The organism is Methylobacterium sp. W2 (assembly GCF_020662345.1).
Taxonomy (GTDB): Bacteria; Pseudomonadota; Alphaproteobacteria; order Rhizobiales; family Beijerinckiaceae; genus Methylobacterium.
Genome location: NZ_VMOA01000041.1, coordinates 1 through 50545, shown reverse-complemented (window position 1 = coordinate 50545; position 50545 = coordinate 1). Strand labels below are relative to the sequence as shown.

Annotated in this window: 51 protein-coding genes; 25 read left to right on the top strand and 26 right to left on the bottom strand. The window is 65.5% G+C overall.

Annotated features, from left to right (window positions below; genetic code table 11):
* The 4 genes from FPV16_RS20015 to FPV16_RS20000 all read left to right on the top strand — a co-directional run.
* On the top strand, positions 1–1612 hold a 1612-nt coding region (locus FPV16_RS20015; protein ID WP_227440118.1), incomplete at its 5' end, for a sulfite reductase flavoprotein subunit alpha.
* Positions 1613–1695: 83 nt separating this feature from the next.
* Positions 1696–3489, top strand: coding sequence for an NADPH-dependent assimilatory sulfite reductase hemoprotein subunit (locus FPV16_RS20010; protein ID WP_227440117.1), 1794 nt, complete (start codon positions 1696–1698; stop codon positions 3487–3489).
* A gap of 152 nt (positions 3490–3641) precedes the next feature.
* Positions 3642–3839: a hypothetical protein gene (locus tag FPV16_RS20005; protein WP_227440116.1), complete on the top strand. Its 198-nt coding sequence runs from the start codon at positions 3642–3644 to the stop codon at positions 3837–3839.
* Positions 3840–4372: 533 nt separating this feature from the next.
* Entirely contained in the window at positions 4373–5041 is a 669-nt protein-coding gene (locus FPV16_RS20000; protein WP_227440115.1) for a TetR/AcrR family transcriptional regulator, read from the top strand.
* A 30-nt stretch (positions 5042–5071) separates the two neighbouring features.
* On the opposite strand, the gene pyrF is transcribed toward FPV16_RS20000, so the two are convergent.
* Together pyrF and FPV16_RS19990 are read right to left on the bottom strand one after the other, a co-directional pair.
* Positions 5072–5782, bottom strand: a complete 711-nt coding sequence (gene pyrF, locus FPV16_RS19995) for an orotidine-5'-phosphate decarboxylase (protein ID WP_227440114.1) — start codon at positions 5780–5782, stop codon at positions 5072–5074.
* 66 nt (positions 5783–5848) lie between these two features.
* On the bottom strand, positions 5849–6469 hold the full coding sequence (locus FPV16_RS19990; RefSeq protein ID WP_227440113.1) for a uracil-DNA glycosylase family protein: 621 nt from the start codon (positions 6467–6469) through the stop codon (positions 5849–5851).
* A 179-nt stretch (positions 6470–6648) separates the two neighbouring features.
* Here FPV16_RS19990 and FPV16_RS19985 point away from each other — a divergent pair, with 179 nt between their 5' ends.
* Positions 6649–7470, top strand: a complete 822-nt coding sequence (locus tag FPV16_RS19985; protein WP_227440112.1) for an alpha/beta fold hydrolase — start codon at positions 6649–6651, stop codon at positions 7468–7470.
* 17 nt (positions 7471–7487) lie between these two features.
* Here the strand turns inward: FPV16_RS19985 and FPV16_RS19980 are convergent, their stop codons facing one another.
* Both FPV16_RS19980 and FPV16_RS19975 read right to left on the bottom strand, forming a co-directional pair.
* Positions 7488–9704, bottom strand: coding sequence for a xanthine dehydrogenase family protein molybdopterin-binding subunit (locus FPV16_RS19980; protein ID WP_227440111.1), 2217 nt, complete (start codon positions 9702–9704; stop codon positions 7488–7490).
* Positions 9705–9782: 78 nt separating this feature from the next.
* On the bottom strand, positions 9783–10238 hold the full coding sequence (locus tag FPV16_RS19975; RefSeq protein WP_227440110.1) for a (2Fe-2S)-binding protein: 456 nt from the start codon (positions 10236–10238) through the stop codon (positions 9783–9785).
* Positions 10239–10497: 259 nt separating this feature from the next.
* Between FPV16_RS19975 and FPV16_RS19970 the strand changes: the two genes are divergently transcribed.
* Entirely contained in the window at positions 10498–12045 is a 1548-nt protein-coding gene (locus tag FPV16_RS19970; protein ID WP_227440109.1) for a sensor histidine kinase, read from the top strand.
* 80 nt (positions 12046–12125) lie between these two features.
* Here FPV16_RS19970 and cobT read toward each other — a convergent pair whose 3' ends face one another.
* Entirely contained in the window at positions 12126–13175 is a 1050-nt protein-coding gene (gene cobT / locus FPV16_RS19965; RefSeq protein ID WP_227440108.1) for a nicotinate-nucleotide--dimethylbenzimidazole phosphoribosyltransferase, read from the bottom strand.
* Positions 13176–13276: 101 nt separating this feature from the next.
* Here cobT and cobS point away from each other — a divergent pair, with 101 nt between their 5' ends.
* The 4 genes from cobS (at position 13277) to FPV16_RS19945 (ending at position 16114) form a co-directional block, all read left to right on the top strand.
* A complete protein-coding gene (cobS, locus tag FPV16_RS19960) occupies positions 13277–14107 on the top strand; it encodes an adenosylcobinamide-GDP ribazoletransferase (protein ID WP_227440107.1) in 831 nt (276 codons plus the stop codon).
* 53 nt (positions 14108–14160) lie between these two features.
* Complete coding sequence (locus FPV16_RS19955; RefSeq protein ID WP_227440106.1) at positions 14161–14379, top strand: DUF1289 domain-containing protein; 219 nt, start codon at positions 14161–14163, stop codon at positions 14377–14379.
* Positions 14376–15068, top strand: coding sequence for a TIGR02281 family clan AA aspartic protease (locus FPV16_RS19950; protein WP_227440105.1), 693 nt, complete (start codon positions 14376–14378; stop codon positions 15066–15068). Before FPV16_RS19955 ends, FPV16_RS19950 begins: the two co-directional genes overlap by 4 nt.
* A gap of 185 nt (positions 15069–15253) precedes the next feature.
* Positions 15254–16114: an alpha/beta fold hydrolase gene (locus FPV16_RS19945; RefSeq protein WP_227440104.1), complete on the top strand. Its 861-nt coding sequence runs from the start codon at positions 15254–15256 to the stop codon at positions 16112–16114.
* Positions 16115–16278: 164 nt separating this feature from the next.
* Here the strand turns inward: FPV16_RS19945 and FPV16_RS19940 are convergent, their stop codons facing one another.
* The 3 genes from FPV16_RS19940 to pdxY are packed head-to-tail and all read right to left on the bottom strand — an operon-like array spanning position 16279 to position 18774.
* Entirely contained in the window at positions 16279–17013 is a 735-nt protein-coding gene (locus FPV16_RS19940) for an NUDIX hydrolase (RefSeq protein WP_227440103.1), read from the bottom strand.
* Positions 17006–17902 (bottom strand): PhzF family phenazine biosynthesis protein, encoded by an 897-nt coding sequence (locus FPV16_RS19935; protein WP_227440102.1) that lies wholly within the window; start codon positions 17900–17902, stop codon positions 17006–17008. The genes FPV16_RS19940 and FPV16_RS19935 overlap by 8 nt, the downstream gene beginning before the upstream one ends.
* A gap of 23 nt (positions 17903–17925) precedes the next feature.
* Positions 17926–18774 (bottom strand): pyridoxal kinase PdxY, encoded by an 849-nt coding sequence (gene pdxY / locus FPV16_RS19930; RefSeq protein ID WP_227440101.1) that lies wholly within the window; start codon positions 18772–18774, stop codon positions 17926–17928.
* A 168-nt stretch (positions 18775–18942) separates the two neighbouring features.
* Here pdxY and FPV16_RS19925 point away from each other — a divergent pair, with 168 nt between their 5' ends.
* From FPV16_RS19925 to FPV16_RS19910, 4 genes are all read left to right on the top strand, one after another.
* The gene (locus FPV16_RS19925; protein ID WP_227440100.1) at positions 18943–19464 is read left to right on the top strand and encodes a DedA family protein; all 522 of its coding nucleotides are present in this window, start codon (positions 18943–18945) and stop codon (positions 19462–19464) included.
* Between the two features lie 6 nt (positions 19465–19470).
* Complete coding sequence (locus FPV16_RS19920; protein WP_227440099.1) at positions 19471–20286, top strand: cobalamin-binding protein; 816 nt, start codon at positions 19471–19473, stop codon at positions 20284–20286.
* A gap of 50 nt (positions 20287–20336) precedes the next feature.
* Complete coding sequence (locus FPV16_RS19915; protein WP_227440098.1) at positions 20337–20822, top strand: MmcB family DNA repair protein; 486 nt, start codon at positions 20337–20339, stop codon at positions 20820–20822.
* A gap of 202 nt (positions 20823–21024) precedes the next feature.
* A complete protein-coding gene (locus tag FPV16_RS19910) occupies positions 21025–23313 on the top strand; it encodes a calcium-binding protein (RefSeq protein WP_227440097.1) in 2289 nt (762 codons plus the stop codon).
* 24 nt (positions 23314–23337) lie between these two features.
* On the opposite strand, the gene FPV16_RS19905 is transcribed toward FPV16_RS19910, so the two are convergent.
* Positions 23338–24204: an NAD(P)-dependent oxidoreductase gene (locus tag FPV16_RS19905; protein WP_227440096.1), complete on the bottom strand. Its 867-nt coding sequence runs from the start codon at positions 24202–24204 to the stop codon at positions 23338–23340.
* Positions 24205–24230: 26 nt separating this feature from the next.
* The gene (locus FPV16_RS19900) at positions 24231–25232 is read right to left on the bottom strand and encodes an alpha/beta hydrolase (protein WP_319802256.1); all 1002 of its coding nucleotides are present in this window, start codon (positions 25230–25232) and stop codon (positions 24231–24233) included.
* A gap of 158 nt (positions 25233–25390) precedes the next feature.
* Between FPV16_RS19900 and FPV16_RS19895 the strand changes: the two genes are divergently transcribed.
* Together FPV16_RS19895 and FPV16_RS19890 are read left to right on the top strand one after the other, a co-directional pair.
* The gene (locus FPV16_RS19895) at positions 25391–26746 is read left to right on the top strand and encodes an MFS transporter (RefSeq protein ID WP_227440122.1); all 1356 of its coding nucleotides are present in this window, start codon (positions 25391–25393) and stop codon (positions 26744–26746) included.
* A 69-nt stretch (positions 26747–26815) separates the two neighbouring features.
* A complete protein-coding gene (locus tag FPV16_RS19890; protein ID WP_227440095.1) occupies positions 26816–27613 on the top strand; it encodes an SDR family NAD(P)-dependent oxidoreductase in 798 nt (265 codons plus the stop codon).
* A gap of 85 nt (positions 27614–27698) precedes the next feature.
* Here the strand turns inward: FPV16_RS19890 and FPV16_RS19885 are convergent, their stop codons facing one another.
* Positions 27699–28031, bottom strand: coding sequence for an SWIB/MDM2 domain-containing protein (locus FPV16_RS19885; RefSeq protein WP_027174472.1), 333 nt, complete (start codon positions 28029–28031; stop codon positions 27699–27701).
* A gap of 540 nt (positions 28032–28571) precedes the next feature.
* On the opposite strand from FPV16_RS19885, the gene FPV16_RS26150 reads away from it, so the two are divergent.
* Positions 28572–28694 (top strand): hypothetical protein, encoded by a 123-nt coding sequence (locus tag FPV16_RS26150; RefSeq protein ID WP_264483952.1) that lies wholly within the window; start codon positions 28572–28574, stop codon positions 28692–28694.
* Positions 28695–28839: 145 nt separating this feature from the next.
* Here the strand turns inward: FPV16_RS26150 and FPV16_RS19880 are convergent, their stop codons facing one another.
* Positions 28840–29217, bottom strand: coding sequence for a hypothetical protein (locus FPV16_RS19880; protein WP_227440094.1), 378 nt, complete (start codon positions 29215–29217; stop codon positions 28840–28842).
* A 385-nt stretch (positions 29218–29602) separates the two neighbouring features.
* Between FPV16_RS19880 and FPV16_RS19875 the strand changes: the two genes are divergently transcribed.
* The 3 genes from FPV16_RS19875 to FPV16_RS19865 all read left to right on the top strand — a co-directional run bounded on the left by FPV16_RS19875 (position 29603) and on the right by FPV16_RS19865 (position 33602).
* The gene (locus FPV16_RS19875; protein WP_413629325.1) at positions 29603–30295 is read left to right on the top strand and encodes a PRC-barrel domain-containing protein; all 693 of its coding nucleotides are present in this window, start codon (positions 29603–29605) and stop codon (positions 30293–30295) included.
* Positions 30296–30303: 8 nt separating this feature from the next.
* Positions 30304–31635 (top strand): MFS transporter, encoded by a 1332-nt coding sequence (locus FPV16_RS19870; RefSeq protein ID WP_227440093.1) that lies wholly within the window; start codon positions 30304–30306, stop codon positions 31633–31635.
* Between the two features lie 200 nt (positions 31636–31835).
* On the top strand, positions 31836–33602 hold the full coding sequence (locus tag FPV16_RS19865) for an ABC transporter ATP-binding protein (protein ID WP_227440120.1): 1767 nt from the start codon (positions 31836–31838) through the stop codon (positions 33600–33602).
* 179 nt (positions 33603–33781) lie between these two features.
* Here FPV16_RS19865 and FPV16_RS19860 read toward each other — a convergent pair whose 3' ends face one another.
* Complete coding sequence (locus tag FPV16_RS19860) at positions 33782–35257, bottom strand: M48 family metalloprotease (protein ID WP_413629324.1); 1476 nt, start codon at positions 35255–35257, stop codon at positions 33782–33784.
* A gap of 5 nt (positions 35258–35262) precedes the next feature.
* The gene (locus tag FPV16_RS19855; protein WP_227440091.1) at positions 35263–36072 is read right to left on the bottom strand and encodes a DNA-binding protein; all 810 of its coding nucleotides are present in this window, start codon (positions 36070–36072) and stop codon (positions 35263–35265) included.
* Positions 36073–36386: 314 nt separating this feature from the next.
* Here FPV16_RS19855 and FPV16_RS19850 point away from each other — a divergent pair, with 314 nt between their 5' ends.
* A complete protein-coding gene (locus tag FPV16_RS19850) occupies positions 36387–37400 on the top strand; it encodes a TerC family protein (protein WP_227440090.1) in 1014 nt (337 codons plus the stop codon).
* A 62-nt stretch (positions 37401–37462) separates the two neighbouring features.
* On the opposite strand, the gene FPV16_RS19845 is transcribed toward FPV16_RS19850, so the two are convergent.
* The 3 genes from FPV16_RS19845 to FPV16_RS19835 form a co-directional block, all read right to left on the bottom strand.
* On the bottom strand, positions 37463–38233 hold the full coding sequence (locus FPV16_RS19845; protein ID WP_227440089.1) for an N-acetylmuramoyl-L-alanine amidase: 771 nt from the start codon (positions 38231–38233) through the stop codon (positions 37463–37465).
* A 22-nt stretch (positions 38234–38255) separates the two neighbouring features.
* Positions 38256–38981 carry a TerB family tellurite resistance protein gene (locus FPV16_RS19840; protein ID WP_227440088.1) on the bottom strand — a complete coding sequence of 242 codons (726 nt, stop codon included), beginning with the start codon at positions 38979–38981 and terminating at the stop codon, positions 38256–38258.
* 214 nt (positions 38982–39195) lie between these two features.
* Positions 39196–39465: a hypothetical protein gene (locus FPV16_RS19835; protein WP_018042474.1), complete on the bottom strand. Its 270-nt coding sequence runs from the start codon at positions 39463–39465 to the stop codon at positions 39196–39198.
* Positions 39466–39684: 219 nt separating this feature from the next.
* On the opposite strand from FPV16_RS19835, the gene FPV16_RS19830 reads away from it, so the two are divergent.
* Positions 39685–40263: an urease accessory protein UreE gene (locus FPV16_RS19830; RefSeq protein WP_227440087.1), complete on the top strand. Its 579-nt coding sequence runs from the start codon at positions 39685–39687 to the stop codon at positions 40261–40263.
* 296 nt (positions 40264–40559) lie between these two features.
* On the opposite strand, the gene FPV16_RS19825 is transcribed toward FPV16_RS19830, so the two are convergent.
* On the bottom strand, positions 40560–40928 hold the full coding sequence (locus FPV16_RS19825; RefSeq protein WP_227440119.1) for a phosphatase PAP2 family protein: 369 nt from the start codon (positions 40926–40928) through the stop codon (positions 40560–40562).
* A gap of 577 nt (positions 40929–41505) precedes the next feature.
* On the opposite strand from FPV16_RS19825, the gene FPV16_RS19820 reads away from it, so the two are divergent.
* From FPV16_RS19820 to FPV16_RS19810, 3 genes are all read left to right on the top strand, one after another.
* On the top strand, positions 41506–41886 hold the full coding sequence (locus FPV16_RS19820) for a hypothetical protein (RefSeq protein WP_227440086.1): 381 nt from the start codon (positions 41506–41508) through the stop codon (positions 41884–41886).
* A 52-nt stretch (positions 41887–41938) separates the two neighbouring features.
* Positions 41939–42148: a hypothetical protein gene (locus tag FPV16_RS19815; protein ID WP_227440085.1), complete on the top strand. Its 210-nt coding sequence runs from the start codon at positions 41939–41941 to the stop codon at positions 42146–42148.
* Positions 42149–42681: 533 nt separating this feature from the next.
* Positions 42682–44217, top strand: a complete 1536-nt coding sequence (locus FPV16_RS19810; protein WP_227440084.1) for a glycosyltransferase family 61 protein — start codon at positions 42682–42684, stop codon at positions 44215–44217.
* Between the two features lie 81 nt (positions 44218–44298).
* Here the strand turns inward: FPV16_RS19810 and FPV16_RS19805 are convergent, their stop codons facing one another.
* From FPV16_RS19805 to FPV16_RS19770, 8 genes are all read right to left on the bottom strand, one after another.
* Positions 44299–44577 carry a hypothetical protein gene (locus tag FPV16_RS19805; protein ID WP_227440083.1) on the bottom strand — a complete coding sequence of 93 codons (279 nt, stop codon included), beginning with the start codon at positions 44575–44577 and terminating at the stop codon, positions 44299–44301.
* Between the two features lie 1058 nt (positions 44578–45635).
* Entirely contained in the window at positions 45636–45986 is a 351-nt protein-coding gene (locus FPV16_RS19800; protein ID WP_227440082.1) for a hypothetical protein, read from the bottom strand.
* Between the two features lie 401 nt (positions 45987–46387).
* Entirely contained in the window at positions 46388–46828 is a 441-nt protein-coding gene (locus FPV16_RS19795; protein ID WP_227440081.1) for a hypothetical protein, read from the bottom strand.
* Positions 46829–46939: 111 nt separating this feature from the next.
* Positions 46940–47398 carry a hypothetical protein gene (locus FPV16_RS19790; RefSeq protein ID WP_227440080.1) on the bottom strand — a complete coding sequence of 153 codons (459 nt, stop codon included), beginning with the start codon at positions 47396–47398 and terminating at the stop codon, positions 46940–46942.
* A complete protein-coding gene (locus tag FPV16_RS19785; protein ID WP_227440079.1) occupies positions 47398–47865 on the bottom strand; it encodes a hypothetical protein in 468 nt (155 codons plus the stop codon). Before FPV16_RS19785 ends, FPV16_RS19790 begins: the two co-directional genes overlap by 1 nt.
* Before the next feature lie 39 nt (positions 47866–47904).
* Positions 47905–48408 (bottom strand): hypothetical protein, encoded by a 504-nt coding sequence (locus FPV16_RS19780; RefSeq protein ID WP_227440078.1) that lies wholly within the window; start codon positions 48406–48408, stop codon positions 47905–47907.
* A gap of 323 nt (positions 48409–48731) precedes the next feature.
* On the bottom strand, positions 48732–49388 hold the full coding sequence (locus tag FPV16_RS19775) for a lysozyme (RefSeq protein ID WP_227440077.1): 657 nt from the start codon (positions 49386–49388) through the stop codon (positions 48732–48734).
* Between the two features lie 411 nt (positions 49389–49799).
* Entirely contained in the window at positions 49800–50435 is a 636-nt protein-coding gene (locus FPV16_RS19770; protein WP_227440076.1) for a hypothetical protein, read from the bottom strand.
* Positions 50436–50545: the final 110 nt, after the last annotated feature.

Here is a 50545-nt window from a genome sequence, read left to right as displayed (position 1 = left end):
CCCCGCCGCCCCGCCAAAGGCTGCCGAGCCGCTGACGATCATCTACGCGAGCGAATCCGGCAATTGCGAAGCCCTGGCCGGTTCCGTCGCCAAGCTCGCCAAGAAGGGCGGGTTCAAGCCGAAGGTGGTGGATTTCGCCGACCTCGACGTCGCTACGCTGGCGGGTGCCAAGAACCTCATTGCCATCGCGGCGACCTGGGGCGAGGGCGAGCCTCCGGCCCGCGCCACCCGTGCGTACAACGACTTGATGGGCGACGGCGCCCCGCGGCTCGATGGCGTGACCTTCGGCGTGCTGGCGCTGGGCGATACCTCCTATGTGGAGTTCTGCGCCATCGGCAAGGCGCTCGACGCGCGGTTCGAGGCACTCGGCGGCAAGCGCGGGGCCGAGCGGGCCGATCTCGATCTCGACTTCGACAAACCCGCCGCCGACTGGATCAAGAACACCCTGAAAGCCCTTGCGCCTGCGCCGAGCGCCGACAATGTCGTGGCGGTGGATTTCGCCGGCCGCGCCGCGGCCGAAGACGACGATGCCGAGCCGAGCCGTGAGCCGGTGGTGGTGGAAGTCGTGGATCACATCAACCTGAACTCGTCGCTCTCCGACAAGGAGACGATCCATCTGGCCCTCGAGTTCGAGGACGGCGCCCCGGCCTACGAGCCGGGCGATTCGCTCGAGATCTACCCCGAGAACGATCCGGCCCTCGTCGAGGACATCCTCAAGGCGACGAACCTCACCGGCGACGAGGCCCTGCGCAGGGCTCTGCTGTCCGAGCGCGACATCACCACGCTCTCGGCCACCACCGTGGAGCGATTCGCCAAGGCGACGAGCCATGCCGAGGCGCAGAAGCTCATCGATAGCGGCGAGGTGCGGGCCTGGATCGAGGGTCGCCACCTCATCGACCTGATTGAGACCTTTCCGGCGACCCTTTCGGCCGAGCATCTCAACACCATCACCCGGCCCCTGCCGCCGCGCGCCTACTCCATCGCCTCCTCGCGCAAAGAAGTCGGCGACGAGGTTCATCTTGTGATCGCCGCCGTGCGCTACGAGACGCATGGGCGGTCACGCTCGGGCGTGACCTCGGTCCAGGTCGCAGACCGGATCAAGAACGGCAGCAAGCTGCGCGTGAAGCTGAAGCCGAACCGGCATTTCCGCCTGCCGCAGGACCCGGCCACCGACATCATCATGGTCGGCCCCGGCACCGGCGTCGCCCCGTTCCGGGCCTTCGTGCAGGAACGCCGCGCGATCGAAGCCGCCGGCCGCTCCTGGCTGTTCTTCGGCGACCGTCAGTTCACCCACGACTTCCTGTACCAGCTCGAATGGCAGGAGGCCCTGGAGGACGGCTCGCTTACGAAGATCGACGTGGCCTTCTCCCGCGACCAGCCCGAGAAGATCTATGTTCAGGACCGTATCCGCCACCACGCCAAAGAGCTGGTGGAATGGCTCGATGGCGGCGCCAGCTTCTATGTCTGCGGTGACGCGAACCGGATGGCGAAGGACGTGCGCAACGCCGTCGTCCAAGCCTATGCCGAGGTCAAATCGTTGAGCGAACCCGATGCCGAAGCCGCCGTCGCGGCGCTGGAGCGGGCCCATCGCTACCAGCAGGATGTCTACTAGGGCACGTCGCCCCTCCCCCGCCCGAGAGGGGAGATGCGCATGCGGCGCCCCGAATATGAACTGAAGAAGACCGGATCATCGCCATGGACGACCTGACTCCTCCCCGCACCTACGAGACCCCGCCGACCGCCCGTCCCATCGATGAGGCCGAAGCGGCGCGCGAGGCGGGCCTCGCGCATAATGAGCACATCAAGATCGCGAGCGGCTTCCTGCGCGGAACCCTCGCCGACGGCCTCCTCAAGCACGCCACCGGGGCGATCTCCGAGGATGACGGACAGCTCGTGAAATTCCACGGGATGTATCAGCAGGACGACCGCGACCTGCGCCCCGAGCGGACCAAGAAGAAGCTCGACAAGGCCTACAGCTTCATGATCCGCCTGCGCATCGCCGGCGGCGTCGTGACACCGAAGCAGTGGCTCGTCCTCGACCACATCGCCACCACCTACGCCAACGGCACCCTGCGGGCGACGACGCGCCAGACCTTCCAGTATCACGGCGTCATCAAGTCGAATCTCAAGCGCACGATGGCGGCCATCGACGGCGCCCTGCTCGACACCATCGCCGCCTGCGGCGACGTCAACCGCAACGTGATGGCCTCCACGAATCCGGCCCAGTCCGGCGCGCACAAAGCCGCCTACGACCTCGGCAAGGAGATCTCCGACAGCCTCCTGCCGAAGACCAATGCCTGGCGCGAGATCTGGCTCGACGGCGAGAAGGTGATCGGCGGCGAACCGGAATTCGAGCCCGTCTACGGCAGGACCTACCTGCCGCGTAAGTTCAAGATCGTGATCGCCGTGCCGCCCTCGAACGAGGTCGACGTCTTCGCGCACGATCTCGGCTTCATCGCCATCCTCGACAACAAGAACAAGGTCACCGGCTGGAACGTCACCGTCGGCGGCGGCATGGGCATGACCCATGGCGAGCCCGACACGTTCCCGCGCACCGCGGACGTGATGCTGTTCTGCAAGCCCGATGAGGCGGTGCGGGTGGCCGAGGCGGTGATGACGGTCCAGCGCGACTGGGGCAACCGCAAGAACCGCAAGAACGCCCGCCTGAAATACACCATCGAGCGCTACGGCCTCGCCGCCTTCCGCGCCGAGGTGGAGAAGCGCATCGGCAAGACGCTCGCCGATCCCAAGCCCTTCACCTTCACCGGGAACGGCGACCGGTTCGGCTGGACCGAGGGCGATGACGGCCGTCACCACCTGACGCTCTATGTCCCGTCCGGCCGCATCAAGGACGTGGAGGGCGATGGCCCGAGGCTCCTCACCGGCCTTCGCCGGATCGCGGAGATCCACGAGGGCGATTTCCGCCTGACCGGCAACCAGAACGTCATCATCGCCAACGTGCCGGCCGAGAAGCGCGCCGAGATCGAGGCGCTGGTGGACGAGTACGGCTTGCAGAAGGATGCGGGTGCCCTGCGCCGTAATTCCATCGCCTGCGTCGCCCTGCCTACCTGCGGCTTGGCGTTGGCGGAGAGCGAGCGCTACCTGGCGGACCTGATGACGGAACTGGAGGAAAGCCTCGCCTCGCACGGTCTGCAGGACGACGAGATCACCATCCGCATGACCGGCTGCCCCAATGGATGCGCCCGTCCCTTCATTGCCGAGATCGGCTTCGTCGGCCGCGGCCCGGAGCGCTACCACCTCTATCTCGGTGCGGCCTTCGATGGCTCTCGCCTCGGAAAGCTCTATGCCGAGGACGTGACTGCCTCCGAGATCAGGACGATCCTCGATCCGCTCTTCGGCGCCTATGCCCAGGGTAAGACCCCCGGTGAGCGGTTCGGCGATTTTCTCATCCGCGCCGGCTACGTGGCGAGAACCTTCAACGGGCCTGATTTCCACACGAATATCGGCGCCCTCAAGGGCGTCGCCTGAACCTCATTCACACGTGCATTGCTTCTCTCCTGTTGCGGTGCACGTGTCCGTGATGTTGCGTCCAAGCTTAGGCGGGGCGCGGATATAAGTCCGGTACGGCTGAACTCTGGCGCGGCTTGGCGGTTTATCCGGCAACTCGACCGGAGGCGGCGATGGCCAAGCACGACATTCTGAGTTTCTTCGAACATCGCCGCGACGGCGCCTGGATCTGCGTAAAGCCGTTCACCCTGACGACGAAGCAGAGCAGCGTCGATATCCGCCAGGGCATGCGGTTCGATTACGGCAAACGCGTCGGCGGCGTCGACCTCGCCGAGTATCTAGAGCAGCTCGGATCGCAGTTCGGCTCGTGAACCGGCCCCCGCCGGTTGTGTTCGATGGGGATCGGTACGGGGGCGCGAGGGTGGATCCGACTTTGCGGGTCTCGCAGAAGTGGCCCCCGGTTCTGTGATAAAAACCTGCGACACCTCAGAGCGCTAGGCAAGGCGAAGCAGCGGCTCGGCAACGCGAACCTGCTTTGACGCTCGACTGTGATGTCACTTACGGCTTGACCCGGACGGTCGTGGAGCCTCGGACGTTTCGACGCGGTCCGCTGCCTGCCGAATACTCGGATACCGGCGTTCTTTGCAGAATGCATCGGCGCCTGCCCGTCGTGTTTCGTCACGCGGCATGGGAGCGCGAAGACGTGCTTTTCAGGTGGATCGACGATCACCGAGCCATGCAACCCCGGTTCCTTCCCGTACGTCTTATAGGCGGGTGATTCAGTCGCACTGCCGGTCACGGTGTGCCGATTTTGTTGGCGCGGCGTTCATCCGTCCTGTTCCAGAGTGGTTTCCTTCATCGCCGTGTTTTTGACGGCCAAGGGCAGGAGACTTAGGGTCGATCTATGACAATCACCGTCGATCCGTTGCAGGCGAGCCTGGAAGCCGCCGCACCTACGACACGATGCAGGATTTTGGCGGCGGCGGAGAGGTTCTTTCGCGAGATCGGCTACCAGAAGACCACCGTGGCCGACATCGCCAAGACGCTCGGGATGAGCCCGGCCAATGTCTACCGGTTCTTCGACTCGAAGAAGGCGATCAACGAGGCGGTGGTCGAGCGTGTGACGCGCGAGGTCGAGGCGCTCATTGCAGGCATCGCCGTGGCACCCGGCCTGAGCGCGGATCAGCGGGTCGCGGAGATCATCCGAGAACTCCATCGCGACTGTATCGAACGCTGCAAGGACAATCCCCGCATCCACGAGATGGTCGAAGCCGCCATGTCGGAAAGCTGGGGAGTGTGCCGGCATCATATCGACCGGATCGGCGCGGCCCTGGAGCGGGTGGTGACGGACGGGGTCCGCAGCGGCGAGTTCCAGGTCGAGGATCCCGCGGTGACGGCCGCCTGCCTGCATGTGGCGATCACGCGCTACTGCCACCCCGTCCTGGTGAGCCAGTACCCGAATGCACCGGCCCCACCCATCGATGCGATGATCGCCTTCCTGCTGCGTGCGCTCCACGAGCCCGCCAGGACCAACGCCCGTTCACAGGCGAAGGAGCCGGTCGAGTCGATCTAGCGCCCGGCGGACGATGCGGCGCGTCGGGGCTCAGCCCATCTCGGCCAGGATCGCCCGCGCCGCGGCGCGGGGATCGGCACTCAGGGTGATGGGGCGGCCGACGACGATGTGGTCGATCCCCGCTTCCATCGCCGCCCCCGGCGTCAACACACGTTTCTGGTCGCCGACATCGTCGCCCGCCGGCCGGATACCGGGCGTCACGATGAGCCGCGACGGCCCGATGGCGGAGCGAACGGAGGCCGCCTCGGCGGCACTGCAGACGATCCCGCCAATCCCGGCCTCGGCCGCCTGCCGCGCACGCAGGGCCACCAGATCAGCGATGGGCATGGCATAGCCCGCCTCGTCGGCGTCGGCCTGGTCGTAGGAGGTGAGTACGGTGACGGCGAGGATCGTCGGGCCGTCTCCGCCCCTGCCCCGCACGGCGGCGCGCATGGTCTGCGGGTAGGCATGAACCGTCAGGAAGGTCACGCCGAGATCAGAGAGTGCCCGGACGCCATCCTCCACCGTGTTGCCGATGTCATGCAGCTTCAGATCGATGAAAACTTTGAAGCCTGCCCTGGACAACCGCTGAACCAGGGCGAGGCCGCCGGAATAGGCGAGCCGGTAGCCGATCTTGTAGAACGTCGCGGCATCGCCGATCCGGTCCACCATCGCCTCGGCCTCGTGGACACTCGGCAGGTCGAGGGCGACGATGAGGCGATCGCGCGGATCGCTGGCGGCTGGTGACGCGGCGTGGGACATGGCGGGCTCCGGAGGATCGGGTGACGGATCGCCGCCCGAGCTTGCCATGTCAACGCGGAGGCAGGGTCACCGGCGCGTCATCACCCGGGAAACCTCCTGCTTCAGCACCGGCAGCAACTCGTCGGCAAACCACGGGTTCGTCCTGAGCCAGCCGTTGTTGCGCCAGGATGGGTGCGGAAGCGGCAGCACCCGAGGCCGACGCGGTTCCTCGAGAATGGCGCGCCAGTTCCGCACCATGGCGGTCAGTCCCCCTTCGACGCGGCCGAGATGCCAAGCCTGCGCGTATTGACCGATGACCAGGACGAGATCCATCTCGGGCAGGCCGGCAAAGAGCGCCTCGCGCCAATGCTCGGCGCATTCGCGCCGGGGCGGCTTGTCTCCGCCCTTCGCGTCGAGCCCCGGAAAACACGCGCCCATGGGGACGATGGCGAGCCGCGTGGCGTCGTAGAAATCCGGCTCGGACAGGCCGAGCCACGACCTCAGCCTGATGCCGGACGGGTCCATGAACGGGATGCCGCTCTGGTGCGCCCGGTTCCCCGGAGCCTGACTGGCGATGGCGAGACGCGCCGAGATCGAGCCCTGCACGATGGGCTTCGGCTCCTGCGGAAGGGGCGCGCCATACCGGGGTGCGTCGCGGCAGATGCGGCAGGCGCGCAAGGCGGCGGCGGTGGATTCGAACGGGGTCATGCGAGAGGACAGGTAGTGCGGGCATGGGGCCCTGGGAATCCGGGACCCTGGGAATCCGGAAGGCTCGGAATCCATGCCGCAGGAACGAGAGGCCGCACCCCGCGCTTGAATCGCCGGAGGAGCCGGCATTGCCGGGCTCATCCTCGATGACGCCACCAAGGAATACAGGGAGCAGCCCCATGGCCTTCATCACCGCGCCGGACGGCACGAGCCTTTACTACAAGGACTGGGGCAGCGGACGGCCCGTGGTCTTCCTCCACGGCTGGCCCCTCGACGCGGATATGTGGGAGTACCAGATGGTCCCCGTGGCCGAGGCGGGTTTCCGCACCATCGCCTATGACCGCCGGGGCTTTGGACGCTCGGACCAGCCGTGGCAGGGCTACGATTACGACACCTTCGCCGACGACTTGAAGGCGGTGCTCGACGAACTCGATCTCACCGACGTGACGCTCGTGGGCTTTTCCATGGGCGGCGGTGAGGTCGTGCGGTACCTGTCGCGGCACGGCAGCGCCCGGATCTCCCAGGCGGTGCTGATCTCGTCGGTGACGCCGATGATGCTGAAGACGCCCGACCATCCCGACGGCGTCGATGCCAGCGTGTTCGAGGAGATCATCGACGGGCTGAAGATGGACCGGCCGTCCTTCCTCGCCAAATTCAACAAGGGTTTCTTCGGTGCCGGCGTGTTCAGCTCACCCGCATCGTCGGAAATGATCGCCTGGGCCGGACAGGTCGCAATGCTGGCCTCGCCCAAAGCCACGACGGCCTGCGTGCGGGCCTTCTCGGAGACCGATTTCCGGCCCGACATGGCGAAAGTCACGGTGCCCTGCCTGATCATCCACGGCGATGCCGACCAGACCGTGCCCATCGACGTGACGGCACGGATGGCGGCCGCGGCCGTGCCGAGCGCGGAGTTCGAGATCTACGACGGCGCTCCGCACGCCATACCGCTCACCCATCACGAGCGGTTGGCGACGGACCTGATCGACTTCCTCAGGCGCTGACGCTGACGGGTCCGGCCTCAGACTCCCTTGAGGCCGCTGAGATCCAGGGGCAGGGAGCGTAGTCTTTGCCCCGTCGCGGCGAAGATCGCGTTGGAGATCGCCGGGGCGATGACGGGCACCCCCGGCTCGCCGATGCCGGTCGGGGCAGCGTCGGAGGCGACGATATGGACCTCCACCACCGGCATCTCGCTCATGCGCGTCGGCTCGTAGGCGTCGAAGTTCTTCTCCTGGACCACCCCGTCCGTCAGCGTGATCTTGTTGCGCAGGACCGATGACAGCGCGAAGCCGACGGATCCCTCTACCTGAGCGCGGATCACGTCTGGATTGACGGCGACGCCGACATCCACCGCTGCGACGATGCGGTTGACCTTCACATGGCTGCCATCCGCCGTGATGTCGGCCACCATCGCCACGTAGGAGCCGAACGATTCGTGCGCCGAGATGCCGAGGCCCTGGCCCTTGCCGCCGCTGCGCTTGGCCCAATCCGCCTTCTCGGCGGCGAGCTTCAGGACGCCGGACAGGCGCGGCGCGCCCGTCAGCATGCCGAGGCGATAGGCCAGCGGATCGGCACCGGCGGCATGGGCCAACTCGTCGATGAACACTTCCATCGCCTGCGCCGTATGGGTGTGACCCACTGAACGCCACCACAGGACAGGCACGCCCTCACGGGCGTTGTGGACCTCGAACCGGTAGGCCGGGATGGCGTAGGGCGTATCCGATGCGCCTTCGACGGTGGTGGAATCGACGCCGTTCTTCACCAGCATCGCCTCGAACGGTGAGCCGATCATGATCGATTTACCGACCATCCGGTGCTGCCAGCCGGTGATTGCGCCCTTGGCGTCGATGCCGGCCTTGAGGGTGTGCAGGACCATGGGACGGTAGTACCCGCCCGCCATGTCGTCCTCACGGGTCCAGACCAGATGGACCGGTGCCTTGCCGCCGGTCGCCTTCACGATGGACGCGGCCTCGGCGATGTAATCGGCGGTGGGCGTCGCCCGGCGCCCGAACGATCCGCCCGCCCATTGCGTGTGAAGCCTGACCTTGTCCGCGGTGACGCCGAGGGTCGCGGCGGCCACCGCCTGCTCGATCGTCTGGAACTGCAGGCCGGCATAGATGTCGTAGGAGCCGTCGGCGGCCCGCTCGATCGTGGCGTTCAGGGGCTCCATGGCCGCGTGGGCCAGGTAGGGGAAGGTGAACTCCGCCTCGATGACCTTGGCCGATCCGGCGATGGCGGCGGCGGGATCGCCCTTCTCCGATGCGACGATGCCCGGCCGCTTGGCCGTCTCGCGATACTCGGCAAGGATGGCGTCGGAGGATCGCTTCTCGGCCGTGCGCTCGTCCCAGGTGACCGACAGGGCGTCCCGGCCCTTCATCGCCGACCAAGTGTCCTTGGCGATCACGGCGACCCCGGTGGGAATCGTCACCACGTCGATCACGCCGGAGACGGCGCGGGCGGCCTTATCGTCGACCTTCGATACGGTCCCGCCGAAGCGCGGGGCATGCGCCACCACGGCCGTGACCTGACCCGGCCGGCGGATATCCATGGCGTAGATGGCGGTTCCGTTGGTCTTCGCCACAGAATCGAGGCGCGGCAGCTTCTTGCCGATATGGACCCACTGGCTCGGATCCTTGAGCTTCGGCTGCTGGGGCACCGGTATCGCCGCCGCAGCCTCGGCCAGGGCACCGAACCGCTCCTCGCGCTGCGAGGCGAGGTGACGGACCGTGCCGTTGGAGACTGTGATCTCGGAGGCCGGGACGGACCATTTCTCGGCGGCGGCGGAGACGAGCATGGCACGGGCGGCCGCACCCGCCTTGCGGAGCTGGAACCAGGAATTGGCCACCGCCGTCGAACCGCCGGTCCCCTGGATCGGCCCCATCAGCAGGTTGTTGTAGAGCTTCGCATCGGCCGGCGCGAAGGCCACCCGCACGCGGGACCAGTCAGCGTCGAGTTCGTCGGCCAGGATGGTGGCGAGGCCCGTTGTGTTGCCCTGCCCCATGTCGAGATGCTTGATCAGCACGGTGACGGTATCCTCTGCCTCAATCCGCACGAAAGCGTTGGGCTGGGCGGGGGCCGAGGACAGGTCGGGGCCGGCCGCCGCGCGCACCTGCTTGGCGGGGTCGAGGGTGAATCCAATGACCAGGGCTCCGGCGGCGACACCGGCCCCACCGAGGAAGGAACGGCGCGACGGACGCGGAGCAGCCGCCTCGGGATGGGTCTGACGGACCTTCAGCATGGCTTCCTCCACGGAGACGATGACACGCACGGTATCAAGCGGGACGATGCCGGCCCCGGGGCCGACCTCGGGTTCGGATCAGGCGAGGGAGCGGGCCGCTTCGTGGATGGCGGCGCGAACGCGCTGGTAGGTGCCGCAACGGCAGATGTTGCCGTCCATCGCGCCGTCGATCTCGGCATCGCTCGGCTTCGGGGTGGTCGAGAGCAGGCCGATGGCCGACATGATCTGGCCGGACTGGCAATAGCCGCACTGGACCACGTCGAGGCCGCGCCACGCGGTCTGGACCGCGTCCGCCACCCGTCCGGACACGCCCTGGATCGTCGTGATTTTTGCCTCCCCCACATCGCCGATGCGGGTCTGGCAGGAGCGGACGGGCTGGCCGTCGAGATGCACGGTACAGGCACCGCACTGGGCGATGCCGCAGCCGTATTTCGTCCCGGTCTTGTCGAGATGATCGCGCAGCGCCCACAGGAGCGGCATGTCGGGATCGGCATCGACATCATGCGACACGCCGTCGACATTCAGTTTCAGCATGACGTCTCTCCGACTTCAGTATCGACTCGTTCTAAATACTACACACTCTTGGAAAATGTGCGCCTCCACACATCGATCGGAGAGCGGGGTCGATGCCGCGTCGGGTCGCGTGCCGTCGATCGTCGCGATTTGGAGACAAGTGTCGAGATCGGGTCAGGTCGTTCTTAACCTATCGGGCGCAGTTTCGCGTGGTCGCAGCGCCGACGAGCCACGGTCCTTCCGACCGCAGGCTGTCCTCATAAAGATCCTCAAGACGGTGATGTCCGACCTGACAGCGGAGATGGTTCAGCGCGGACGCGGTCCTTCGGCACCGGAATCCGCTCGCCGCCGCAAGGTGGCCCGCGACATCCGATCGGCGCGCGAGCGGTTGACCTCGGCGAGCGGTCTGGAGCGCGCATTCGATTACGAGTTGATCCGGATCTATGCCGAGTACCGCAATGGTGCCGGCCTGACCCATGCCGTGCTCGGGCTTCTCATCGCGGGGGCCTCGTCGCTCTGGGTGCCGGTTCCCGTCGCCCTGTCCTGGGCCGTCTGCCTGCTCTGCGGCGTCGGTTTGTCGATGGGGCTCACCAAGCATTTCCTTCGTCAGCCGGCGGATTCCGTGTCGGTCAGGCGCTGGCGCAGCGCCTTCATGCTGAGCGAGATCGTACAGAGCGCATCCTGGGCGTTGATGGTTCTCGTGGCCGCGCCCAGTGCCCGCATCTTCGTCCTGTTCGGCCTCGTCATCGCCGCCGCGGTGGCCGCGATGCTGGCAGCGACCCTGCCCGCCGCCGCCGCCGCCGCGCTGCTGCCGCTGATCCTGGCGGCGCTCTCCTTCCTGGCGTTCTCGCAGGACATGGACACGATCATGCTCGTGACCATGGTGGTCGGCTCGCAGATCTTCTTCATGGGCCTCGCCCGCCGCGTCTACGCCTCGGCGGTGGGCGCCCTGAAATCCCAAGCGGAGAAGGACGCCATCTTCATCGAGCTCGAACAGGCCAAGGCCAATTCCGATGAGGCGAGGCGGCGGGCGGAAGAGGCCAATCTCGCCAAGTCCCGCTTCCTCGCGACCATGAGCCACGAGTTGCGCACGCCGCTGAACGCCATCCTCGGCTTCTCGGAGGTGATGAAGAACGAGGTCTTCGGCGCTCACATCGCTCCGTCCTACAAGGAATACGCGGGCGACATCCACGATAGCGGGATGCACCTCCTCAACCTCATCAACGAGATCCTCGACCTCTCGCGCATCGAGGCCGGGCGCTACGAGTTGAACGAGGAAGCGATCCAGCTCGCCCATGCGGTGGACGAGTGCCGGCACATGGTCGCCCTGCGCGCGCGCAGCAAAGGCCAGGCCTTCCACGAGTTCATCGATGCCGACATGCCCCGTATCTGGGCGGACGAACGGGCTTTGCGCCAGATCGTGCTCAATCTTCTCTCGAACGCCGTGAAATTCACGCCCCCGGGCGGCGACATCACGATCAAGGTCGGCTGGACGGCCTCGGGCGGCCAGTATGTCAGCGTCAAGGACAGCGGGCCGGGTATCCCCGAGGACGAGCTCGGTACGGTCATGTCCTCGTTCGGCCGGGGGTCGCTCGCGATCAAGACCGCCGAGCAGGGCTCCGGCCTCGGCCTGCCCATCGTGAAGGGGCTGGTGGACCTGCACAACGGCAACTTCCACCTGAAGTCGAAGCCGCGCGAGGGGACGGAAGTCGTCGTGATCTTCCCCGCAAGCCGTGTCATGGACACGCTACCCGCCCTGAACCTGTCCGCCGAAGCGGAGTCGAGTGCAGCCATGGCCGGCAGGCGGAGCGCGGCACGCGCGGCCTGATCGGCGCATCCGCCTTTTCGGCTTTCGTCACCGTCCGAGCGCCGGGCCGCCACGGGTCCGGCTTGTCCGATGGCAGACCCTCAGCTTTCGCTGCGTCCCGATACCCCCGCCTGGGCGAATGTCGCCATGTCGCGATGGCAGGCGAGCGCGCCCTTGAGCAGGCCGATGGCGAGGGCGGCACCGGATGCCTCGCCGAGGCGCATGCCGAGGGCCAGCAGCGGCACCAGTCCGAGACGTTCCAGTACCTCGGCATGGGCTCCTTCCGCCGAGACGTGGCCGGCGAGGCAATGGTCGAGCATCGACGGATCGATCGCATGGAGGATCGCCGCGGCCGAGGTGGCGACGTAGCCGTCGATGACCACGGGGATGCGCTGCATCCGCGCCGCCAGGATGGCCCCGGCCATGGCTGCGATCTCACGGCCTCCGAGGCGCGACAGGACCTGGAGCGGATCGTCGAGATGACCCGCATGATGGGCCAGGGCGGCGTCCACCGCCGCGACCTTGCGCTCGATCCCGGCCGCATCGACGCCAGTTCCGCGCCCGACCCAATGCGCCGCGTTGCCTCCGTAGAGAGCCGCGTAGATCGCCGCCGCGATGGTGGTGTTGCCGATCCCCATCTCGCCCAGACCAAGGCAGTCGGTCCCGGCGGCGATGGCTTCCATGCCGAAGGCCATGGTGGCCACGCATTCCTTCTCCGTGAAGGCTGGCCCCTCGCAGATGTCGCCGGTGGGCAGATCGATGGCGAGATCGAAGACCTTGAAGCCGAGGCCGTAGGCGGCACAGAGCTGGTTGATCGCGGCGCCGCCGGCGGCGAAATTGTCGAGCATCTGGCGGTTTACCTCCGCCGGGAAGGCGGAGACACCGCGCTTGGTGACGCCGTGGCTGCCGGCGAAGACGCAGACGAGGGGCCGGTCGAGGCTCGGCTGCCCCTTGCCCTGCCAGGCGGCGAGCCACTCCACAAGGTTCTCGAGGCGGCCCAGAGCGCCGGCGGGCTTCGTCAGCATCGCGTCCCGCTCGCGCACCATCGCGACCCCGTCGCGGTCCGCGCCCGGCACGGAGGCGATCAGGCGGCGGATATCCGAGAACGGCGTCTGATCGGGATTGTCCTGGTTCGGAATCGTCTGAGTCATCGCGCGAAACTTGGCCTTCCGTCTCGGCGCGTCCGGTATGGCGGCCTGCCTGGGGTGCGAGCTATAACCAACGGGGCGCGGGCGGTGAAGGCAGGTCCTCGATGACGCAAGGCTGGGATCTTGAGCCGGACGATGCGTTTCCCGGCGCGCCCATGGCCTACGATCTCGCGGCGTGCCTGAGGTTCTATTCGCGGCTGCCGGTGCCGCGCCTGCCCGGCGAGGGTGACCCGCATCGCCTGCCGGACTTTCGCACCCTTCCGCGCATGCTGCCCGTGGCCGGCCTCATCCTCGCCTTGCCCTCCGCCCTCATCCTGCTCGTCGCCTGGGCGCTGGATCTCGGACCGTTCCTGGCAGCGACCCTCGCCGTGGCGGTGGGGACGCTGGTGACGGGGGCGCTGCACGAGGACGGTCTCGCAGATGTGGCGGACGGCTTCGGCGGAGGAGCGACGCACGAACGCCGCATCGAGATCATGCGCGACAGCCGGATCGGCGCCTATGGCGGCGTCGCCCTCGTCCTGACGCTGGCCCTGAGGATAGGCGCCCTCGCGACGCTGCTCGATCGCACCGGCGCGCTGGCCCCATTGGCCCTGGTGCTGGCCGCTTCCCTCTCGCGCAGCGCCGCTCTGGCGCCGATGGTGCTGCTCGGACCCGCGCGGCCCGGCGGGGCGGGGGCATCGGTGGGAACACCGGATCGCCGGACCATCGGAATCGTCGGCCTCGTCACCCTCGCCTTCGTCGCCCTCGGCTGGATCATCGGCCTGCCGTTCGCCGGCATGGTGCTCATGCCGGCCCTGGCGTTGGCGGCGTCCCTCGTGCTCACCGCCCTGGCGCGCGCCAAGATCGGGGGCCAGACCGGCGACGTCATCGGGGCCTGCCAGCAGGTGGCCGAGATCGCGGCCCTTCTCGGCCTCATCGCGACGGTTCCACGCTGAGCACCTGGTACCGGACTTGATCGCGGCCGGTGCCTGAGGGCATGGAAGTGGCGATGGATCAGCCGCACGCCGCCAAACCCTCCAGCCCCTGCACGAAACTCTGCATCCTCGATGCGGCGACCGGGCTCTGCGAAGGCTGCGGCCGCACCCGCGACGAGATCGGACGGTGGGGATCGCTGTCGGAGGCGAAGCGGCAGGCCATCATGGCGACCCTCGGATATCGCCTCCGCGCCGCCTATCCCCTGCGGGACAAGGCCCTGGCGAAGCCATGATCTATGCCGCCCTCGCCGTTCTCCTCGGCATCGTCGCTTTCCTCGTCCTGTCCGACGGATCGAGCACCGTCGCCGGGCTCGAGAAGGACCAGCTCGCGCGGCTCGCCTTCAGCGGAACGCTGCTGACCATCTTCCTCGCCGGGTTCTGGCATCGCTTCCGCGAGCAGATCGGCACCAACCTGAAGGCGCTGCTGTTCTGGGCCGCCCTCACCGTCGCTCTGGTGGCGGGCTATGCCTACAAGGAAGAGGCCGGAGATGTCGGCAATCGCCTCGTCGGGACGCTCCGGCCCGGCAGTGCGGTCACGTCGGGCGACGGCAGCGTTACGATCAACCGGAGGGCCGATGGCGAGTTCTCCGTCCGGGCGGAGGTGAACGGCCGCGCCCAGGTCTTCCAGTTCGATACGGGCGCGAGTTCCGTGGTTCTCACAGCGGACAACGCCGCGGCCATCGGGATTTCGCCGGCGGACTCCGACTTCGCAATCCGCGTCTCGACCGCCAACGGCATCGCGATGGCCGCCCCGGTCTTTCTCGACAGCCTCACCGTCGGCACGATCACTGAACGGCGGGTCTCGGCCCTGGTAAGCCGCCGCGGCGCCTTGTCGGGTAACCTCCTCGGGATGAGCTTCCTCGACAGGCTCGGCTCTTACGAAGTCCGCGGCGACCGGTTGGTGTTGCGCCCGGTGCGCTAATGATCGAAGTCGGCCCCCTTCGAACCGTCCGCCTGGATCCAAACCAGCCGTACGAGATGGTGCGTCTGCTGCTAGAGAGCGGACGGGAGCACCCATTCTCGCGGATGGCGGAAGCGACCTGAAACGGGAAGGCGCCTATGTCCCTGCGGTGGATCCTTGTGACGGCGAGCGGGATCCTGGCAGGCTTGGCGCTGGTCAAATCCTTGGCTCGGCGGCGTGCCAGCCGGTATCGGCGCGCACATCTGGGCCGGCTCGAAGCGAGGCAGATCCGCGTCGACGGCAGGACGATGCATGCCCGCGTCTCGCTCGATGCTGTGCCGGGTGACCGCATACCCGTCATCCTCGTCCATGGGCTCGGGATGTCGAGCCGGTACATGATCCCGCTGGCAAAGCATCTCGCCCCTCATTTTGAGGTCTATGCTCCTGACCTGCCCGGCTTCGGATTGAGCGAAATGCCTCGCCGCACGCTCACGGTTCGCGAGCTCGCGGATGCATTGGCGGCCTTCATGACAGCGATCGGGGTGAAGCGCGCAGCCTTTGTCGGGAATTCGCTCGGCTGCGAGGTGCTGGTCGAACTCGCGCTGGTTCACCCCCAGCTCGTGGACCGCCTCGTGTTGCAGGGGCCCACGCCGGACCCCGAGGCGCGTAACCTGGTCCGGCAAGTGATTGGCTTCCTCGCCATTGCGCCGTTCGAGCGCTGGTCGCTCGCCTGGGTGGCGCTCTCGGATTATGCCCGTGCCGGCATCGGACGCTACATCCTGACCTTGCGTAGCATGGTCGACAATCGCATCGGAGAGAAGGCGCTGCGGGTCGAGCAGCCGACGCTCGTGGTTTGGGGCACGCGTGACTACATCGTCCCCCATGCATTCGTCGTGAGCCTCGCAAGTTCCCTGCCGCGAGGCCGTTTTGCTGTCATTCCGGGGGCGGCCCACGGGATCAACTACTCGCATCCTGAGGCGTTCACCGCCGTCCTTCTCCCGTTTCTCCTTGCTGCGGGGGAGATGTCTTCCGCACGAAGCCGAACCCCGGCTGTCAGCGCATCGTAGCACGTACTTCTTTGTGGCCCGACCGGGAGGGCCGCCTTCATGCCCTCCGACCGAAATCAGACCGGCGCAAAGCCACCCGTCCCGGGCATTCTGGGATGGATACCCAGTGTCGGACGTCGACCGCTCGGGCAGGCCGTTCGACGCCTGTGGATCGTGGCCTCGGTTCAGCCGCTCCGGAACGTGGAGGAGCACGACGGCTGGAATACGTGGCGCAGGTATGCCTGGACGAAGTTGGGCATCGAACGGGGGTCGATCTCGCCGCTGGACGCGACCGTGATGAAACCGGCGAGCTCCGGCTCGATCTCTGCGCGGCGATGGCGCTCCATTTCCTCGCGCAGCGCGTCCGCCCGTTCACGGAATATCACGGGCCGCAGAAATGCCGCCTGGGTCCTTCCGCGCAGCAGAAGCCACGCTTCCGGAGCGTCGGCCGGAAGCGCCATGCCGGTCTCTTCCACGAACTCCCGCTCGGCGCTGCCGGCGAGATCGACCTCGTCGCCATCCCGCACGTCGTCGAGGTCCGGCGTGCCGCAGGGGAAGTAGGCCTGTCCGGCATTGGCGGTGTGAGCGCCCATCATCCCGAGCAGCACGGCGCCGTCCGACCCTTGAGGGACGATGGCCGCGAAGGCGTTGAGGACACGCGGGTCGGGCGAACCCAGGTCCTTGTGGGTGATGAAGCTCGCATAGGAGGTCTCGAACAGCTCGACGGAACAGGATGTCCCCTCGATCCGGCACGACTTCGCGAGGAGCACGCGCCCGTCGAACAGCCCCGACCGCGCGGCGCACCGGCAACGCCAGTTCTCGGCGATGACAGCCGCGTTGTCCCGCGCCCATTCCCATTCGAACGGCACCAGACGGGCCGTCACCCTCTCGATCCGCGTGAGGGTGAAACCGTCAGACAAGCAGCGTTCCCTCACTCATCACCACGGCCGCGCCGCCGATCTCGACGGATTGGAGGGCCCCCGATTCGATGACCAGCTGGAGCTCGATCTCGCTCGGGCGGCCCATGGCGATCCCCTGGCGGATCAGGACATCGTGCTCGCCGTCACCGAGGGGCTCGAACTCCATCATCACGCCGGCGAAGGCCGCGGCGGCCGACCCCGTCGCCGGGTCCTCCACCACGCCGAGATGCGGCGCGAACATCCGGGTCTGGAAGCGGAGGCCGAGGCCTTCCGGGTCCACGGCATAGAGATAGAGCGCCGTCTGAGGATCCAGGGTGGAGAAGGCGGCGAGGTCCACGCGGGCCGCGTCGAGCTTCGCCCGCGTAGTGACCGGCACGAACAGGAAAGCCGGCCCTGCCGTGTGCCGGCTCGGCACGTGACGCCCGAAGCCGATATCCTGCGTCTCCAATCCGACCATCTGGGCGAGGAGCGTCGCGTCCGGCCCCTCGCCCTCGTATTGCGGCAGGATCGGGAGCTTGAAGCGTCCGCGTCCCCTCCCCTCGCCCGCCTCGACGACGCAGGCCACGGTGCCGATCGTCTCTTCGAGACCGAAGGCGGTAGCGTCGGTGAGGCCGGATTTCGCATCGCGCAGAGCCAGCAGGATCGCCGCCCCGAGCGTCGGGTGGCCAGCGAAGGGCAGCTCGCGGGCGGGTGTGAAGATGCGCAGGCGAGCCTTGTGGCGCGCCTCCGTCGGCGGCAGCACGAACACCGTCTCGGACAGGTTGAACTCGCCCGCGATCCGCTGCATCGCCGCGTCGTCGAGCCCCTCCGAATCTAGCACCACGGCCAGCGGGTTCCCGGCGAAGGGTGTGTCGGTGAACACGTCGAGGGTGACGAAGCGGCGGCTCATCGGCTTTTCCTTCTCGCTGACCATCAGACCGGTTCTACCGGGAACGTCTCGCTGGGTGCCACGAACTCGTCCTGCGCGTCGACGGTGAGGATCTCGCGCGAGCCCGCTTCCGCCGTGCGGCGCAGGAGGCCGTAGACCGAAGCACCGGCCATGCCCAAAGCCAGCGCCGCCGAGCCGGTGCGGGCGTAATGGACGAGGAACAGGGCCGCGATGGCGTCGCCCGCGCCATTCACGTCGAGGGCGAGGCGCGGGGTGCGCAGGCGCCAGAACAGACCGCCCTCCCCGGCCATCAGGTCTATGGACTCGGACGGGGTGTCCTCCGTGACCAGGGACGTCACCAGCACGACGCGCGGCCCGAGTGCCTGGATCGCCGCCAGGGCGGCTTTGGCCTCGCCGAGTGTGCCGGTGGGCAGGCCCGACAGGAAGTTCAGCTCGAACTGGTTCGGGGTGACGATGTCGGCGGCGGGCAAGGCCTGGTCGCGCAGGAATTCAGGGATACCGGGGCGGACATAGATCCCCCGATCGGTGTCGCCCATCACCGGGTCGCAGCAATACAGCGCCTTCGGGTTGGCGTTTCGCACCGCCGCCACGGCCCGCACGATGGCGGTGCCGATATCGGCCGACCCCATGTAGCCGGACAGGACGCCGTCGCATCGGCCGAGTACGCCGCGCTCCGCAATGCCGAGGACGAGGTCCTCGATCATCGGCCCGTCGAACACCCGGCCGCGCCAGGCGCCGTAACCGGTATGGTTGGAGAACTGCACGGTATGGATCGGCCAGACCTCGACGCCGAGGCGCTGCATGGGAAACACCGCCGAGGCATTGCCCACATGGCCGAAGGCGACGTGCGACTGGATCGATAGAATTCTCATCGGCGTATCCGGCCTTGCTGCGACGGGTGCGAGCGCGACGGGCAGCGTCGTAGCCGGTTTTGCCCCGCGGTGCATTCATAACCGACGTGAGGCTCCCGACGTGACGAGATCGACGCTTGCCGGGAGAGCGACGTTCCCGCACATCGGGCGCGAAACGCAGGGGCCTCCATGGATTTCGAAGCGCTGAAGACCACGATCCTGACCTTCGTGGAAACGCACAAGGATTGGGCTCCGCTCATCGTCGGCGCGCTCGCCTTCTGCGAATCCCTAGCGTTCCTGTCGATCCTGGTCCCCGCCACCGTGCTGCTGGTGGGGATCGGCGCGCTGATCGGTGCCAGCGGCATTCCGTTCTGGCCGATGGTGATCGCCGGCGGCATCGGCGCCGGGCTCGGTGACTGGGTCTCCTACGAGATCGGCCGCTATTTCCAGCACGGGGCCAAGACGATCTGGCCGATGAGCCGCTACCCGCAGATGGTCGCCAAAGGCGAGGATTTCTGCCGGCGCTACGGCGCCTGGGGCATCGTCATCGGCCGGTTCATCGGGCCGGCCCGCGCGGTGGTGCCGCTCATCGCCGGGATGTTTGAAGTGGCGCGCCTGCCGTTCCAGCTGGCCAATTGGGGCTCGGCCTTCGTCTGGGCCTTCGTCTGGCTCGCGCCGGGCGCTGGCGTCTTCAGCTTCTTCAAGTCCTGATATCGCATGCGCCGGTTCCCGCCCGAACGCATCGTCTGCCTCACCGAGGAAACCGTCGAGACCCTCTACCTGCTGGGGGAGGAGGACAGGATCGTCGGCGTGTCCGGCTACGCCGTGCGCCCTGCCCGCGTGCGCAAGGAGAAGCCGCGCGTTTCGGCCTTCACCAGCGCCGACCTGCCGAAGATTCTGGCATTGCAGCCGGACCTCGTCCTCGCCTTCTCCGACATGCAGGCGGAGATCGTCGCCGATCTCGCCCGCGCCGGAATCTCGGTCCATCTCTTCAATCAGCGCGACGTCGCCGGCTGCCTCGCCATGATCCGTACCGTGGGCGCCCTGGTCGGTGCGAGCGAGAAGGCCGACGCCCTGGCCCAGGGTTACGCCCACCGCCTCGGCGCCGCCGCCCTCGACAATGCCGGCCCACCAAGACTGACAGTCTATTTCGAGGAATGGGACGAGCCGATGATCTCAGGGATCGGCTGGGTCTCTGAACTCATCGGTTATGCCGGCGGCGACGACGTCTTTCCCGACCTCGCCCGCCAGCCGGCGGCCAAGGACAGGATCGTCACGTCCGAACAGGTGATCGCCGCACGGCCGGACGTCATCCTGGCCTCCTGGTGCGGCAAGCGGGTGAACATATCGCGCATCCGCGAGCGGCCGGGCTGGGACGCGATCCCCGCCGTGGCGGCGGGGCGTATCCACGAGATCAAGTCGCCGCTGATCCTGCAGCCCGGGCCGGCGGCGCTCACCGACGGCTTCGACGCGATCCGTGCCGCACTTGCGGCTGGGCAGGCTGCCGCAGGTGACAAGGGCGGCCCGACCTGATTCCCTGACGGGACAGTCGATTCGAGACCGCCCTCTCCCCAAGCGAAGCCATGTCAGCAGCCCTCGCCCATATCGTCTTGCCGCCGGACCGCCGGCAATCGGCAACCGCGCTTCAGGTCCAGCGCGGGGTCCGGCGGCTCTTTGCCGATCTCGGCCATGTGACGATCCCGGAATTCTCCCTCGCCAATGGCAGGCGGGCGGATGTCATCGCCCTGTGCCCGGCGGGCCGGCTGACCATCGTCGAGATCAAGTCCAGCGTCGCCGACTTCCGCGCCGACAAGAAGTGGCCGGATTACCGGGACTATTGCGACCGCTTCTATTTCGCGGTTCCCGATTCCCTACCCGAAGGGCTGACCCCCGATGAGGCGGGTCTGATCATCGCGGACGGCTACAGCGCCGCGATCCTGCGTGATCCGGCAGACCATGTCCTCAGCGGCGCCCGCCGCAAGGCGGTGACCCTGCGCTTCGCCCATTCCGCCGCAAGGTTGCTGCACATGCTGGCCGATCCGGGGGCCGTGCGTGAGGGGGCCCTGTAAGAGTACCTCACAAGACTCCCGGTCACGGTCGGTTCTCGCTCGGAGCACGACGACGCAACGGGAGTTTGGTGAGAGACATGAGGCGCGTCACGGGTTGCAAAATTAGCACGCATCCACGCTGACGGAATTGACGTTCAATCCGCGATTGAGATTGCATGGGTGCCGCCCTACCACCTGCCGTATCCATTGATGGGGAGCGGACATGTCGGCGGTGCTGGTAGCGAATGGAGAGCCGATCGACCTCGATTCGGTCATCGGTACAGATAGCCTCGACCTGATCGTGCCGAAGGGGAAAGCCGGGTTCGCCCTGCTCACCAGCGGTTACGTTCCCGGGCCGCGCGGCGAAGCCGGCACGCACCCCGTCACCCTGACCAGTTTCGGGCCGACCGGCGCCCCTTCGAAAGGCCCGCTTTCCCTCGGCGATCGCCAGGTGGAGGCCCTGTCCTACCAAGCTAACGGATCGACCGTCATCGGGGTCTATGACGGTACTTACTTCGACGGCAAGTTCGGTGACTTCTCGACTCAGTTTCAGAAGGCGAAATACTCCCTCGGCACCGTGGACGCGAAAGGGACTTTCACGCCCTTCTACACCACGAAGATCACCTCCCTGTCCGATACGGACGAGCCGTTCCTAAGCGCCTACGACAACAGCGTCGCCTTCGCCGAGAACGGGGCAATGGCTCTGGCCCATATCGCCCAGGGTTCGACCAGCAAGATCCGAACTGTCGACATCATCGACGCGAACCACCGCTTCGTCGCGACCGCGGTGGTCGACCGCTCGGTGAACGACGACCAGACCCACTCGACCAAGGTCACTGCCCTCTCGGACGGCCGCTATCTTGCCACCTGGGTCGATATGGGCCGTGTCAGCTCGACCCTCATGGGGCGGGTGGTCACCGCTGACGGCAAGGTACCGGGCGACGCGTTCAAGCTCGGTCACGTGAAGGAATTCGCGGGCGGGTACGAGACGAAGGTGACCTATTCCATCACCGCCGACCTGAACGGCGGTTTCGCCGTCGCTTATGAGGGACGGGACATCAAGAAGGCCGCTGGCGGCGTTCAGACGGATGTGCTCACCGACATCAAGGCCGCGACCTATAAGGCAGGTCCGGGTGGGAGCTTCAAGAAAGCGGTCGATCTCGTCCAGGATCACGCGTTCGACAACGCGTACGTTCTCTCTTTGACGACCCTGTCGAACGGCCAGCTGCTCGAACTGGTCGTCGGCGCATCCAATATCGCGGATGGCAAGGTCCTCACCAGCGCGCGCGGATGGCTCTACGACGCCGACGGTTCCTATACCGGTCAGGCCTTCGATTTTTATTCCGAGGCAGTCGGCAGCGGATATCGGGCGGACCGGCCTCGGATCGTCGCCTTGGAAAACGGCACCTTCGCTCTCATCAAGTCGGGCTATGAATCCGGGATCGGAAGGACCGACCGCGACACGGATGTCCAGATCTATTCCGTCTCGACCGCCGACCCGTTCCAAGTGAAGGGCGCGACATCGGGCGCCGACCTGCTCAAAGGCGCCATGGCGTCCGCCCGAAATGACCGGATCGACGGTCTTGGCGGCAACGACAAGCTCCACGGCTTTTCCGGCAGCGACCATCTCGTCGGCGGAGCGGGCGACGACATCCTCGACGGCGGCAAGGGTATCGACCGGATGGAAGGGGGTACCGGCAACGACGCGTTCGTCGTCGATCATTTCGGCGACGTGGTGATCGAGAAGCGCGGCGCGGGCACGGACCTCGTGCTGTCGTCGGTCAACCATACGCTCTCGGCCCATGTCGAGAACCTGACGCTCACCGGCAAGGGCGATATCGGCGGCGTGGGCAACGCCCTCGCGAACACGATCACCGGCAATGCGGGCGACAACCGTCTCGATGGCGGCGCGGGAATCGACGTGCTGAAGGGGCTGGGCGGCGACGACGATTACTACGTCAGCAGCAAACGGGATCAGGTCATCGAGACGAAGAACCGCGGTACCGATACGGTCTATGCCAGTTCCGATTTCACGCTGGCCAAGGACCAATCCATCGAGTTCCTGATCGGCAGCCGTGAAGCGCCGCTGCTCGACATCGCCCTTACCGGCAACAACCTCGCGAACGCGATTGCAGGCACCTATGGCGACAACGTCATCAATGGCGGGTTGGGGGCGGACGTCCTAGCGGGCGAAGGCGGGAAGAACACGTTCGTGTTCGATACGAAGCTGGGTAAAGACAACGTCGACAGCATCACCGATTTCTTTCACGGGACCGATACGATCAGGCTCGAGAACGCCGTCTTCAAAGGCCTGGCGGAAGGCGATTTGTCCGGCACTGCGTTCAAGAACATTCGTTGGGGGACGCTCGATGCGAACGACCGTATCCTTTACGACCACTCCACGGGTTCCCTCTCCTACGATGCCGACGGCAGCGGCGCCGAGCGCGCCGTCCAGTTCGCGACGGTCACGAGTTACGGTCTTCTGACGGCATCCGACTTCCTGGTCTCATAGCACCGCATCGAAACGGCCCTGCCTTCAACGTCCGCTGCGCCTCGCCGAGACCAGCGCCAGGGCCGCGAGATCCTTGTCGCCGTCGCCGTGGCTGACGGCGTCGATGAGGTTATCGCGAAGCACGCTGGCGAAGGGCATCGGTGCGCCAACCTCGCCGGACGCCGCGAGGGCGAGGCCGATATCCTTGAGCCCGAGCCGCAGACCGAAGCCCGGCGGCTCGTAGCGCCCAGCGGCAATGGAAGCGCCGTAGCCCTTGTAGACCGGCGAGGCGAACAGCGTGTTGGTCAGGAGGTCGAGGAGATCGGCCCCGGCCACGCCATGCCCTTCGGCGAAGGCGGCGGCTTCGCCCATGGCCTCGATGGCCGCGATCAGCATGAAGTTGCCGGCGAGCTTCACCGCATTGGCCCGGTACGGCTCTCCTCCGAACGGCCATGTCTTCGTGCCCATGGCATCGAGCAGTGGTTGCGCTGTCGCGATGACGGCCTCCTCTCCGGCGACGACGATATTGAGGGCGCCGTTCTGCGCCACGTCCGGCCTGCCGAAGACGGGGGCGGCGATGTAGGGCACGCCGGCCCGCTCGTGGATCGCAGTGAGTTCCCGCGCGAGCGCCACCGAAATCGTGCTCATGCTGAGATGCAGGCCGGGCCGCGTGCCGGAATCGAGAAGCCCTCCTTCGACGATCACCGAACGCAGGGCCGCGTCGTCGGCGAGCATCGTGATCGCCGCATCCCCGGCGAAGGCGTCGGCCGCGTTTCGCACGACCGTGACGCCATCGAGACCGCCGGCGGCGGACGCGGTCCGGTTCCACACCCTCACCCGATGGCCGCCCCGGACGAGGCTCTGCACCATGCCCCGGCCCATGCGGCCCAACCCAATCACGCCGACATCCATCTGAGGCCTCCCTTGTTTATCCCGGCTCAATGGCCGTTGAGGAATTCGAGCATCGTGGCGTTGAAGCGATCGGTCGCTTCCATGTGGACGAGGTGGCCGATACCGTCGAAGACGACGGCGCGGCCATCGGACATCCGTGCCGCCAGGGCTTTGGCATGGCCGGCATTGTCGCCCATGGCGGCACGCAGGTTCTCGGGGGCGAAAGGCTTGCCCGGTGCGTTGCGGTCGTTCCCGCCCATGACGAACAGGGTCGGCACGGCAATCAGCGGGATCTCGTGCACCACCGGCTGGCCCCAGATGATCTGGTAGGAATTGACGAAGGATTGGAGCCAGCGCGGATACTCGCCCGAGCCTTTCACGCGCTCGCGGATCGAGACGAAGGATTCGATCGCCGAGGCGGGAAGCGACAGCGCGTAATTCGTCACCAACTGCCGACGATAGACGTCCGCGGTGACATCACTCTCGATGCGCAGGAGCGTGTCGTTGGAAACGGGCGGGACGGTGAAGCGGTAATCCTCAAGACCGATCGGCGCCTCGAGGACGAGGCTGTTCACCCGGTTCGACGCATTCCGGGCCAGACGCGCCGCCAGCATCCCACCCATGGAATGGGCGACCACGTCAACGCGCGGAAGGTTCAAGGAGTCGAGGAGTGCCACCGTTTCCGCCGCCATCACGTCGAAACTGAACGGCCCCACCGGCTTCGATGATTTGCCGAAGCCGAGCTGGTCCGGGACGACCACGCGGTAGCCCGCACCGGCCAGGGCACCGATCACCGGTTCCCAGTAACTCGACGGAAAATTGCGGCCGTGCAGCAGCAGGACGGTCCGGCCGTTGGGCACACCGGTCGGTGCCACGTCCATATAGGCGAGGCGCTGGCGCTCGTTGTCCCGCGTCAGGTCGAGGAACCAGACGGGATAGGGATAGGCGAACCCCTCCAACCCGATGCCGAGAGGGCCTGTATCGTCGGCTCGCGCGGCGGCGGGCGACAAGGCGAGCAGGCAGCCAAGCAGAAGTATTGCCAGACGCATGTCATTCCTCCGCGAGACACGACGATGCCAGTCCCGATATCGAGGGGTGACATAGGGCACTTGCCGAAGCGAGCAGGGATCGTCCACGGCTCTGTGCGATGACGCACGAGGCAATTCCCCCAACCGGCGGCAGGGCCGAACCGGGCCCCACCAAACCGATGGACGGCCTGCCGGTTCGCGAACGCATGCTGGCGCTCCTCGCCATCGGGCTCGCCATGACCATGGCGGTGCTGGACGGGGCCATCGTCAACGTGGCCCTGCCGGCCATGGCGAAGGATCTCGGGGTCAGCCCGGCCTCCGCAATCTTCGTGGTCAACGGTTTCCAGATCGCGGTGACCGCATCGCTGCTGCCACTGGCCTCCCTGGGTGACATCCTCGGCTACCGGAAGGTCTATCTCGGCGGACTCGTGCTGTTCGTCGCAGCCTCCCTCGCCTGCGCGCTCTCCACATCCCTGACCGGGCTCATCGTCGCCCGGATCGCCCAGGGGTTCGGCGCCGCCGGCATCATGAGCGTGAACATCGCCCTGGTGCGGTTCATCTACCCCCACCGCATGATCGGCCGGGGCGTCGGCAACGTCGCTCTCATCGTCGCCATGGCCTCCGCCACCGGTCCCACCGTGGCCGCCGCGATCCTCTCCGTGGCGAGATGGCCATGGCTGTTCCTGGTCAACCTGCCCGTCGGACTCGTGGCCCTGGCGGTGGCGGCGCGGACCCTGCCGCTGACACCGGTGAGTGGCGCGCGGTTCGACGTACCGAGCGCGATCCTGAACGCACTCACCTTCGGCCTTCTCATCATCGGGCTCGATGGGATTGGCGAGGCGAACGGGCGCTGGCTCGCCCTGGCCGAGATCGCCGCCGGTCTCGCCATCGGCACCGTGTTCGTACGGTATCAGGCACGGCTCACGACGCCCCTGCTGCCGGTGGATCTGCTGCGCATTCCCGCCTTCGCCTTATCGATGGTGACGTCCATCGCCTCGTTCGGGGCGCAGATGATGGCCTATATCGCCCTGCCCTTCTATTTCCAGGATGCGCTGCACCTCTCAGCCACAGAGACCGGCTTCCTGATGACGCCATGGCCGATCGCCATCGCGATCACGGCGCCGATCTCCGGCCGCCTCGCCGACCGCTACGCGCCCGGCATCCTTGGCGGCATCGGCCTCGCGCTCATGTCCGGCGGCATCGCGGCGCTGGCCCTGCTCCCCGCCGCCCCGTCCCTCGTGGATATTGCTTGGAGGTTGACCCTGTGCGGCATCGGCTTCGGTCTGTTCCAATCGCCGAACAACAAGGTGATCGTCACCAGCGCCCCACGCTCGCGCAGCGGTGGAGCCAGCGGCATGCAATCGACGGCGCGGCTGACCGGGCAGTCGCTGGGCGCAGCCCTCGTCGCGGTGATCTTTGGGCTCACCCATGCCAGCGGCACGGCAGTGTCCATCGGAACCGCGCTCTGGTGTGCCTGCGCCATGGCAGCGGCGGGTGCCGTCTCCAGCATCATGCGGCGCCAGCCAACGGGCTGATCCGCCAAACGCAGCCACCACCTCGACTCGGGCGTTGACCCGCGGGGCTGTCAACGGAGGACGAGACGCATGGACATGAATCTCAAGGGTCGACGGGCATTGGTGACCGGCTCGACCGGCGGCATCGGATACGGCATCGCCAAAGCTCTCGCCGAAATGGGCGCCACGGTCACCATCAACGGCCGCACACCGGACCGGGTCCGGGCGGCGATCGCGCGGTTGACGGAGGAGACTGGCACGACCTGCTTCATCGCGGCACCGGGGGACGTCGCCACGGCGAGCGGCGCGGAAGCTTTGGTGAAGGGCCTGCCGGCGGTCGACATCCTGGTGAACAACACCGGCATCTTCGAGCCCAAACCCTTCTTCGAGATAGCCGACGAGGATTGGCTTCGCTTCTACGAGACCAACGTCATGAGCGGCATTCGCCTCTCCCGTGCTTACACACCGGGCATGGTCGAAGCGGGATGGGGGCGGGTCGTCTTCATCTCCAGCGAATCCGGCCTGAACATCCCGGTGGAGATGGTGCATTACGGCATGACGAAGACCGCGCAGCTTGCCGTGTCACGTGGCCTCGCCGAGACTGTGGCCGGAAGCGGGGTGACGGTGAACAGCGTGCTGCCCGGTCCGACCCTGTCGGAGGGCGTCGCGGACTTCATGGCGAAGATGGCCAAGGATACCGCCGAGGTCGACCTTGACAAGCTGGGCCGCGACTTCGTCGCCGAGCACCGCTCCACCTCGCTGATCCGTCGCCTCGCGACGGTAGAGGAGGTGGCCAGCATGGTGGCCTACATCTGCAGTCCGGCCGCGAGCGCCACCAGCGGAGCCGCTCTGCGTGTGGATGGCGGGGTCATCCGGCACATCGCCTGAGGCCGGCCCACCCGAACCGGGAACGGCCGTATAACCGTCTCGAAAAGCCTGCCCGGCGCTGTCGAAGCGCCGGGCCGCATCGGCGTCAGGCCGACTTGAGATGAGCCGCGAGGTGCTTGTTCATCTCGAACATGGTGCACTTATCCTTGCCAAAGACCTTCTTCAGCTTGTCGTCGGCCAGGATCTCGCGCTTGTTCTCGGGGTTCTGGAGATTGTGCTTCTTGATGTATTCCCAGACCTTGCTGACGACCTCGCCACGCGGAAGCGCTGCGGCACCGACCACGGCTGCGAGTTCCTCGGAGGGCTTCAGCGGCTGCTGCAGCGCGTTCGGCTTGGCGGCGCCTTCGGCCTTCGGAGCAGCGGTCTTCTTGGCGGCGGCTGGCTTGTCGGCTGCCTTCGTGGTGGTCTTGGTTGCCATGAGTTCCTCCGGATTGTGGCTTTGAGCGCCGTCACGCCCATGGCCAGGGGCCTCGGAGCGCATAGCTGCAACAACTAAGCGGTGCTGAGAGCGTTCCAAGAGGGAAACACATCGTCCGACCGCCCATCCACAGAAGGGACGGGGATAACGGGGACCCAGCAACCCCCTCAATCCCCGATCATACGCAATCGCCAGGGTATGAATGGTTGCCGATGCAGCCACGCTTCGGATCTAGCCGACGCGGCGTCACCGCGACCACGGATCGGGACGCGTTCCAAAAAGCTGTATCATGACAATGATATATGGGGATGCCGGCCCTGCAAAGGGCATTCGCGTCGCCGATCGGGTCATCCGCTCCAATGCGGTGCGGCCGGTGCGAAGCGCGCGGGCTTACTCCGTCATTTCGAAGGATCGAGGGCCGATCCTGGTCGCGAGGCGCGCGTGTAATTTTTTTCCACCGGTTCTCATCAAGGACGCAGAAGCATCGCCCAATCTCAACAATGCAACGATCCCTTAAACTCGATGAGGAACACTCCGCGCATGATCATCGCAGTGGTTGCCCTCGCCATCGTCGCTTCCGGCGCGTTCCTCGCTGGTCTTGCCGGACTCGTCGCCGCCGAGAGTCGGGGCGAAACCGACACGCGTGGCGCCGATCTAATCTGACCGTCGAGATCACACCGTCACGCGATCCGCACGCAGCGTTTCTACCGTACGGGAGGAGCCGTCGCAGTGCCTTTCATCAAACTCCCGCATCGCCGCCTTGCCGGAAGTGGCAAGCGGCGGTGACCGCGAGTCTCGCAAGCGCTCTTCAGAACTTACCGCCGAGGCCGACGCTGCCGCCCGAGCCCATCTGCGGTGCGAGACCGCCGGAGCTCGACCGGCTGGTCGTATCGCCTTCAATATCCTCGCGGCGGATACGCCGCTCCGACTCTGCCTGCGAGCGGGCCTGGCCACCGGCTGATTTCGGCAGGTCGAGCCGCCGCGTCGGCGCCGTCTGGAGAGGCACGCCGTCGGGGTCCACCTCGGCCGCCCGCGGGCGCTGGGCTCCGGGAACCGAACCGCGCATGGACGGCGGAGGCCCGACTTCGCTTTCGGGCATGACGCCGGAATTACCGGACAGCGCCTGGCATCCGCCCAGGGCCGCTGCGATGAGCGCCGCGGCGCAGACGTTCGACGAGATACGCATCGACTTGATCCTCAAAAGTATTCCACCCTGGTTCGCGCGGGTGGCCCGGCACGCTTGCGCGCATCTCTACGATGCACAAAAGGCGAAAACCAGACGATCGCAGGGCGTTTGTCACACCTCCCCCCTCGACAGGAGGGAAAATTCGGGGTGATCGTCCACCGGTTCGTCTGGACACCCCCCATACTCCGCGCCACCATGGCCGCGACGGTCCGGTTCTTGCCAACTCGACATCGCGGCGAGCCACACCGTCGCCGATCGACCCGCCCTCATCCATAACTTCGCCTTGGTCCGCCCTCATACGCCGTCCGTCCCATGGCAGGTGGGAACTCATCGGAATGGCTCAGGTTGAGCGGGGACCGGCGAGATGCTTCTTCGGGGAACGCACGTGTTCAGAACTGTCCGGATGGTCGCCGCCGCGTCGATCACCCTTTGGGCTGCCGCCGCCGCAGCGGAGGGGAACGCCCTAGTCAACGGCCCGGCGAGCGAAGCAGCACCGGCCGCTCCCGCCGCCCCTCCCGTCCTGCTGCCTGCACCGGCTCCGCAGCCTGCAGCGCCGCAGGCTGCGCCCACGGCCACCGGGCCCGTACTCCCGACCGGCACGCCGGCCACGGTCTTGGACACTCAGGATTACGAGGGCGTGCTCGGCAAGGGCGTACGCAGTTCCACCGGCGAGGATATGGGCCGGATCATCGACATCATCCTCGACAAGGACGGCCGCCCGCGCGCCGCCATCATCGATTTCGGCGGCTTCCTGGGGGTCGGCTCCCGCAAGATCGCCGTGGATTGGCGGTCCATGCGTTTCTCGCCCGATGGCAAGCCGAGCCGCCTCGTCCTGCAATTGAGCCGCAACCAGGTGCGCGTCTCACCGGAATACAAGCCGGGAGATCCCATCGTGGTCCTCGGCCCGGCCAGCCCCAGCGTTCCGCCCGATGGCGAGCCGGCACCCGCGACCGCATCGAGTCAGGTTCCGGCGGCTCAGGCTCCGGCGGCCCAGCCCGCGGCGCCGGTTCAGGCTCCGGTGGCGCCGGCGCCGAGTGCCGCTCCCTCACCCGCGCCCGACAAGCCGGCTGAGAAATAGCCGGACAAATGACGGCATCCCGCCCGCAGAATCGACGCGTCATCAAGCCCCGTGAATTGCCGCGATCGGAGTTCCGGCCGCGAGGGGCTCTTCGGCGCGACGCCTATGCCGAGAAGCCCGGAGAGGTTTCCACCGACATGCAGGCTGTTTCGGTGACGAGCAGCCGGGGGCTCGATGGCTTCGCGTTCTTTGTCGCGAACCTCCAGACCGGCTTCGGTCCGTTTCTCGCCGTGTACTTCACGCAGGCGCAATGGACGCAATCCGATATCGGTTTCGCCCTGACCGTCGGAAGTCTCGTGAGCCTGCTCGGTCAGGTGCCGGGCGGTGCGTTCGTCGATGCCGTCCGCTCGCGACGCTTCGCGGCGGGGCTCTCGGTGGTGGCGATCTCGCTCAGCGCCTTCGCTCTCGCCATGTGGCCGAGCTTCCTGATCGTCCTCCTTGCGATGGCGGCTCATTCCGCCGCGAGCTGCATCCTCACACCGGCCATCGCGGCCATCAGCATCGGCCTCGTCGGTCATAAGCGGGCCGGCGAGCGGCTCGGGCGCAATGCCAGTTTCTCGGCGCTCGGCAACGCGGTCGCGGCGGCGCTGATGGGGGCCTGCGGCTACTACCTGTCGAACGACGCGGTGTTCTACCTCACCGCCTTCCTCATGATCCCGACCCTGATCGCGCTCTCGTTCATTCGTCCGGGCGCGGTGCCGATACAGGCGCGCCAGTCCGAAACGGTGGAGACCGGCCCCAAAGAGAGCGCGCTGAAGGCCATCGTCACCAACCGCGCCCTGCTGTGCTTTGCCGCCTGCATGATCCTGTTCTTTCTCGCCAACGCCGCCATGCTGCCGCTGGTGGGCAGCATGCTGACTTTAAGGGCGAGCGAGACCGCCACCGCGCTCATCGCCGCCTGCATCGTGGTGCCCCAGGTCGTGCTGGCGATTTCCGGTCCGGCGGTCGGACGGGCCGCAGAGAAGTGGGGCCGCCGCCCGCTCCTCCTCATCGGTTTTGCCGCCCTGCCGATCCGCGGCCTGCTCTTCGCCTATACCGACAGCCCGGAACTCCTCGTCGCGATCCAGGTCTTCGACGGCGTCTCGGCGGCCGTGTTCGGCGTCATGGTCCCCCTCGTGGTGTCCGACGTCACGCGCGGCACCGGGCGGTTCAACCTCGCCCTCGGCGCGGTCGGAACCGCCATGGGCATCGGCGCCGCCCTGTCGACCTCGCTGGCCGGTATCATGGCCGATCATCTCGGCAGTCACAGCGCCTTCCTCGGCCTCGCCATCGTGGGTCTGGCCGGCTTCGCGCTGCTCGCCCTGATCATGCCGGAAACCCGTCAGTCTGAGGTCGCCTGAGGGGTGGGACGGCACCGAATTCGCTTGCCGCTCAAGACCCGTTCAGGTTTCCTCTCTACAAACGAGCAAGCTTGACGGCAGCCTGCAACGCTTGGACGAGATTAGCGTTGCGACGTATAAGTTCACGGTTGCGTGCGGCCTGCTTGCGGGATCGCGCCTGCATCCGACAGTTAAAAACGAGCACCGGGATGGTCACCCATATGGAAGACCTCTGCGTCTACGCCGACAGGCCTTTTGCGTTCGTCGCCCGCTATCTCAAGCGGCGGGCGTTGCCGCATCTGGTGATCCTCTGCGCAGTCCTCGGAGCCGTCGCGTTCTCGGTAAGCACGGATTACGCACTCAAGGGGGTCGTCGATGCGCTCAGCAAGGGGCCCGACGCGGGCTTGATCTGGGGTGCGCTCGGGATTCTCATCGCCTTCATCGCCGCCGACAACATGCTCTGGCGCGTGGCGAGCCTTGTCGGATCCTTCACCTTCGTCGGTGTGACGGGCGATATCCGCCGCGACCTGTTCCGTCACATGACCGGCCACTCCCCGTCCTTCTTTGCCGACCGGCAGCCGGGCACTCTGGCGTCGCGCATCACGGCGACCTCGAACGCGATCTTCACGGTCGAGAACATGTTCGTGTTCAACGTGATGCCGCCCTGCGTCGCGGCCTTCCTGTCGATCATCTACATCGGCACCGTCAACCTCACCATGGCGGGCGTCCTCGCCGGCATCTTCGCCGCCGTCGTCGTCCTGATGTTCAAGATGGCGGCCGCGGGAAAGCCGCTGCACCACGACTTCGCCGCCAAGGCTGCGAGCGTCGACGGTGAGATGGTCGACCTCGTCGGCAACATGCCGCTCGTCCGCGCTTTTTCGGCGTTCAAGCGAGAGTACAAGCGCTTCGACGGCACGATCGGCGTCGAGATGCGCTCGCGCCGGTCCTCGCTGCTCTACCTGGAGAAACTGCGGATCGTTCACGCGATCCTGACGGTTTTCGCCGTGCTCGGACTGCTCTATTGGGCCATCACGATGTGGGAAGCCGGCCAGGCGACGAACGGACAGGTGGTCCTCGTCTGCACCCTGGGCATCCGCATCCTCGCCGCCACCCGCGACCTCGCCGTGGCCCTGGTCGATGCCACCCAGCATACGGCCCGCCTGTCGGAGGCCCTGCATACCCTGCTTCAGCCGCATGACCTGATCGACCATCCGGAGGCCATGCCGCTGTCGGGAACCGGCGCCGAGATCGATTTCGACCACGTGGCCTTCTCCTATCCCGATGGCCGCGCGGTGTTCACGGATTTCAACGTGAAGATCGAAGCGGGCCAGCGCATCGGCCTCGTGGGCAAGTCGGGCGGCGGCAAGTCGACCCTGTTCTCGCTTCTCCAGCGTTTCTACGAGGTCCAGGGCGGCAAGATCCTGCTCAACGGCCAGGACATCAATCGCGTGACCCAGGACTCGCTTCGCGAGGCCATCACCGTGGTGCCGCAGGACGTCTCGATGTTCCACCGGACCCTTCGCGAGAACATCCGCTATGGCCGGCCGGATGCGTCGGACGAGGATGTCTGGAAGGCCGCCGCGGCAGCGCATTGCACCGATTTCATCGAGGCGCTGCCGGAAGGCTTCGACACCATCGTAGGCGACCGCGGCGTGAAGCTGTCCGGTGGTCAGCGCCAGCGCATCGCCATCGCCCGCGCGATCCTAAAGGATTCGCCGATCCTGCTGCTCGACGAGGCCACTTCGGCCCTCGATGCCGATTCCGAGGAGGCGATCCGGCACGCCCTGGCCAACCTGATGAAGGGCCGTACCGTCATCGCCATCGCGCATCGTCTCTCGACGCTGAAGGATTTCGACCGGATCGTGGTGCTGGAGGGAGGGCGCATCATCCAGGACGGCTCACCGGACAAGCTCACCCATCTCGATGGCTTCTATCGCGAGTTGATGAAGAAGGAATCGATGTCGATGGCGGCTTTGGCCGCCGCCTGACCGATTAGGCGGGTGGAGACGCGCCGAACCCCTCGATCGCGCGGATGAGGGAAGATGCGCGAAAGGGTTTCTGAAAGAACACCGCCCCTCCTCCATTCGGGGAGGGGTATAGGAGAAACCCACGGCGTCAATCACCGTTAAGTCGGGCAGGTCTCGCGCGCGCGCTCGCTCGTGTTCCGCTACTCGACGACGAGCTTGTAGCTTTGCCCCGCACGGATAACGGCGCCCCGCTCCAGCTCGTTGAGGACGAGGAACCGGTCCAGGGGACGATCTGGCACCACCATCCTCCGGGCCATCTCGTCGACCGTGTCGGCCGGTCCGGCGACCACGACCTGGATGCGCAGCGGGCGCAAAGACTTCACCTCGTCGGGGCCGACGCCGGACAGGCTTTCCGTCCAGCGCCGGAACGCACCGTCGGGGTCAGTGCTGCCCTTGGCGGCCATGATCATGCGGTAGGTCGTCTCTCCGACGCGGACGGCGGCGAGGCGGAAGGTCCAATCCTTGCCACGCGACATCGCGGTCACCGCCGAGTTGCCGGCGATCATGCGGTTCTCCACCGAGGTCGCCTCGATGCTGTCGCTCCATGTGGCCCGCAGCACCTCCTCCAGGCTCTGGCCCACATGGCTCTCGACCTGATCGAACAGCAGCCGGCGGCTCCCCTCCCCCGTGGCACCGAGCACGGCGTTCCGCGTATTCTCGATGGTGAATCCCTCCGGTACCTCGAAGGCGACTCCGAGGCTCGGATGGAGGAAGCGGCGACCCTTGACGATGCCGTCGCCCGGATTGTCGCCATAGGCAATCCCGTCGATGGCGGCGAGGTAGCGGGCGCGTTCATCCACGCCGAGGCCCGGTGCGCCGATGAGACGCGCGGCCCGGGTGACGAGGTTGATCCGTTCGCTGGTGCCCGGATGGGTGGCGAGCATGTCGGGCTCGCCGGCCATGCCGGTTCCGGTCTTCATGTTGGTGGTGCGGTTGAGGGAGTTGAGGAACCGTCCCGCACCGAACGGATCGTAACCCGCCCGCGCGAGGGTCCGAACGCCGATCCCGTCCGCCTCGAGTTCCTGATCTCGGGAGAACCGGGCCAGGGCGAATTTCGACTGGTTCTGGAGCTGCGCGCCGGTGGCCGGATCGTTGAGCACGTCGGCGACCACCCGGCTCACCAATTGGGAGCGCAAAGCTAGTTCGGTGCGCGCCGTGGCATGGCGCAGGGTGACGTGCGCGATCTCATGGGCGAGGACGGCGGCGATCTCCGACGTATCGCTGGCCAGCGCCAGCAAGCCCCTCGTCACGTAGAGGCGGCCATTCGGCAGGGCGAAGGCGTTGATGACCGGTGAATCGAGCAACGTGACCGCGTAGGTCTCTTCGGGCCGGTCGGTGGCCTTCACCAGACGGTCGGTCACTTCGGTCAACAGGCGCAAAGCCGCCGGCGAGCGGTATTCTCCTCCGAACGAAGCCACGAGCTTGGCATGGTCGGCATCGGACGCGGTCCGCTCCCGGCCCGTGGTCCGGGGCGCTTCGACGGGCACCTTGATCGCCGCCGGCTGCAGGACCATACCGCTCTGGTCAGAGCTGCAGCCGGTCAGGATGAGCGTCGAAACGAGTAGCCCGGTTCGGGCCGCTCCATATCCGCGATGTCGTGTTTGCCCCCCGCCCATGCCGTTCAGCGCCGAAGCGTCCGCTCCTCATCCAGAACTTCGATCATGTCCGCGCTCGCGATGTCGAGGGTGGGGCCGCGCCACGCTTCGACGATTCCACGAACCCGGACGAGGCGTCCCCGCAGCGCGGCCGCACTCAGACCACGTTCGCGCAACCGCCGCCAAGTGCGCTTCGACACGGTGACCGTCAAGCCATCCTCACCTCGTCTGGCGAAGTCGAGATAGGTCCGCGCCGGACGCTCGCCGACATTTACGATCCGGCCCTGCGCCACGATGAAATGCCCCGTCATCTCCCGCAACGCTGCACCGTCCCGGCCCTCACGAACACCCGCCCGCCACAACCCGCGCGCCGCCGAACGCGCTCCGGATTCCAGGGTGAGAAGCGCCGGGCGGCAGAGCGTATCGCGCTCCCCCGCATCCGCATAAGCGAGTCCCGCTTCGATCAAGCCGCCGGCCAGATCGACGGCTTCGTCGGAGACGGCCGCATCCACATGTACGCGGCTCCAACGGTCGATCTCGCCGCGCGGCACGAGCGTCAGAGCACGGTCCCGATGGTTGAGCATCCAGGCACGCGCCGCTCCATCGTCCTCCATCGGCCAGCGAATCCCGTCGAGGACGGCACGGCCACCCGATGCCAGGACCATCTCGCCGCGCTCCCCGAGCCCGGCAAGCGTCTCATGTCGCGTCGGCCCGCTCCTGCATTCGGGCGCCACGGAGCGTGCCGCCTCGGCCCGGGCCGCCCCGGCGAGAACAAGCGCCACGCTCGCCACCCTCAGGATGCGTCCGATACGCCGCCCGATCATCACGCGCTGCATCCTCGCCCGCTCGGTTCCGCACCGAAGCAACCAGACACCATTGTGGGGCGTCGCAGCGCAGCAAAACAAGGAAGCGAGGGGGACGCCGGGTCGTTTGCCCCATTCTGCGGCCGCTAAGCCACACCGGTGGACCAGCTCGAACTTCCTTGCGGAGACGGTGTGGCCACGCAGCGGGGACATCCCTTGATTCCCGTCCCTGCGGCTCCCAATTGACGGAAATCGGCTGCGGGCCCCTCTGGCGGATGCGCGTTCATGCCTTCCGTGATGTCGGAGCCGATGCTTTCCTGCGTTTCGCAAAGCATCGACGGTCCCCAATGGTCGACTTCCTCTTCATCGAATGGCTCGGCAAGCCTGTCTGGATGTGGCTCGGCTTCCATGCCCTGGTCGCGGGCCTTCTCGCCTTCGATCTCGGCCTGTTGCATCGGGACAAGGACCACGAGATCGGCGTGAAGGAGAGCCTTCTCCTGACGGCGTTCTATTTTAGCCTCGGCCTCGCCTTCGGCGGCTGGATCTGGTGGTATTTCGGCGCTCAGCCGGCCCAGGAATATGTCGCCGGCCTCGTGGTGGAGAAGTCGCTGTCCATGGACAACGTCTTCGTTATCGCCGTCATTCTCACCTCCCTCGGGATTCCCCGCGCGGCCCAGCACAGGGTTCTCGTCTGGGGCATCCTCGCTGCAGTTCTCCTGCGCGGCCTGATGATCGGGCTCGGCGCAGCCCTCGTGCACCAGGCCGCCTGGGTGTTGTCGATCTTCGCCGCCTTCCTGATCTTTGCCGGCCTGAAGATGCTGTTTGGCAAGGAAGAAGAGGCCGGAGACATCCAGGACAACGCCATGGTGCGAATGCTGCGCAAGGTGATGCGCATCACGCCGGAGATTCACGGCCAACGCTTCGTCGTCCGCAAGCCGGATCCCCAGACCGGCAAGACGGTGCTGTGGTTCACCCCGCTCACCCTCGGCCTGATCCTGGTGAATGGCGCGGACGTGATCTTCGCCGTCGACAGCGTCCCGGCGATCTTCGCGATCACCACCGACACCTTCGTCGTCTACACCTCGAACATTTTTGCGATCCTCGGCCTGCGCGCGTTGTATTTCGCCCTTGCCGCCATGGTCGACCGTTTCGCCTACCTGAAGACGGCGCTCGCTTTCATTCTCATCTTCATCGGTACCAAGATCGTGGTCGCTGACACGTTCGATCTCGTCCACGTACCGCCATGGGTCTCGTTGGCGGTGACGCTGGCGTTGCTCGTCGGAGGCGTCGCCTACAGCCTGTGGCGCACGCGGGATGGTGCCAATCACGAGAGCACGGACGGTGTGTCGCAACGCGCCTGAGCGGATGGAGCCCGCCCTCCAGGTTCCGGAACCAGCTCCGCAACTCCGCGTGACGGCAACGCTCAGCGTGACGGCAGCCCGGCCAGGAGATCCCGCAACGTCGTGATCGTGGACGCATCGGCGACGCCGTCCACGCGCTCTTGCCTGAACCTGCGCTGGAAGGCGGTGACCACGGCCTTCGTGCGCGGATCGAAGGTTCCGGTCACCGGAACGTCGTAGCCATAGAGCGCGAACATCGCCTGAAGCGCCTCGATCGGCTGGCCGGCATCGCCCTCGGCGAAGAAGCGCCCATCGCGAATGGGTGCCGCCGGGACGTGATGTCCGACCCCGGCTGCCGCCAGGCGATCCCAGGGGAAATGCTCCCCGGGGTCCTCCTTGCGGTCCGGCGCCACGTCGGAATGCGCCAGCACCTGCCACGGTGCGATGCCCCAGCGGGCGATGATGTCCCGCGATAGTGCGATTACCGCGTCGATCTGTACGAACGGGTAGGGCGGCAGGCCGCCGACATGACCGCCATTGACGATCTCGACCCCGATGGAGCGCGAATTGATGTCTCGCTCCATGCCAGATGCCGTGCGACCCCATGCGCCGGCCCCGGCATGCCAGGCGCGGCGCGATTCCGGCACCATCTGGATCACCCGTCCGTCCTCCAGCACGACGTAATGCGCCGAGACCTCGGAGATCGGGTTCGCGAGACGCAGCAGGGCGGCGGCTGCATTCTCCATTCCGGTGTAATGTAGGAGCAGCATGGTCGGCGGACCGCCCCTGCGCTCACCGTGGTTGGGCGACGGCATCACGCTCGTCGCCACGGGACTTTCTGGCGTGGGCTTCATGCGGCACCTCTCCCACTGCGCGTCAGCGCAGCCGTCGCTCTGCGGCGATCCGGTCATAGGCGGCGTTGATCGCAGCGAGCCGCGCGGTGGCGATCGTCACCGCCTCGGGTGGAACACCGCGGGCGATCGCCCGGTCGGGGTGGTTCTCTATCACCAGGGCCCGATGCTGGGCTTTCACCTCCGCATCGGTCGCCCCGTGGTCGAGATCGAGGACGAGGTAGGGATCGTCGGCGAGACGCACGTGGCGAGCGGCGATGCGCCGGAAGGCGACGTCGTCGAACCCGAAGGTTTCGGCGACGGCACGCAGGTAACGTTCTTCCGCCTCGTGGATCGCCCCATCGGCCTTGGCGATGTGAAACAAGCCGTCGAGCACGTCTTCCAGCAGAGCCGGTTCATCGCGAAACGCCGTCGACATCTGTCTCGCATAGGCCTCGAACCCTGCCGAGGTGCCTTTGGCAAGGTCGAACAAGCGTTGGACTCCGGGCTTCTCCCGTTCGCTCACCTGGACCACTTTGGCGAAGGCTTCGATCTCGGAGGGCGTCACCACCCCGTCGGATTTCGCCATCTTGGCCGCGAGCGCCACGAGGCCGGTGGTGAAGACCACGTCCTTCGGTGTCGCGCCGAACAGTGCCCCCTCCCGATCCACAAGGAAGTGACCGGCGACTCCGCCCACCAACCCGCCGATCGGCCCGCCGATGGCGAGGCCGATCCCCGCGCCCCCGAGCTTGCCCCAGATGCCGACGCTCACGCCGGGCCACCCTCGAAAGCAGAAGGAGCAAATCGGCAAAGGGGATTGAAAAGGTCTTGAGGCAGCATCGGCATCGCAGGGTATCATGGACCGGCCATCCGCCGGGTCAGCCCCGCATACGGCAATTTCCGCCTGTTCGTCTTGTCTCTGACACATGAAAAAGGGCCGAGGCATGCGCCCCGGCCCTCCACTCCTCCCAGACGGGAGAGCGATGTCAGCGGCAGTACACGTCGCCGTAAGCGTCACGGTAGGTGCCATAGGGGCAGCGCGGAGCCGTGCCGGCACCGATGATTGCGCCGCTGGCTCCACCGATGGCCGCACCAGCCAGAGCACCGCCTGCACGACCGGTGGCAGCGCCACCGATGGCCGCACCGGCCAGAGCGCCGAGGCCGGCGCCACCGAGAGCACGATCCTGCGGCGTATTGCAGGCGCCGAGGGAGAGGGCGAGAGCCCCGGCGAGGGTAGCGGCAATGAGCTTCTTCATGGTCCCGAGACTCCCTTGTGCGTTTTGTGGCCCGGCTTATCGCCGTGGTGACCTTGCGCAACGTAGCTTAGCCATTCCGTTCGTGGAATGCACAGGGTGATGAATCGGTTCCAGCTACGCTTTCCGTTCCGGCGAAAAACCCTCTACTGGTGCACGCCAGACACCTCGGGTGCCCCAGCCGGACGCCCGGACGAAACCCAGGACCGTTTCGAGGAAGCTATGCTGCGTGCCACCGCCATCGTCCGTAAAGCCGCAATCCGCCCGGATTCCGTGGCGGATACCGTGACTCTCGACCATGCGGGACGCCAGGGTGCGGCCGCGATCCTCACAGGCGCGGGGGGGGTGGGCTTCACTCTGGCACTTGCGAAACCTGCCTCCATCGAGGACGGCGATGCGTTTCGTCTTGAGGACGGGCGCCTGGTGACGGTTCGCGCGGCGGCGGAATCCCTGCTCGAAGTGCGGGCAGAGAATCCGGCTCGCCTGTTGCGGCTGGCCTGGCAGCTCGGCGGCAACCATGTGCCGGCGGAGATCGGTGCCGACGTCCTGTATGTACCCGCGACTTCGGCCAATGCCGAGCTGATCCGTGGGCAGGGCTGCGCCGCGACCCCGATTTCGCGGGCCTTCAAGCCCGAACGCGAGGCCCACGACCACAGCCAGTGCGGTCATGACCATGGCCACGATCATGCGCATGACCACAATCACGATCATTCGCATGCGCACGATCACGGGCATGCACACGACCATGCGGATCACGGCCATGCTCATGTGCATGGACCCGATTGCAAGCACGATCACTGATGCGGGCAAGGGAGGCGGACACCGCCTAATCGAAACCGAACGGCTTATTCATACGGACACCATGACGCCCAGCGATATCCGTTTCTCGGTCGCACCGATGATGGATGGGACAAATTGGAGCTCTCCGCAGAGGAGAAAGTGGGGGGCTCACTACGTCATGCTGTAAAAAATGCTGTAGCTTAGGCAGGCAGTGGCGTGTCTGGAGCATACGGGTAGCGTTTTTACCGCGTCGTTTGAGCGTTAGCCGAGCAGCGGGAGAGGGAGGGGCCGAAAGCTGCGTGCCTACCAACCCTTGATCAGGAACGTGTCCTCCGGCGTTGGCCCGTCAACCTGTTGACTGCCGACTCTGCGGCAACACCAATGACAGCACCGGCTAGCACGTCCGCGGGGAAATGCGCCCCACGCAAAACTTGAGCTGCTACGACGCCAGCCGCGGCGACATATGCAGCACTCCTCACATCCGGATAGGAGCGAACGGCGGCGCAGGCGACGGCAGCACTCAGTGCGGAGTGACCGGAGGGGAAGGATTGCCACGGCCCATTGCTGGTTCCTGGCCACCCTCGCGCGTAGACCCCCTCGTCCATTAGGACGTTTGGACGTGTCCGATGCACCGTACGCTTCAAGCTCGTTTTCACGACGCTCGCCACAATACCAGCTTGGAGCATGTGTCGGCCTGCCTCAGCGAGGCGGCGGTCCCGCTTCACTATCCCCAAAGCCAGAGTGCCAGCAGACAGAGCTAGCAGTGACTTCCAACTTCCAATTTCGCTAGCTAGCCCTAAAGCGCGAACGGCAGGATGATCCTTGGCGCCGGCGAGCTTCAGCCCGTACGTCACGTCTGCAGCCTCGAATCGACTGGCGGCAGTGGCAGGCTGTGAGTGCGGCATTCGAAATGGAGGTTGCGCAAGCATGGCCGTAAACGCACGCCCTTACAAATCGTTCGCGTCTACGCTGAAGGGCAAAGGCGCTTAGACTTTAACTGGGACGTGATCCCCCTCCGAAGGCATTGCTCGACGACCGAAGTACGGAAGAGAGAGGGGACGCGTGGCATGCGGTTTAGGGATGCTGGACCCGATCCTGGACTCGGTGTTGCAATCGCCATCGCGATGGCGGTGACCATCGCTCTCGGGTTCATATTTCGGCTTATCGGGTGATGCCGTTGAGCCGCTGCCTGTGACGCTCCGGGCATAGCGCGCCTGCCTCACCTCCCCTATCCCGTCTGGCCCATCACAGCCGCCGGACCTCATGTCAGCCTCGCCAGCCTTCAAGATCGAACCCGGCAGCCCGCAGGCGTGGCGCGAGGCCTTCCTCGGCATGAAGCCGAGCGTGGTCCCGTGCCCCGGCTTGACGCCCGCCGGCTGGCAGGCCGTTCACGCAGCGTCCCTGGACTTCCTCGACAAGCACGCCGACGAGGCCGGCCGGCTCGGCTGGACGACGCTGCAGCTTTTCGGCGTCCATCCTGACCTCGGCGTGATCCGCTCCGACTTCTGCGGGGCCATGGTGCTGAGCGGCGATCTGGTATCGAAGGTCGAAACGGACTTCATCCGGTTCGAGCGGACACGGTACTTTCGAGACGTGCCGGGCCGGCCAAAGGGGGCCGTACCGATCTGGGCGGTGAAGCGCTAGGCGGCCTGGAGGCGTGCCCTATCTCGTCGCGATCACCGCTGGCGAGATAAGCATGAGCATTGAACGCGCCGAGGGCTACCACGAGGCTTTGTCGAACGTCAGGAGTACGATCCAGAGGCGGGTGAATCAGCCCGAGGTGTCGAATGACGGAAAGCTCGAACTCCTCGACCTGCTGTCGATGCTCAACGACATGCTCAACTCCGGGCGGCGCGACGACGACGCCGACCGATCACCGCCGGTGCCGCTGAGTGGAAGCTTTTGAGGACGGCCCGCCCTGACGGGATCTGACAACCGATGAGTACGGCCCTCGCAGCTTCTCTGACAGCAGGGCGGAACCGCGTGGGCCGCTTCATCCGAATGCCTGCGCGGACTCCTCCAGCGACAGCACGACGGCGAGTTCCGGCTAAGGCTGATCCTGTGCGAGGCAGTGGATTTCCGTAACCATCCCAGCCGCGATCCGAATTGGAAGGGCGACTATGACTGGGGACCAGACCTCGCCCTATGCTGCGCCGAGATCTGGATCGAGCGGAAGAACGGCCGGCGGAAGAGGGTCGACACCATGAGCAGGCGACCCAGGCCTTGGTGACCCGCGCCCCTACTTGTTAGCCTTCTTACGCCCGTGGGACTGCCGACAGCTGGGGGCGATGCCACGTCAGTCAGTGTGCCCAGAATGCACCAATTACCACCCTGCGTCATAGTGCGCCGCAAAACCAACATATGATAGTTGTACTAATCTTGGGTTTTCGATCAAACTCGCGTGATCTCACAAATTCGTGAAAACGCGGGGCTGACAGGATGGGCGCGGGTCTTTCTGAGAAGGAGCCGGACGAGGTGCCCGTTGCACAGGGCGCCGGCCCAAGCCACCGGCCTAGCCCTGAGGTGCGCAAGGTAATGCGGCAGGCACAGGCTCTCGCTGCGCAGGGCCGGTGGCGTAAGATCATTCAGATCGCAGAGGTTAGCGATTTCGCAGAGCGACCTGAAATCCTTGAGTTTCGGCTGCGCGCCGCCATCGAGCTTGACGACAGAGAAGAGATAAAGAGGTGCCAGCCTCTGGTCATCGCTGTGGAAAGCGAGGCCTATCGCGTCAAGCTGGCTTCGACTTTGGTCAACGCCCATCTGCCGAACGAAGCAGCGGCGATCATAGGCTCGCTACCGGCTGACTTCAGGTCGTCTCAGGCCACGAATGTCGTCCGCCGCATCCGAGCGACAACCAAGGATGCGAAAGCCCTCAAGCAGGTCCGGCACCTCGTCGCTCCGCGCCCCAAGAAGAAGATGGGCGCCGACGAGGTGATCCGGCACCCCGGCGACGTCGACGACTTCACCATCCCGACCTCTCAGATGAAGACCGTGGCGCTCGAAGGCGTTGGCCCCTCCTTTGAGGCTTACATCCATGATCTGTGGCGGCTGTTCGAGAAGCGGATGGAGCGGAAGCCCTATCCGTTCGTGCGAGAGTTCACGGATGTCTTCGTCAACCAGGAGGGGCGGATCTGGACGCTCGATGGGACGGACCTTCGCGCATCCAGTGCCGCGAAGGAAGCACTCGTCGATCCCGAAACGGTGCCCAACATAGACGAAGCCTACCTGTGCATCGGTGGGAGCAAGGGCTATTACGACTGGATCGCCGACCGGGTGGCGAAGCTGAGTTGGTGCTTGGCGCCGGAGACGCCGGACTGTCCGATACTCGTCAGGAAGGAGCAGCGCGGCCTTGCTCTGGATGCGCTTGGCACCCTGGGCGTTCCGGCGGACCGGATCGTCGCCCTTGAGAGCGTCGTGTTCTGCCGGAAGCTGTACCTCGGAACCTCGTCCACTCAAGCCATGCCCCGAAAGGCGGCGTATCACCATACCTACGGGCGGCTGATCGAAGAGGCGGTGAAGCGTAACGATGGATCGACGCCGCGTCGCTTCTATGTCTCACGGCGCGATACGCCTCGACGGGCCATGCTGAACGAGGTCGAGTTCGAGCAGGTGATGGCCACCAACGGCATCGTGCCCGTAGTCCTGAGCAAACTGAGCCTGATCGATAAGGTCAACCTCTTCCACCATGCCGACGTCGTCGTCAGCGCTCACGGCGCTGGGCTGTCGCATCTCGTGTTCGGCAAGCCCGGACTGCATGTCATCGAGATGATGCCGGCGGCGATGAGCCAAGTGACCCAGATGAACATCAGGACATGCTTCTCGATGATATCGAGGGCATTTGGGCTCGACCACACGATGATCCTCTACCCGGCTAACCCAACTGTCTCCGATTGGACCGCCGACAACTCGCTCATCAAAAGCGTTCTCGACCATGCTGGCTCCTATGATGGGGCCGTGGCTCGCGCCGCCGAGTAGGCCCGACAAACGAAAAACCCGCCCAGGCGTAAGCCGGGCGGGTTGATAGCGTTAGAGGACGCCTAGGCGGATGCAGTTGGCTCAGTATCCGTAATGGCGAGCGCGACGGTGGTTTTGATCCTGGCGGCGCAGGTGTGCGCCATAGCGGCGATCGTTGAGCATCTGCCGACGAATGTGCTTCCGATAATTATGCTGGCGGGAATGGCCATAGCCGGACCGGTAGCCGTACTGGACCGTTTCCGCCGCTGCGGGCTGCTCCAACGAGGTGGAGTTAACGCCTAAGGGCGCGGCCTGAACGGCTGAAGTCAGGCCGGCGCATACGAGCGCAGCGGAGAGTGCGATGGAGCGCAGGTCTTTCATCGGGTATCCTTCCTCGTGAGTAGGACGGATGCATGTAGGCCGCTGAAGCTTGGCTTCAACGAAAAGCCCGCCGCGGCGTGAGCCGGGCGGGCGAGTGAACCCGGGCAAGAGGCTTGAGGCCATCTAGCATTCGATGCATTGTCACATTGCGGGAACCCGATGGCGTCGCGTTTCAGCAGCCCTTTTGGGCGTTTCCTCCCTAGACTCGGGTCGCTCTTTGGGGCGGCCCTTCTTTTTGGGAGCCCCTCCCTAACAGCATACCCCCTATGCGAAAAGCGGAATTCAGTACTTAGGTATTTGGGCCCCAAGCAGCATACGAAAATCCCGCACCAGCTTTTGCCGGGCGGGGTCCAAAGGCTCAGGTCATCAGATGCCAAAGCGTAGCGCTGTGATCAGCGATCTCGCAACCCCCATTTGGGGTATGGCGAACGAAAAACCCGCCGCGGCGTGAGCCGGGCGGGGCTTAGATGGGCAAGCTGCAGAGGATACCAGAGATCGAAATGTCTATCGCCCGCCTGTTCCGCCACCTGCGCTTCCATTCGGAAACGCCTGCTCGGGACGACTAGCGTTTCCGCCGGCTGCAGAATTTGTGGTTACCGTGTCTGCGCCGGTCGCTCCATAAGATATGACCTTGTCGCGGCTGTTGCCAGTGGTGTTCGGTTGGTTCTGAATGACGACGCCGCTCTCGCCGTTACGTGGGAACACCCCCTGCGCCATAGCCGGGAGGATCATCAACATTGCGAGTGCTGAAGCGCTCGCGAGGATTGGTAGGCGCATCATGGCACGTCCTTAATCTCTGGGGAGACGTGTCAATCCGTTCCGCCTATGTCTGTTCCCGCGGCGAAAAAACCCCGCTCCGGCTTGAGCGAGCGGGGTTAAATCACGCTTTTAGAACACCCAGCTTGCGCGGCGTGCGCTGGGCTTTCAGCTCCGCCAATTGGGGTAGTGTGAGCGTCGCGCCCATTTCTTGGGCACTCCGTGGCTTGCTGTCGTGCAATCGCAGAGGCCGAATATCGTGAACCCTATCGCGCGCCACTAAGACCCTAATACACCTTCCATTACTGCTTTGATTTTACCTCATCACTTATTTCAGCGATTGCTCGGTCACTATGTGTTTTCAGGATGTCTTTGACATCTAATGGAGTTGCTGCCCACGCAACTGCAGCAAGAAAAATAATGGCTGCTACCCCGTAGGCGAATGATTGCATAATACCTAGCCAGCCTAGCAGCAAAGGTACCATCGCGATAAGTGCGGCGATCGATACTGATTTGGTAAGGTACAAGAGGGAAACGAAACATATCGCGGCCAGAGCAATTGGTTTCGCAAATCTAGCGATATTTTGCTCCATAACGTTTATCTCTTCATTGGTGGGGTCACGCTTGTCCCGCGATCCACCGCGCTGCAGCAAGGAACTTGGCTGTAACCTCTACGTACTTTCCCGCAGTTGCAACCCCCTGATTGTTGCTATTTTGCATCTCCCGCTTTGTCCTGGTGGTCGGGTTTGCTCGTTTCCGGCTCGCTTTAGGAAGGTGCCCCCTCGACCTTGAACTGGATCACGGTCTCATTCCGCTTCAGCGGCCAGACATACAAATGGACGAGGTTCCAGGAATAGACCGGCACCGCGCGGTGGCCGGCATCCCAAAGCCGCAAAAGAAAACCCGCCGCAGCGTGAGCCGGGCGGGCAAGTCGTTCAGAAGAGCATATGGGAGGACAGCTCTTTTTTACGGGTGCATATGGCATGCCAGGTCAGGCTTGCGCGTCGCGTCCGTGCGTTCGGTTCTCAATGGCCAGCTCTCGCTCGATGGCCGGTTACGCTGGTCCTTTCGGGGAAAGGGCTTCCAGCTCGGGGAACGGCTCATACGTTCCTTCACAAATCGACCCTAGATTTGCTTGTGTTCCCATGCGCATAATTATTCTATCTTCAACTTCTATTATGCCTGCCGACAAGTCGGCTGTAGTTTGGCCCATTATACCCAGCGAAGAGAAGGTCACCTTTGCACAAATTCGATTTACATTTAAATCAGTACGCGCTGGAACAACGACCGTTGCATTGCTATAATGTCGCGGGTTGTTGAGCAATGTTCTTACTCCAAAAGCGGTATTTTCTCCAATAAGACGAGCAAACATGAGTTTAAGTTTTTGCTTACGCACATCCTGTTGCGCGGCTGTAAGTTGGGGAAGTGGTTTCGATTGACAGCTTGCAAGGGCGCAAGTTGCTAACACAACAAGCATCAACTTGGTGGCGGCCACGACACTTCTCCTAACTTTAAGCTAGGATACCATTACCTTGAGTTGCCAGGAATTTGGTTGCAATTGCATCACACTCCTAGATCCGCTTGAACAGTTTGCTGCCAGTAAGGATTAAAATGGCACCCCCTCGACCTTGAACCGGACGACCGTCTCGTCCCGTGTCAACGGCCAGACATACTGATGGACGAGGTTGCAGGCGTAGACTGGCACGGCGCGGTAGCTGGCGTCACCGGCCTCGAAGTAGCTCGGCACATCCTCAACGAAGGTGATGACGTGCTTGCCTAACCCCCGCGGCGGGCGCTCATAGTCCACATCGGCCAGCCACTTCCGGTGCGTGTGAGCGTCGTAGAGGACGCGGTCGACGTGGCCACGGCAGTCCCGCAGGTATCTCACGGTCTGCCGGATAATGAGCTTGCCGCCGGGCTTCACGACGGGCGTCAGCACCTCTGTGCGGCTTACCTCAACCGGGATGTGGCGATCGGCGAGCCAGTAGCAGAGGAAGCTCGCCGGGATGACGATTGCCGCGCAGATGATCCCGAGGCAGATGTAGCCGAAGATGCGCAGGCCCATTAGCCACCTCTGATCGTTTTGAAGAGATCGAACCCACCCTTCGTCAGCGCGATCACGCCGCCGACAAAAGCAGCCGTCGTTCCGCAGACCCACATGAGCACCTTAGCGGCGGTGCGGGATGACGAGACGAACTCGACGACGCCGTCCATGCTCGCCAGCTCTTTCGGGCTCTTGCCGGACACCCAGGCGACCGTCTCAGGCCGGAGAGCAATCAGCGTCTCAAGCCTCGAGACGTCCTCTGCGCTGAGCGAGGCGAACCACACTACGAGATGTGGGTGCGGAGTGAAGGATACGGCCTCGACCTTGCGCGGTGTCCTGTAGCCGCCCGACGGGACGAACGGCCCCAACTCGCACTCCGCTTCAGGGTCCGGGTACATCGCCCGGACCCCGCGTTTTGGCTGTTCCCGATACTGGCCCTGGATGTCGCGCCATTCGTCAGCCGTGAATCGTCTCTCTTCGGGAGCCATTGCATCTCACTGCTGCCGGGAACCACCGGGGCGCGCCGTCTACTTCTTCGGCAGGTTCGAGAGGACCGGGGCGAGTGTGTTCGCCTCGTCCGCTTCGTCCACGAGGTTGAGCTTGCGGAAGACGATTTTGGCGAGCCCTTGAGGTCCGCCGGCTGCCTCCATGGCCTTCGCCGGAGCGTTATTGATGCCGTACTGGATCGCCTTGGCGATGACGGCCGAGCCGACCGGGATGGACAGCTTGCCTTCCTTCACAGCCCCAGGGACGGCGTTCACCGCGTACTCGGTCACGGCGTTCGCCATCTGCTCCACGCGTTTCTGCGTGAGGAACAGCGCGGCCCAGGGATAGACCTTTGTCACCGCTTGGATGAGGAAGCCGCCGAGGACGGGCACGATGACGGCAGTGAAGAGGTTGGCGGCGGCGAGGAGCCATTCGCCATACGGGAGGATGACGGCGGTCGTCGGTACGGTGGCGACGACTTCAGCGGCGTGGGCGATGGAGACGGCACAGGCGAACGCCAGCGCCGCGAGGAAGAAGCGGGTCATTTTCGTTCTCATGATGTTGGGGTTGCGCGGCAACCGGCCGGCTCGGTAATTTCGCTCGGATGCCCTGGGCAGAACTGGCGCAGGAGACCAGCGGTGAACCAAGGAGACGACCTTCAGGATTTGAAAGTCACGATCTTCGAGATCCCAAGCCCATCAGGAGGCATTTCAACCGCTACAGTTTGGCCGGCTCCAAAAGGCGGATGGAACTACGCGGTTTGCGAGGGTGATCGCGTGGTTCGGCAGGGGTGGAATGAAGTCTGGGGCGAAGCTGAGCAGTGTTGCTGGCAGATTGCTTCGGAAAACTAATCACACCCAAGGCAACGTCAGCGACGCGTCAGGCGGTCGAACAGCCAGCGCCCAAGCCGCGCCCATGGCGACGGGTTCTCGGGATAGCGAACCGGCGGAAGAAGCTGTGCGATCGCGGTAGGCTCGGGCGCAGGCTTTGGTTCTGGAGCCGAGATGACGACCGGCGGCACGTCCAGCGGGACCAGCGTGGAGAGCGGCGCACTGACGGGCTTCGCATCGGTGCTCCGGGCCTTCGGCGCAGCCTTGGTGTAGGGCGTCAGGAACTGGTCCCGCTCGGCGGTGCGCCGGGAGATCAGCTCCTTGTTCTTCGTCCACGACATGATCGCAGTGGCGCAGCCCTTCCGGTCACCCGCGTTGAGCAGGCGCAGGAAGGTCGATCCCTTGAAGCCGCCGACGCCAATATTAAAGGCGATAGAGATCAGCGCGTCCCGCTCGTGGTCCGCGACTGGAACACTGATGCAGGACAGGATCGGCAGGGCGTGCGAGGCCAGATCCTCAAGGAAGAACGCATCGGCCTGGGCCTGCGTGATGACCTGCCCGAGCTTCACACCCTTGATGTGGCCGTAGCCGATCGTCGGCACACCGACGCTGTCGAGGTAGGCTTTCAGCCGCACACCTTCCCGCGATTTAAGCGCGGCAAGGCCAAGCGGCGTCATGATGGCGGACGCAGCCATGTTGGTTCTCCGAGATGGTGGGGGTTGCGCGGCGTGGTCCTTGCTCCACCTCGCCGCTTGCGAATGGCGAGAGGCCAAGGTCATGGAGCGAAGGACAGTCGAGGCGGCATTCACCATCGGCGTGATGGCGGGGGCGCTTGTATCGATGGCCGTGAGGTACGGTCCGGGCTTCGCGTTCTGAGCGGGGATCGGCACGGCGACCGGCCGGCTCGGGAGGGCGAAGTTGAAAGACGCCCTAGATGCAGGTGATAGACGACCGCCTGAAGCTGTGGCTAAATCGTCGGGCTACCCGCTCGACACCGATCCAACACGAGCGGGCAGCGGCGGGTCGGGCGTTCGCGCCGGACGTCTGGCTCGCTTTCGCGCGGGTTTCCCTGCCGCCGGCTTTAGGGGCCGACTGGGGTGCGTGTTTCAGCTTCTCGGCAGCGGCTTCGGGATGTTCGAGTACCAGTAGGTCCGACCCCACACCTCGACCGTGAAGGTGCTATCCGCCGGGCCGACCGTCCCCATGGGGCGATAGTGGAAAAAGACCGGCTGGGTCATCTTCTTGAGCCCGGCCTGGTCCACGATCTGGAAAGGGTCCGTCAGGCCCGCGAGGCTGAACTCAGGCGCAAGTAGGGTGGCGTCGTTCCAATCGGTGACGCCGCCCACTGTCACCACAGGAGCCTCGTAGACGCGGCCGAGCATCCCGGCCGGCATCGGCTTGGTGGCGTTGCGGACGATGATTGCCGTGACAATGACATCGCTGACACCGCCAAGAATTTCGAACCTCGTCGGCCCGGTCTGCGATGCGGTGACGACCGCGCTGCCCAGCATGTGAACACCGGGCTCGGTGGTGATGACCCACGGCTGTTGCTTGCCAGAGGGCGGCGTCAGCGACCGCAGGGCGCCTTCGAGCTGGATATCCTGCGGGGTAGCACCGTGCTTGTCGCCGAACAGAAGGCCGTAGCCAATGTCATCGACCGGGTAGCCGGCACCGCCGCCCGCACCGGTGGAGGTCGCAGCCGTCTGGTAGCGGTTTTGAACGACGGGAGAACTGCTGGCCATGTCGGCTCCTACTTGAGCGTGAGGATCGCGCCCTTGGCCAGCAGCGCAGGCCGGACGTGGGTGTTGTAGTCGAGCTCGCCCTGGCGGCGGCCGAGGCCCATGGCGGTTGC

Bases quoted from the DNA above. Each gene is read 5' to 3' on its own strand.
- FPV16_RS19775 (WP_227440077.1), bottom strand. From the start codon at position 49,388: ATGGCTGCGTCCGCCATCATGACGCCGCTTGGCCTTGCCGCGCTTAAA.
- FPV16_RS19885 (WP_027174472.1), bottom strand. From the start codon at position 28,031: ATGGCAACCAAGACCACCACGAAGGCAGCCGACAAGCCAGCCGCCGCC.
- FPV16_RS19980 (WP_227440111.1), bottom strand. From the start codon at position 9,704: ATGCTGAAGGTCCGTCAGACCCATCCCGAGGCGGCTGCTCCGCGTCCG.
- FPV16_RS19845 (WP_227440089.1), bottom strand. From the start codon at position 38,233: ATGAAGCCCACGCCAGAAAGTCCCGTGGCGACGAGCGTGATGCCGTCG.
- FPV16_RS19805 (WP_227440083.1), bottom strand. From the start codon at position 44,577: ATGAAAGACCTGCGCTCCATCGCACTCTCCGCTGCGCTCGTATGCGCC.
- FPV16_RS19910 (WP_227440097.1), top strand. From the start codon at position 21,025: ATGTCGGCGGTGCTGGTAGCGAATGGAGAGCCGATCGACCTCGATTCG.
- FPV16_RS19950 (WP_227440105.1), top strand. From the start codon at position 14,376: ATGATCTATGCCGCCCTCGCCGTTCTCCTCGGCATCGTCGCTTTCCTC.
- FPV16_RS19920 (WP_227440099.1), top strand. From the start codon at position 19,471: ATGCGCCGGTTCCCGCCCGAACGCATCGTCTGCCTCACCGAGGAAACC.
- FPV16_RS19975 (WP_227440110.1), bottom strand. From the start codon at position 10,238: ATGCTGAAACTGAATGTCGACGGCGTGTCGCATGATGTCGATGCCGAT.
- FPV16_RS19790 (WP_227440080.1), bottom strand. From the start codon at position 47,398: ATGGGCCTGCGCATCTTCGGCTACATCTGCCTCGGGATCATCTGCGCG.
- FPV16_RS20005 (WP_227440116.1), top strand. From the start codon at position 3,642: ATGGCCAAGCACGACATTCTGAGTTTCTTCGAACATCGCCGCGACGGC.
- pyrF (WP_227440114.1), bottom strand. From the start codon at position 5,782: ATGTCCCACGCCGCGTCACCAGCCGCCAGCGATCCGCGCGATCGCCTC.
- FPV16_RS19925 (WP_227440100.1), top strand. From the start codon at position 18,943: ATGGATTTCGAAGCGCTGAAGACCACGATCCTGACCTTCGTGGAAACG.
- FPV16_RS19890 (WP_227440095.1), top strand. From the start codon at position 26,816: ATGGACATGAATCTCAAGGGTCGACGGGCATTGGTGACCGGCTCGACC.
- FPV16_RS19985 (WP_227440112.1), top strand. From the start codon at position 6,649: ATGGCCTTCATCACCGCGCCGGACGGCACGAGCCTTTACTACAAGGAC.
- FPV16_RS19870 (WP_227440093.1), top strand. From the start codon at position 30,304: ATGACGGCATCCCGCCCGCAGAATCGACGCGTCATCAAGCCCCGTGAA.
- FPV16_RS19900 (WP_319802256.1), bottom strand. From the start codon at position 25,232: ATGCGTCTGGCAATACTTCTGCTTGGCTGCCTGCTCGCCTTGTCGCCC.
- cobT (WP_227440108.1), bottom strand. From the start codon at position 13,175: ATGACTCAGACGATTCCGAACCAGGACAATCCCGATCAGACGCCGTTC.
- FPV16_RS19780 (WP_227440078.1), bottom strand. From the start codon at position 48,408: ATGACCCGCTTCTTCCTCGCGGCGCTGGCGTTCGCCTGTGCCGTCTCC.
- FPV16_RS19955 (WP_227440106.1), top strand. From the start codon at position 14,161: ATGGATCAGCCGCACGCCGCCAAACCCTCCAGCCCCTGCACGAAACTC.
- FPV16_RS20000 (WP_227440115.1), top strand. From the start codon at position 4,373: ATGACAATCACCGTCGATCCGTTGCAGGCGAGCCTGGAAGCCGCCGCA.
- FPV16_RS19835 (WP_018042474.1), bottom strand. From the start codon at position 39,465: ATGAAGAAGCTCATTGCCGCTACCCTCGCCGGGGCTCTCGCCCTCTCC.
- pdxY (WP_227440101.1), bottom strand. From the start codon at position 18,774: ATGAGAATTCTATCGATCCAGTCGCACGTCGCCTTCGGCCATGTGGGC.
- FPV16_RS19850 (WP_227440090.1), top strand. From the start codon at position 36,387: ATGGTCGACTTCCTCTTCATCGAATGGCTCGGCAAGCCTGTCTGGATG.
- FPV16_RS19820 (WP_227440086.1), top strand. From the start codon at position 41,506: ATGTCAGCCTCGCCAGCCTTCAAGATCGAACCCGGCAGCCCGCAGGCG.
- FPV16_RS19905 (WP_227440096.1), bottom strand. From the start codon at position 24,204: ATGGATGTCGGCGTGATTGGGTTGGGCCGCATGGGCCGGGGCATGGTG.
- FPV16_RS19990 (WP_227440113.1), bottom strand. From the start codon at position 6,469: ATGACCCCGTTCGAATCCACCGCCGCCGCCTTGCGCGCCTGCCGCATC.
- FPV16_RS19770 (WP_227440076.1), bottom strand. From the start codon at position 50,435: ATGGCCAGCAGTTCTCCCGTCGTTCAAAACCGCTACCAGACGGCTGCG.
- FPV16_RS19915 (WP_227440098.1), top strand. From the start codon at position 20,337: ATGTCAGCAGCCCTCGCCCATATCGTCTTGCCGCCGGACCGCCGGCAA.
- FPV16_RS19810 (WP_227440084.1), top strand. From the start codon at position 42,682: ATGGGCGCGGGTCTTTCTGAGAAGGAGCCGGACGAGGTGCCCGTTGCA.
- FPV16_RS19785 (WP_227440079.1), bottom strand. From the start codon at position 47,865: ATGGCTCCCGAAGAGAGACGATTCACGGCTGACGAATGGCGCGACATC.
- FPV16_RS19815 (WP_227440085.1), top strand. From the start codon at position 41,939: ATGAGCATTGAACGCGCCGAGGGCTACCACGAGGCTTTGTCGAACGTC.
- FPV16_RS19895 (WP_227440122.1), top strand. From the start codon at position 25,391: ATGGACGGCCTGCCGGTTCGCGAACGCATGCTGGCGCTCCTCGCCATC.
- FPV16_RS19935 (WP_227440102.1), bottom strand. From the start codon at position 17,902: ATGAGCCGCCGCTTCGTCACCCTCGACGTGTTCACCGACACACCCTTC.
- FPV16_RS19825 (WP_227440119.1), bottom strand. From the start codon at position 40,928: ATGCTCCAAGCTGGTATTGTGGCGAGCGTCGTGAAAACGAGCTTGAAG.
- FPV16_RS19880 (WP_227440094.1), bottom strand. From the start codon at position 29,217: ATGCGTATCTCGTCGAACGTCTGCGCCGCGGCGCTCATCGCAGCGGCC.
- FPV16_RS19830 (WP_227440087.1), top strand. From the start codon at position 39,685: ATGCTGCGTGCCACCGCCATCGTCCGTAAAGCCGCAATCCGCCCGGAT.
- FPV16_RS19855 (WP_227440091.1), bottom strand. From the start codon at position 36,072: ATGCAGCGCGTGATGATCGGGCGGCGTATCGGACGCATCCTGAGGGTG.
- cobS (WP_227440107.1), top strand. From the start codon at position 13,277: ATGACGCAAGGCTGGGATCTTGAGCCGGACGATGCGTTTCCCGGCGCG.
- FPV16_RS19865 (WP_227440120.1), top strand. From the start codon at position 31,836: ATGGAAGACCTCTGCGTCTACGCCGACAGGCCTTTTGCGTTCGTCGCC.
- FPV16_RS26150 (WP_264483952.1), top strand. From the start codon at position 28,572: ATGATCATCGCAGTGGTTGCCCTCGCCATCGTCGCTTCCGGCGCGTTC.
- FPV16_RS19970 (WP_227440109.1), top strand. From the start codon at position 10,498: ATGTCCGACCTGACAGCGGAGATGGTTCAGCGCGGACGCGGTCCTTCG.
- FPV16_RS19860 (WP_413629324.1), bottom strand. From the start codon at position 35,257: ATGGGCGGGGGGCAAACACGACATCGCGGATATGGAGCGGCCCGAACC.
- FPV16_RS20010 (WP_227440117.1), top strand. From the start codon at position 1,696: ATGGACGACCTGACTCCTCCCCGCACCTACGAGACCCCGCCGACCGCC.